A 54,340-nucleotide genomic window follows, 5' to 3' on the forward strand; every position below is an offset into this window, starting at 1 on the left:
AGGAACCGGTCACGGCGGCCGCCAGCCCGAGGCTGCGGAGCACGAGCCACAGCGTGCGCTCCCGCCACAGCGTCTCCATCACTCCCGCCGCCCCCGCCTCGGCCGTGCGCACCACCAGGTAGGCGATCGGCAGCAGCGCGACGGCGGCAGCGACCATCGCGGGCACGAGCAGGACCGCCGGCGGCCGGCCGGCGGTCCAGCGGGGTCGCCGCCGTCCGCCGGGTGCGTCCCGGTGGGCCGGCGGGATCGACGTCACGGTCAGGTCAGTCCCACCTCGTCGAGCAGGGCGAGGGTGGCGTCGAGCGAGTCGAGGTCGTTGAGGTCGACCGAGGAGCTCTCGCCGAGGGGCTCGAGATCGTGCTTCTCGCTGGTGATGCCCTCGACCACCGGGTACTCCGCCGTGGTGTCGGCGAAGTACTGCTGCGCCTCGTCGGAGAGGAGGAACTCCACCGCGTCCACGGCGGCGTCCTCGGCGTCGGACCCGGCCAGCACGCCCACGCCGGCCACGTTGACGAGCGCGCCGGGGTCGTCGCTGTCGAGGAAGTGGATGCGCGCGGAGACGGCGTCCTCGCCCTGCTCGGCCACCCTCTCGTACCAGTAGTAGTGGTTGATGAGGCCGATGGACGCCTGGCCGCCGTCGACCGCGTCGAGCACGGCGATGTTGTTGTCGTAGGCCTGCGGCTCGAGGGCGGCGAAGTCCTCCAGCCACTGCCGGGCCCCGTCCTCGCCGCGGTCCATCCGCAGGGCGGTGACGAAAGCGTGGAAGGAGGCGTTCGTCGGGGCGTAGGCGAGCTTGCCGCGGTAGGCCTCGTCGAGGACCTGGTCGATGCCCGTGAAGCCCTCGACCTCGGGCGCCGTCTCCGGGTCGTAGGCGAGCACCCGGGCACGGGCGGAGGTGGCGACCCAGCGGCCCTCGTCGTCGCGGTAGGCCTCCGGCACGTGGCCGAGGGTCTCCTCGGGCAGGGGCTCGAGCATGCCCGCCTTGGCCAGAGCGCCCAGGGCCCCGGCGTCCTGCGAGAAGAACAGGTCGGCGTCGGTGCCCTCGCCCTCCTCGAGCAGCTGGGCGGCGAGCTCGGAGGAGCCTGCGTAGCGAACCTCGACCGTCGTGCCGACTGCGTCCTCGAGCTGGTCGAGGAGGGGCCCGACGAGCTCCTCGTTCCGTCCGGAGTAGATCGTCAGGGTGCTGCCCGCCCCCGCCCCGCCCGTGGCGTCAGAGTCGTCTGTCGCGTCGCCGCCGCAGGCCGAGAGGGCCAGGGCGAGCGTGGTGACGGCGGCGGCGGTCAGGCCGCGGGTGCCCAGTGTCATGGCGCTCCTTCTCCGCGGCACCGGTTGCCGCGCGCCGCGAGCGTAGATCAGGTAAGGGTCACCTAACAAGTTCCGAAGGTCCTCCGTCCCGGCCCGGGCGGGTGCGCGGCGAGGGACGATGGACGCACCGGGGACGACGACGAGACCACGGAGCGGGCGATGGACGAGCAGCAGCTGGACAAGGTCAGGAACGGCACCGGCTTCGTGGCGGCGCTGGACCAGAGCGGCGGCAGCACGCCCAAGACGCTGCGCCGCTACGGCATCCCCGAGGACGCCTACGCCGACGAGGACGAGATGTTCGACCTCGTGCACGAGATGCGGACGCGGATCATCACCTCTCCGGTCTTCGGCGGCGACCGGATCATCGGCACGATCCTGTTCGAGAACACCATGGACCGGCAGATCCTCGGCCGGCCGACCGCCGACTACCTGTGGGCGGTGAAGACCGTGGTCCCGTTCCTCAAGGTCGACAAGGGGCTGCAGAAGGAGGCCGACGGCGCACGGCTGATGAAGCGCATCCCGTACCTCGACGCCCTGCTCGAGCGGGCGCTGGCGCAGGGCATCTTCGCCACGAAGATGCGCTCGACGATCTCCCTGCCGGGCCCCGGCCTGACCGACGTCGTCCGCCAGCAGTTCGAGGTGGCGGAGCAGATCCTCGCCACCGGGCTCGTCCCGATCATCGAGCCGGAGATCGACATCCACAGCGCACGCAAGCCGGAGGCCGACGACCAGCTCCGCGACGAGCTGGCCGCCCGGCTCGACCGCCTGCCGCCCGAGCACCTCGTGATGCTCAAGCTGACCCCGCCGGAGACCGACGACCTGTACGCCCCGTTCGTCGCCCACCCGAACGTGCTGCGCGTGCTGTTCCTCTCGGGCGGCTACAGCCGGGAGGAGGCCAACGCGCGCCTGGCGCGCAACCACGGCGTCATCGCCAGCTTCTCGCGGGCGCTCACCGAGGGCCTCGACGTGTCCCAGACGCCGGAGGAGTTCGACCGCGTGCTGGACGGGTCGATCGCCAGCATCGCGGCCGCCTCGGCCACCTGAGCCGGCGGCGCGCGGCTCCGACGGGTCGGCGTCGAGTCGGCGTCGGGTCGCCGTCGGGTCGCTGAAGTGGTCGCGGCGAGTGACCACTTCGGCAGCCTGGTCGTGCCGCCCCTCTACCGCCGGTCGCGACGGCGGACAAGGGACCGTTGCCCTCTCCGCGACGCCGCCGCGCGACTACGATCTGACGAACCGGCCCCGGCCCGGGGGCATGCTCGCTGGAGAGTGGTCATGGACGACGTCGTCACCTCAGCCATCCGCAACGTCGCCCTGGTCGGCCATGCCGCCGGCGGCAAGACCTCCCTCGCCGAGGCGCTGCTGCACCGTGCGCGCGCCACCCAGCGTCTGGGGCGGGTCGACGAGGGCACCTCGGTGCTCGACACGGACCCCGAGGAGGTTCGCCGCCGCCAGACGCTCACCCTCGCGGTCGCCTCCGTCCCGTGGACCACCGCGGCCGGCCAGACCTGCAAGCTCAACCTCATCGACACCCCCGGGCACGACGAGTTCGGTCAGGTCGTCGACGCCGCCCTGTCCGTGGCCGACCTGGCGGTCGTCGTCGTCAGCGCGGTGGAGGGTGTCCAGCCCGGCGACGAGCGCGTCTGGGCGCGGTGCCGCGAGCTCGGGATCCCCCGGTTCATCTTCGTCACGAAGGAGGACAAGCCGTCCGCGGACTTCGAGGGCGTCCTCGCAGACCTGCGCGCCCGGCTGGGCGGGCGGCTGTTCCCGCTGGAGCTGCCGATCGTCGAGAAGGCGGGTTTCTCCGGCGTCGCGGACGTGCTCTTCGACGTCGCCCACCGCTACGACGCCGAGGGGACGGAGTCCACCGGCCCGGTGCCGCCGGAGCTGGCCGACCTGGAGCACAGCCGGCACACCGAGCTGGTGGAGGAGGTCGTCAGCGGCGACGACGACCAGCTCGAGCACTACCTCTCCGGGGACGAGCCACCGCCCGCCGAGCTCGAGCGCACCCTGCGCCGCGCCGTCGCGGAGAGCGCGATCTTCCCGGTCCTCGTCGGCTCCGGCCTCACCGGCGCGGCCGTGGACCGGCTCGGGGACTTCATCTGCGAGATCGGCCCGTCGCCGGACCTGCACCCGGCCACGGTGCTGGTCGGCGGCGAGCCGACCGTCGTCGTCGCCGACCCGGCAGCGGAGCCGCTCGTGCACGTCTTCCGCACCCTCGCCGACCAGTTCGTCGGCCAGGTCTCGCTGCTGAAGGTGCTCTCCGGGACGGTCCGCGAGGACGACCGCCTCGTCAACACCAGCACCGGCGCCGAGGAGCGCCTCCACGGGATCTTCGGGCTGCTCGGCCGGACCCACCTCGACGTCCGGCAGGTCGTCGCCGGGGACGTCGCCGCCGTCGCCAAGCTCTCGGACTCCCCCACCCGGACCCTCCTCGCCCGGCCCGGGCGGCCGGTGACCCTGCCGGAGCTCCCGGTGCCGCCGGGCGGGTTCACCCTGGCGGTGCGGCCCCTCACGCAGTCGGACGACGACAAGCTCACCGACGCGCTCCGGCGCCTGTGCGCCGAGGACCCGGCGCTCGTCGTCGTCCAGGACGAGGAGTCCGGCCAGACGCTCGTCACCGCGGTGGGCGACACCCACCTGGCGGTCGCGCTCGAGCGGCTGGAGCGGAAGTTCGGCGTGCGCGTCTCGACGGAGGAGGTGCGGCTGCCCTACCGCGAGACGATCGGCGGCGCCGTCGAGGTCGAGGGGAAGGTGAAGAAGCAGTCGGGCGGGCACGGCCAGTTCGCCGTCGTCCGGCTCGTGGTCAGCCCCGCACCGCGCGGGGACGGCCTGACGTTCGTGGACTCCATCGTCGGCGGCGCGATCCCGCGGCACTACCTGCCCGCCGTCGAGCGCGGCGTCCAGGACGCGCTCGTGGCCGGCGGGCCCAACGGGCACCGGATCACGGACCTGCGGGTGGAGTGCGTGGACGGGAAGTACCACTCGGTGGACTCCTCGGACATGGCGTTCCGCACGGCCGCGGCGCAGGCCGTGGCGACGGCGATGCAGCAGGCCGGCAGCGTCGTCCTCGAGCCGGTCTCGGCGGTGACCGTCAGCGTGCCGGCCGAGGCGCAGGGCGACGTCCTCGCCGACCTGTCCTCCCGTCGGGGCCGGGTGGTCGACACGGGCACGGCGGAGGACGGCTCCGGCATCATCGAGGCCCACGTGCCCACGTCCGAGCTGCGCCACTACACGGTGGACCTGCGGGCGATCACCGGCGGCCGGGGCACGTGCCGGGCCGCGCACGACCACTACGACCCGGTGCCCGAGCACCTCGTGGCCGCCACCCGTCCGACCGTGACGGCGGGGCGCTAGCCGAACGGCCGTGACGGCGGGGCGCTAGCCGAACGGCCGTGACGGCGGGGCCGAGCCGCCGACGTCAGCCCGGTGCGGGCGAGCTCCGCGGCTCTGACGCCTCTGGTCACGCCCCGCCGGGCAGGGAGCCGTAGTACGCGGCGACCTCCGCGCGGTACCCCGGGTCGTCGAACCGGGTGCCGCTGCGGCGCCGCGGAGCGCCCTCGATCTGCTCACGCGTGAGCGGGACGTGGAGGCACCGCTCCTCGGGGTCGATGCGCTTGACCGCCCCCGCGGGGAGCAGCGTCATGTGGCCGAAGAACACCGGGCCGCTACCGACCACGATCGCGCCCTCCCCGGCGTCGAGGGAGGCGTCGTCGACCGTGCCGACGTCGCCGTCCCGCGCCCGTACGGCCCAGCCCACGAGGCTCTCGACGTCCTGGTCGCCGTCGCGGAACGCCCATGCCTGCCAGGTCTGTGCCATCCGTCTTCTCCCCCTCGTGCGGTCCGTGGTGCCTCTCCCACCGTCGCCGCCGTGCCCGGCCGGCGCAACACGAGCGCCACGCGACGGCCTCCGCCCCGGCGACCGGAGCAGACGCAGGAGGGCGGTCCGGCCGACGCCGGACCGCCCCGTCGTCACACCATCCCGGTCAGATGCCCCCGCCCGTCGTGCCGGGCGGCATCCCGCGGCTGTAGATGCCGCTGTAGTACCCGCCGACCCGGTCGCGATAGCCCGCGTCGGTGAGGTCCGCGCCCTCGTCGAGCTCGGGCGAGTCCTTGATCTGGCCCTTGGTCAGGTCCACGTAGACCGACTCGTCGTCCCAGTCGACACGCTGGACCGTCCCCGCCGGGAGCAGGACCTTGCGCCCGAAGATCCAGGGACCGGTGTCGACGACGATCCGGCTGGCCCCCACGTCGAGCGTCGCCTCGTCGACCTTGCCGATGTCGCCGTCCGTGGCGTGAACCTTGAAGCCCACCAGGCTCGCGCCCTCGCGCATGCCGCCGACCTCGTTACGGAAGGTCCAGGCGTCCCACGTCGCACTCATCGAAACCTCCTCGTGCGAAGACGCGGGGGCGCGGGCGCGTCCCTTCTCGCGTCCTCGTACCCACGATGGACCCGGGACGGGAGAGCGGCAACCGCTCGGCCCTCACCCTGACGGGCTCGCGGCGATGCACCTCAGCCCGCTGCAGGCGGGATGTGCACCCCGGCCTCGGCCAGCAGCTGAGCCGTCCGCTCCGCGTCGACGGGGCTGCCCACGGTGGGGAAACGGCCGATCGGCACCACCGAGTGGAGCACCGTGCGGTCGTACACGTGCACGAGGTTGAAACCCTGGGCGCCGTCGCGCCCGCGGGTCCCGCGCTGCGGGGTCTGGAGGTCCTGCGTGTAGCAGGTCGAGGCGGCGACGGAGACGGGGATACCGGCGAACGTCCCCGACGTGGAGTAGTGCAGGTGACCGCCCAGGATGGCGCGCACGTCCGACCCGCGCAGCACGTCGGCCAGCGCGGCCTGGTCGCGCAGCTCCACCGTGACCGCAAGGTCCGGGACGGACGGCAGAGGCGGATGGTGGAGCGCAAGCAGGCTCCCCTCGGAGGCCGGGAGGGCGAGGACGGTCCGCAGCCACGTCAGCTGGGCCGGCTGGAGCTCGCCGTGGTGGGCCCCCGGGACCGAGGTGTCCAGGACGACCAACCGCAGGCCACCGAGCATGACGACGTGGTCGTACGGCTCTCCCGTCGGGGGCAGGTCGAGAAGTTCCTGGCGCAGCCGCACCCGGTCGTCGTGGTTGCCCACCACCCACACGATCCGGGCGCCGATCCGCGCGGCCACAGGTTCGACGACGGACCGCAGGTCGCGGTAGGCGTCGGTCGCACCGGTGTCCGCCAGGTCTCCGGTGAAGATCAGGGCCTCGGGACGGACGCCCGTGGCCTCAAGCCCCTCGAGCAGCTCGGCAAGATGCGCACGCGAGTCGGCGACGCCGCCGAGCCGCTCGCCAGGAGGGACGAAGTGCGTGTCCGAGAAGTGCACCAGGAAGTGGCGGGGCCGCGGGTGCTCCGCGCGGCGCAGCGTCATAGAGGCACTTCGCTCGGACCACCGGCGTGCCCTGGCACGACGGCGCCGGGCAGCAGCTCGCGGTCCACGGCGATCGTCATGGACACCAGTGTGAGGTCCGCCGCTGTGCGGCGTCGTGCCGAGACTGCACGGCGTGGACCGCCAGCGGTGCCGGTCGGCTCGACGACCGGCACCGCTCCGGGACGTCAGCGGAACATGGCCGGGAACCGGGCGATGATGCCGCTGCTCAGGGTGTCCGCCATGTCCAGGACGTGCAGGTGCGCGGCGTCGTAGTCGGCGACGGAGGCCGCGTAGCTGCCGCCGAGCTCGTTCGCCGCCTCGCTGAACGTCTGGTCGAGGTGCGTGGCCATGCCGGCGCGCATCTCGTCGGCGGGCCAGTGACGCGGGTCCGCCTCGCCGAGGAAGTTGCCGATGTCGTCGCCGTTGGCGGCCCAGCGCGCCCGCGCGTCCGCGAGCGCGTCGCCGTCCCCGGCCCTGGCCGCCTGGAGGATGTCCACGGCGATGAGGATGTGGTCGGTGAGCAGGGCGGTGAGCTGGTCGCCGGCCTCCTCGCCGTAGTAGGGCTTGATGGCGTCACCGATGTCGACCTGGTTCTGCAGGAGCCGGTCGGCGGTGGCCGGGAAGGACGGCGAGTCCGCGGCGAAGGTGACGATGGCCAGCCGGGTCCAGCTGACGTGGTCCTCCCAGAGCTTGCGCATGTCGTCGTGGAACGCCTGCTGCGCCGCCGTGCGCGGGACTGTGCCCGCGTCGTGCCCGTGCCCGTGCGTGGAGCTCGCGAGGGCCGGCGTCCGCGGCGCGGCGTCGGCCCCGAGGCGGGGAAGCCACCACGCGGCGAGGCCGACGACGATCGCGAGCACGAGCGCCCCGATCACCTGGAACGGGTGCCTGCTGGTCCGTGCGGGGTTACCGTTCATCTCACCTGTCCTGTTCTCTTGGTCGGATCGCCCCTCGCCGGGCGGGTCTGGGGCGCTGGAACGTGACACAGGAGTTGGCGTCCGAGGGGACGACGGTCTTACCTGCCGGGGCGAGGTCGCTCGACGACGCCGTGCCGCTGGACTGGGTGGCCACGCTGCGAGTTCCGGGGCCGGAGCGTGACCGGGCGCTGGCGACGCTGCACGCCCTGCTGGAGCGGGCGGCCCGGCATCAGGTGCACCGGATGCGGCACCTGCTCGGGGCCGGGGACCGCGCCACCGTCGACGAGCTGACGACGGCCGCGGCCGACGGCGCCCTCGCCGCGTTGCTGGCCAAGCTCGACACCTTCGAGGGCCGCAGCCTCTTCACGACCTGGGCCTACAAGTTCGCCATCCTGGAGGCGGCCACCGAGGTCCGCCGTCGAGCGTGGTCCGGGCGCGAGGTGAGCCTGGAAGGGGGCGAGCGGCTGACCGATCCCGCCCCCGGCCCGGAGCAGCTGGTCCTCGCGCACGACCTCGCCGACGCGGTCAGCCTCGCCCTCGACGAGGCCCTGACCGAGCACCAACGACGCGTCGCCGTCGCCCTCCTCGTCGAGCAGGTGCCCGTCGACGTCCTCGCCGACCGGCTCGGCACTACCCGGGGCGCGCTGTACAAGACGCTCCACGACGCCCGCCGGCGCATCCGTGCCCATCTGACCGCCGCCGGTTACCTCCCCGCCACGTCCCGGACAGGTGCGCGATGAACCCCGAGCGTCCCCGGCTGACCGAGCAGACCGCACGCCTCTTCGCGCTGCGGACGGAGCCGTGGCTCTCCTGCGAGGACTGCTTCGACCGCATGGACACCTTCGCGGAGGAGCTGCTGACCCGACCAGGCGCGGACGACCTGGCGATGCGGGTCCACGTCGCCGGCTGCCCGGCGTGCGCGGAGGAGCTGGAGTCGCTGGTCGAGCTCGTGGCGCAGGAGAACGGACTGGACGCCGCGCCGGCTCTGCGTCGCCTGCACGAGCCGGTCGGCTGACTGCCGCCGCCTAGCCTGCGGCCCGCTCCCGCGACGGCCCCACGACCGGCCGGTGCGGGATCGACGACGCGACCGCGAGGGTCAGCACGGAGACACCCCCCAGCAGCCCCGCCCAGGCGCCTCGCGGCGTGGTCAGCGCGAGGTCGTCGCCGCCCACCCCGGGCGCCGAGAGGACGACGCCCGCGGCGATCAGGAGCACGAAGAGTCCGCTGACCAGCCGCGCCCAGCGCGACCCCCGGCGCGAGAGCGCGAACCCGCCGGCCATGCCGGTCAGCGCGAACGCCACCGCTCCACCCCCGAGCCCCTGGGTGAGGAACGCGACGATCGCGCCCGGGAGCAGCAGGGGCGCGATCGCGAGCGCGAGCGGGGCGAGTGCCAGCCAGCGCCAGTGGCGACGGCCGCCCGTGCGGCGCAGGTACTCCGCCCAGCCGAGGAGGGCACCGGTCACCGCGCCCGGCAGCAGCAGGGCGGCGAACGTGCCGGCCCACCCGAAAGCTGACTCCTGCCCTGCGAGCGCGACCATGTACCCCCGCAGCCCCGCCGCCCAGGCGAGACCGAACAGGGCGCCGACGGCGACTGCCGCGGGCGCGGTCTCGGGCGGGACTCCTGATGGCGGGACCTCTGGCGCCGGCACGGCCGGGCGCGAGGAGTTGGCGCCCGACCTGCCCGTGGCATCGGGTCTCGGTACGGCATCGGGCGTCGGTGCGGCGAGCGAGCCGGTCATGGCACACCTCCCGGGGGCGGCCGGCGACAGCGGCGCCACCGCGCGTCACCGCCGGTACGGGGACAAGCGTCCTCCGCCGAAGGCCGGACGTCGAGATCCCCGACCGTGCCCGCACCGGACGGTCCGCGACCTGTTAGCACGCCCCGCCGGCGGCGTCTACGATCAAGTTTCCCTGCCGGGGGCGCTGGTCCACGGGCGCGTGACGCCCGTGCCAGACAGCAGGTGTCCGGGGCACAGCGTGGCGGGAACGCTCCCGCTCAGGAGGTGCATGGTGACTCTCGCATGGAACTTCGCCGGATCGCCGGGCGGCGTCACGGCGGGCGCGGTGACGCTCATCGAAGGCTCATCCTTCTGCCTCTCCGAGGCGTCGGGGGACATCACGCCCGGATCCGTCCAGGGACTGTTCCTGCGCGACACGCGGGTGCTCTCGCGCTGGGAGCTCCGCCTCGACGGCGACCCGGTGGAACCGCTCACCGTGCTGACGGAAGAGACGTACCGGGGCGTGTTCATCGGCCGGGCGATGCCGCGGGCCGGGCTGGCCGACTCGACGATCCTGGTGGAGCGTCACCGCTACGTCGGCGCGGGCATGCGCGAGGACATCGTGGTGCGCAACCTCGGGCAGGAGACCGCAGCTTTCGCGATGGTGCTGCACGTCGACGCCGACTTCGGGGACCTGTTCGAGGTCAAGCAGGGGCACGTCGAGAGCCGCGGCGAGCACGCCATCCAGCACACCGACAACGAGCTGCACCTCACCCGCCGGTGGCAGGGGCACAGCCGCGGGGCCGTCATCTCGGCGACGGGTGCGTCCGTCTCCCCGGACACGCTCACCTTCCGGGTCGTGGTGCCCGCTCGCGGGCAGTGGAGCACCTCGATCCACGTCCTGCCCGTGATCGACGGGGTCCGGCCGGCCCCCACGTTCCCGGAGGACCAGCCCGTCACGAGGACGCTGCCGGCGGTCCGCCGCACGGCCTGGCGAGAAGAGACACCGACGATCACGGTGCCCAACCTGGTGGTGCAGAACATCCTGCGCACCAGCGGCCGTGACCTGGAGTCCCTGCGCATCCACGACCCCGCCAACCCGGACGCGGTGGCGGTCGCCGCCGGCGCGCCGTGGTTCATGGCTCTCTTCGGCCGGGACTCCATCCTCACGGCGCTGATGACCCTGTCGATCAACCCCTCCCTGGCGCTCGGCACCGCGGAGGCCCTCGCGCGGTTCCAGGGCGTCGGTGAGGACCCGGTGACCGAGGAGCAGCCCGGCCGGATCCTGCACGAGATGCGGTTCGGCGTCGACGCCACCGACGCGCTCGGCGGCAACATCTACTACGGCACGGCCGACGCGACCCCGCTCTTCGTCATCCTGGTCGGCGAGCTCCTCCGCTGGGGCGCCGACCCGGACAGGGTGCGGGCGCTGATCCCCCATGTCGACCGGGCGCTGGAGTGGGTGGAGCACTACGGCGACCGGGACGGTGACGGGTTCGTCGAGTACCAGCGGATCACCGACCGGGGCCTCGTCAACCAGGGGTGGAAGGACTCTCACGACGGCGTCACGGACGCCGCGGGCCGCATCCCCCACGGCCCCATCGCGCTGGTCGAGGTCCAGGGGTACGTCTACGGCGCCTACCGGGCCCGGGCCCTGCTCGCCGAGGCGCTCGAGAACGACCCCGAGACCGCCCACCGGTTCCGCGAACGCGCCGCCATGCTTCGCGAGCGGTTCGAGGAGGCTTTCTGGCTGCCCGGCCGCGGCTGGTACGCCATCGCCCTCGACGGCGACAAGAAGGCCGTCGACTCGCTCTCCTCCAACATCGGGCACGCCCTCTGGGCGGGCATCGTCGCCCGGGAGCACGCGGCCCAGGTGGCCGACCAGCTGCTGTCCCCGGACATGTTCACCGGCTGGGGCGTGCGCACCCTCGCCAGCTCGATGGGCGCGTACAACCCCATGAGCTACCACATCGGCTCCGTGTGGCCGCACGACAACGCGATCATCGCCACGGGGCTGCGGCGCTACGGCTTCGTCGACCACGCCACCCGCGTCGCCCGCGCGCTCCTCGGGGCCGCCGCCGAGTTCGGCGGCCGCCTGCCGGAGCTCATGTGCGGCTTCGACCGCACGGAGTACGCGCGGCCGGTGCCGTACCCGGCCGCCTGCTCCCCGCAGGCCTGGGCCGCCGCGGCACCGGTCGAGCTGACCCGGGTGCTGCTGGGGGCGCAGCCCTGCTTCCCGCACCAGCACCTGCGCCTGGACCCGCACCTGCCGGCCGAGCTCCAGCCCCTGACCGTTCACGGCGTCCGGCTCGGCTCCGCGACCGTCGACCTCGAGGTTCGTGACGATCGCGCCACGGTCACCGGACTCCCCGAGGGCGTCAGCGTGAGCGCCGAACCGTGCCCCTGCGGCGATCTGCAGACCGTCTGAGGAGCCGGCGGCGGGGACGCCGCGAGACGGGACAGCCGGACATCAGAAGAGAGTCGACGCTGCGGGTGAAGGCCGGCGGCGGTGCCCCCCGGACACCCGGGTGCCGCGCGGGCATGTTGAACATTCCTGAGGGAGGGAATGCAGTGGACACGCTACGCATCGCCATGGTCGCACCTCCGTTCTTCGAGCTGCCCCCCACCGGGTACGGCGGCATCGAGCTCGTGGTCGCCGACCTCATCGACACCCTGGTCGAGCGCGGCCACGAGGTCACCCTCATCGGCGCCGGCCGCAACGGGACCAGGGCGCAGTTCCGCCGCACCTACGCCGAGCCTCAGCACGCCCGGCTGGGCGAGCCGTTGCCCGAGGCGGTCCACGCCGCCGCGGCGGCGCAGATCCTCGACCGCCTCGACGTCGACGTCATCCATGACCACACGCTGCTCGGCCCGCTTCAGGCGCGCGGGCGCGTGACCCCGACGGTGGTGACGGTGCACGGGCCGGTCGTCGGCGAGCCGGCCGTCTACTACCGGCTGGTGGGCGGCACCACCCACCTCGTGGCGATCTCGCACGCCCAGCGCTCGTTCGCGCCGCAGCTGAGCTGGGTCGGCACCGTTCACAACGCCATCGACCCGGGACGCTGCACCTTCCGCGCCGAGAAGGAGGACTGGGTGCTGTTCCTGGGGAGGTGCACCCCGGACAAGGGGATGCACCTGGCGATCGACGTCGCCCGGGCTGCCGGGCGGCCGATCAAGCTCGCCGCCAAGTGCCAGGAACCGCCTGAGCAGGCCTACTTCGAGGCAGAGATCCGACCGCGTCTCGGCGACGGCGTGGAGTGGCTCGGGGAGATCACCGGGCAGGAGAAGCAGGACGCACTCGCCGCCGCCCGGTGCCTGCTGTTCCCGCTCCAGTGGGAGGAACCCTTCGGGATGGTGCTCGTGGAGTCGCTCGCCTCGGGCACGCCCGTGGTCACCATGCCTCGCGGTGCCGTGCCGGAGATCGTCACCGACGGGGTGACCGGGTTCGTCAGGGACCGGCTCGAGGACCTGCCCGCCGCGATCGACGCCGCAGGTGGCATCGACCCCCACCGGTGCCGGCAGGAGGTGCTCGACCGGTTCACCCCGCAGGTCATGGCGACCAGGTACGAGAAGGTGTACCGGCGCGTGCTCGACCGGACCGGCGGCGTCGCCCGCAAGGTGGCGGTGCGTGCGATCAGGGGTCGCGTCGCCGGGGCGCCCGACGCCGTCACGGCCATCGCCGGGAAGGCGCTCGGCGCGCCGGCGTCCGGCGCGGTCGCCACTGCCGTGCCCGACACTCCCCTGCCGGGAGGGGCCGGCACTGCCCTGCCCGGCGCGGTCGGCTCCCCCCGGCCTGGAGCGGTGGGCACGCCGCGGACCGGACCCGCGTCCGCCTACCCGCCGGCCTCCTAGCCGACGGCAGGTCTCTCACTCCCCGGCGAAGAACACCGGCTCTGCGGACCAGCCTGGCGTCACGGTCCACAGTCCGTGCGCGCCGGCCGGGACCACGACGCAGACGTTGCCCGTGGCCGTGCCACCGCCGTAGACCTGGTCGACCTCCCACAGGTCGTCAGGGACGACGCCGCACATGTCGGAGTACGTGCGCGCGTCCGAGCCGACGAAACCGACGCCCAGGTCCGTCCCGGCGTGCCCGGACTCGGTGCCGGTGTACGTCGCCGTGACCGGGACGATCCAGTACTCCATGCCCGACGGCGGGGCGCCGTTGAACTGGTTCTCGGCCTGGATCTCCTCCCCCGCCTCGCGGGGCGCACCGAGGGCGACCTGCCACTCAGGGGTCGAGACTGCGGTGCCGACGGGAAGGGGGTTGTCACGGCTGCCCTCGTTGCCGGCGAGCGTGCGCACGGTTGATAGGCCCGGGGCCCCGGCTGCGTCGTCGACGCCGCTCGTCGTGCCCCCCTCGGCGACGTCCGGGTCGCCGGCCCCGCCGTCGGTCGAGGACGGGGCGCCGCCGGTCGTGGCAGGCGCCCCGGCAACCGCGAGGTCGGCGGTGAGCTCGGCGCCGGCGGTCGCGGCGGCGTCCGCCGGCCTGTCCGCGGTCGCGCCGCCGATCGCGAGACCTGCCACCAGACCGGCCGCGCCTGCGGCCGCTGCGACCAGGGCGACGAGGCCTCCCGGCACGCCCCTGCGCACGAAGGGGCCGGGGCGAGCGGTCCAGGCACCGCGGACGGGGCCGGGGGCGGGAGGTGCGTACCCGGCCTCCGCCTCCGGTGCCGGTGCACCGCCACGGAACGGCGACGTCCCGCCGTCCGCACCGGAGGGGCTCGTGGTCATGCGGGCGCTCTCGATTCGCTCGTTCTGTGCCTGTCCGGTCCGCATTGTGACAGAGCCGGGCCGATCGCCACGCCGCTGACCGACCCGCGGGCGGACCAGGCGCGGAGGGCCACCGGGTTGCGCCGGGAGGTCTCCGGGGGGCGAAGGCCTCAGGGCCGGCACTCAGAACAGGGCAGGCTGCGACGGCACGCTCACCGCGGGCGGAGGCTCGAGCGCGGCCGATGCCGCCGGCGCGCCGGCCGGTGAGCGCGCCCAACGGCGCGGGGGCCGGCGGTCGAAGCCGTGCCGGCGGCGGGCGCGGCCTGCACGCTCGCCGAGCCACGTGCGGTACTCGGCCGGGGCGTAGGAACCGCCCGCGTAGAGCCGGCGGTAGCGCGGCACGAGCGCGGGGTGCTCCCGCTCCAGCCAGGCGAGGAACCACTCGCGTGCGCCGGGCCGCAGGTGGAGGGCCCCGACGGTCACGTCGGACGCACCTGCCGCGCCGAGGGCTGCGAAGAGGGCGTCGAGCTGCTCCTCGGAGTCGGTGAGCCACGGCAGGATGGGCATGGCAAGCACCGAGCACTCCAGGCCGGCGTCCGTGATCGCGCGGACGAGGTCGAGCCGCGCCCTCGGTGCCGGGGTGCCGGGTTCGACGCGCTGCTGCAGCTCCGGGTCGACGAGCGCGAGCGAGACCGCGACCGAGACGTCGACGTCGCGCGCCGCCTCGACCAGGAGCGGCAGGTCCCGCTTGAGGAGCGGCCCCTTGGTGAGGACGGAGAACGGCGTGCCGGACTCTGCGAGCGCCCGGATGATGCCCGGCATGAGCCGGTAACGCCCCTCGGCGCGCATGTACGGGTCTGAGTTCGTCCCCAGGGCGACGTGCTCACGCTGCCAGGACGGGCGGGCGAGCTCCTTGCGCAGCACCTCGACCACGTTGGTCTTGACCACGATCTGGGTGTCGAAGTCCTGCCCGCTGTCGAGGTCCAGGTACTCGTGCGTGCGGCGCGCGAAGCAGTAGGTGCACCGGTGCAGGCACCCGCGGGTGGTGTTGATCGTCCACGCGAAGGGCATGGACGACGCCGCCGGGACCCGGTTCAGCGCGCTCCTGCACAGCACCTCGTGGAAGGTGACCCCGTCGAACTCGGGCGTCCGGACGCTGCGCACCAGACCGGCGAGCGGCAGCAGCGCCGAGTCGTCCGCGCCGTTGAGCTGGCGAGCCTCCCATCGCATGCCACTATTCGAACACACTTGCGAAGCGGCGTCCAGCGAGCGGAGGTGCGCAGGGGGCACCGGCGTCTCCAGGCAGCGGCGCAGAGCGGGAGCTGCTCACCTCGGGCGTCGGGAGCGGACCGCGCGCAGGTGGCCGACTACGCCCGGAACGCCCCCGGGCGCGGCTGCCGCCAGGCCGGCACGGAGTAGCCGGCGTCCCAGGGGAACCGGCCGGACCTGTCGTCGACCGTCAGGTGCAGCACCGGGACCGAGCACTCCGCCGGCCGCTGGTAGTGCAGGTTGGCGGCGAAGACGATGTCACCGGGGTTGGGCGACTCCTCCACGAAGACCCTGTGCGGCCAGTGCTCGAACGTCACCACCTCGCCCGGCACCAGCTGCCTGCCGCGGTACACCTGCCGGGCCAGGTCGTTCAGCAACCCGCCGGCGTTGTCCATGTTGAGCCCGAGCACGAGCAGCTCCGGGTGCCCGACGCCGAACAGCCCGACCGTGTAGCAGAAAGGCGTCTGCTCGGCGTCGGGATCCCCGAACACGTACTCCAGGTGCACGCCGGTCTCACGGATGTGCTGCACCACAAGCTGGGCCTGCTGGTCGAGCCACGCCCCGACCGCGGCGTCGTCCGTCCCCGTCATCGTCGTCCCCTTTCCTCGGTGACGGCGACGCTAGGGCGGACCGCCGACGCCCGGCCGGGGCGATCCACAGGCGAGCGGGGGCCCGGCGGGGCGGTGGAGAACAGGCGGTGCGGATCGGGCGGTGGGGATCAGGCCCCGAGGACCACGCCGTGGATCAGGCGAGCTTCAGCGTGGTCACGCAGGTCGCGCCGTCGTCCGTGGTGGAGAACGCGGCCTCCCCCTCGAGGCCGTCGTAGGACACGCGGATCGTGCCGGCGACCTCCCGGGGCAGCCAGAACCCGACGAAGCCGTTGTCGTAGGTGGTGGTCCGCTCGTCGACGAGCACCTCTCCGGCGTCGTCGACGATGGTCACCTGGACCTCCTCGCCGCCCAGCTCGCCCGTGCAGGTGGTGAGCGAGTGGTAGAAGCACTCGTGCGTCTGCTCGACAAAGGGCGCCACGGACACGTAGAACCGGTCCTGCGGCAGCTCCATCGCGAGCTCCTCCTCCCCGTCGGAGAGCACGAGCTGATCGACCCGGACGGAGGCCATGAGGTCGTCCGGCCGTTCGGCGAGCGGGAGCCGGTCCAGCTCGTCGACGATGTCGTCCGCCTCGAGGCCGTCCAGGTCGTAGGCGGCCAGCCGTCCCTCGACGCCCGACGACGCAGCCTCGGTCGCGCCCGCCGCGGCGGTCTCGCCCGCGCCGGCCCCGGAGGTCTCGCCAGCACCGGGCTCGGTCGTGGAGCAGCCGGCCAGCACCAGCACGACACCTGCGGCCGCGACCGCGATCCTTCGCCTCATGTCTCCTCCAGCTGCCGGGTGGTCCGTTCGTCGTCCGTAACCCTGCCACGCTACGACACGCCCGGATTGGGCCCTAGGTCCGGTTTCGGCGGGCCACGGCGGGGTCGCGAGCGTTCCGGGCGGTCCGAGGAGCGCCAGGAGAGCGCAGCGGGCCTTGGGCGGGAGCGTCCGGCGACGCGCAGCCGAAGGGCGACGCGCACGGGACGGACGTCCCAGGGAGGCCGACAACCGGTGCGAGAGGGTCGAAGACGGACGAAACACCCTCACCAAGGAGAACCACCATGTCTACGAGCCCCGCCCGCGTCACTGTCGTCACGGCCCCCGGGTGCCCGTTCTACGCCGGGGTCGTCAACACCCTGGACAAGCTCGCCGAGCGGCACGACCTCACGGTGATCGAGGTGCTCGCGCAGACCCCGGAGGGCATGGTGCTCGTCGACGAGTTCCGGCCCGCGATGATGCCGCTCGTCCTCGTCGACGGCGTGTACTTCAGCGAGGGAGTCCTGCCGGCCGAGCGGCTGGAGCAGCGGCTCGCCGAGACCCGCTCGGCCTGAACGATCCCCGGCCCCGCCGGGGCCGGACCCCGGGACGGGGTGGCGCGCCACCCCGTCCCGACCCATCCACCCGCGGTGGCCTCCCGTGACCGGCGGTCACGGCGCGCTTCCGCGGGATGAGCTCCCCGCCCGGGCCGCGGCTCGCTCACGGTCCGGCACCCGAGGTCCCGGCCCTCCACCCAGAACCATCTCAGCATTTTGCGGACGGCCCGTGGGACAAAAGGCACTGGTCAGAATAAGGCTCGGCGACGGTGCGCGTGGGCAGAATCGGCACCGATGTGCGACGTCGTGAGAAACCTCTCCGGCCCCCGCCCGAACCGCGGTCCCGACGGCCGCTCGAGCGCATGATGACGCCCATGGCCGACTTCACGGGCTTCCCGCTCTGGGGACCGCAGTTCTACGCCGACCTCGAGCACCACAACACCCGCGAGTTCTGGGCTGCCAACAAGGACCGGTGGGAACGCGAGGTCCGCGACCCCGTGCGCGCGCTCGTCACCGCGCTGGAACCGGAGTTCGGACCCGCCACGATCTTCCGCCCGCACCGCGACGTGCGCTTCAGCCCTGACAAGTCCCCGTACAGGACGCACCAGGGAGCGATCGCCGGACCGTCTCCCGGCCTGGGCTACTACGTCGGGCTCGACGCCGACGGGCTCATCGTCGGCGGCGGCTTCCGCACGCACTCCCCCGCCCAGACCGACCGGTTCCGCCGGGCCGTCGACTCCGACGCCGGGGCCGAGCTGGCGGGCGTCGTGGCCGCCGTCGTCGCCGCCGGGTTCGTGCTGGAGGGCGCCGCCCTGAAGACCCGGCCCCGCGGCTACCGGGCCGACCATCCCCGCGCCGACCTGCTCCGCCGCAAGGAGCTCATGGCCGTGACGAACGTCGGGACTCCGCCGTGGCTCGCGACCCCCGCCGCGCTGGACCGGGTCCGGCAGATGTGGCGCCAGGTCAGACCGCTGGTGGAGTGGGCGGTGACCAACGTCGGCCCGGACTGAGGTCTGCGCACGCGTCCAGGGGGCCGCCCCGCCGGGGCCTGCGTAGCATCGACGACGTTTCCCGTCCGCACGACGGTCGCCCCGCCGGCGGCCCGCCCAGCCCCGAGGAGCACACATGATCCCAGCAGGTGCCGCCCAGATCCCGGCGGACGGCGACGAGCTCGCCGGGCGGGTCGCCCGCTCGCTCAGGGACGCCCTGCACCTGGGGACGGGCGTGGCCGTCACGGCCGCGATGTCCGCCCCCGGAGCGGTCGACCACCTGAGCATCGACCTCTCGGGCAGCGTGATCGACAACCGGTACCTCTCGCGCAGCGCGATCAGCCTTCGCCCGCCCCGGTCCACCGCCGGAGGCGTCGCCACCGAGCTCGGAAGCCTCACGCTCACGGGACGACCCGTCGTCGCCTTCGGGGCACCGATCTTCGGGCAGCTCGACGCCCAGCACGTCCCGGCGACGTGGCTCCACGACGACTCGGGCCAGCTGTGGCTGGCGTTCCGCGACGAGCGTGCCGCCGGCGGGCCGACCGCCGGCCGGGCCGTGGTCGAGGGCGAGGTCGCGGCGGTGAGCACGGCCGCCGGCACGGTGGCCGCTGAGCTGGCGCAGCAGATGGGCGTGGCGGTCCGGGACGTCAGGGTCACCCCGCTGGCCACGGGCCCGAACCGCTGGCGCTTCGACCTCGCGGCCAGGGTCTCCAAGGGGTTCGCCTCCACCAACGTCACGGGGCACGCGCAGGTCAGCCTCGACGACAACCTGGTCGTCCGCGTGGAGGAGCTGACCGCCCGGGCCGGCGGCCTCCTCGGCTCGCTCGCCCAGGGCATGATCGAGTCGCACCTCGGCCGGTACCGCGACCGTGCGTTCAACCTGAAGGAGCTGACCTTCGCCGGCGCGCGCGTCACCGGGCTCGACGTCGAGCTCGCCGAGCGGTTCCGCGTGACGGTGACGCTCGGGTCATGAGCCGAGCGGACGACGAGACGTCGTCGCCCGCCGAGCCCGGACCGCCTCTCGGGTCAGGGCGTCATTCCCGGCCTGCCCGGCCGACGAGAACACCCATCGCGAACCCGGCAAGCCCCACGGCCAGCGCGCCCGCGTAGCGCTGGAGCAGCACGGGCAGGACGGCGGAGCCGAGGTCGATCGCGTCGTCCTGGTGCGCGGGCGTCACGGGCTGGGGCGGCCCGGGCTCCGCCGGCGGCACGGGCAGGGGCGGCACGGGCTCCGCCGGCGTCACGGGCTGGGGCGGCACGGGCCCCGCGGGCGGCACGGGCTGCGGCCGGGGCCGCTCGCTCGGGGCGGGCCGCGGCGACGGTGACGGAGTCGGCCCGGCCGACGCGGCAAGGTCCGCGGGGCTCGCGGAGTCCCCGGGCTCCGCCGTCGCACCGGAGCGGGACGGCGCTTCACCGGAGCGCGACGCCGTCGCCGCGCCGGCGGGCCGCCCGTCCGGGGCGTCGCCGGCGAACTGGCGCTCGATGCACGCGACGAACTGGCCGAGCAGCTTGTCCGAGACGTCCTGCATGACGCCCCGGCCGAACTGCGCCGGCTTGCCGGTGACGGACAGGTCCGTGAGCACCTCCGCCCGGGACCCGCCGCCGTCACCGGTCAGCGACATCGTCACCGTGGCCGAGGCGGTGCCGTTCCCCCGCCTGTCCTTGCCGCGCGCCTCGATGACGGCACGGTGGCCGGCGTCGTCGCGCTCGAGGAACTTCCCGGTCCCCGCGTAGGTCAGGGCGATGGGCCCGAGCTTGACCTTGACGGTGCCGGAGAACTCCTCGGCGCCGGCCTCGGTGACGGTGGCGCCCGGGAAGCAGCCGCCCACCCGGTTCAGGTCGGTGAGCAGCTCCCAGGCGGCGTCGGGCGCGGCCGGGATGGTGAACGTGTGCGTCAGCTCCACGGTCACGCCCCCACGGCGGTCAGCACGGCCCGGCGGGTGAGGACCCCCGCCAGGTGGCGGCGGTAGTGGGCGTCGCCGTTGAGGTCCGACGGCGGCTCTGTCCCCTCCCCCACGCGCGCGCAGATCTCGCGCAGGTCCTCGGCGGTGGCCGCGACCCCCACGAGCGCGCGCTCGACGTCGTGGGCGCGCACCGGGGTCGAGCCCATGTTGGTCAGCGCGACCCTGGCCTCGGCGATCGTGCCGCCCTCCGCGCGTGCGGTGACGGCGACCCCGACGATCGCCCACTGGTGGGCGACACGGACGAACTTCTCGTACGCGCTCCCCCACCCGGTGTGCTTGGGGATCTCGATGGCGACGATCACCTCGCCCTCGCCGACGGCGGTCTCGAAGAGGTCGACGAAGAACTCCGTCGCCGGGACCCGTCGCTCGCCGCCCGGGCCGGCGATGACCATCGTGGCGTCGAGGGCGAGGACCGGGGCCCCGACGTCGCCGGCCGGGTCGGCGTGGGCCAGCGCCCCGCCGATGGTGCCCCGGTGCCGGATCTGCGGGTCGGCCACCTCGGTGATGGCCTTGACCAGCACCCCGGCGTGCACGGCGACGGCCGGATCGTCGAGGAGCTGCTGGTAGGTGGTCATCGCCCCGACCCGCAGGTGCTCACCGGCGTCGGTGATCCCGGCGAGCCCCGGCACCCGGCCGAGGTCGACGAGCACCTCGGGGGTGTTGAGCCGCATCCGCAGCACGGGCAGCAAGGACTGCCCACCGGCGATGACCTTCGCGTCGTCGCCGTGCTCGGCGAGGGCGGCGAGCGCCTCCTCCAGGCTGGTGGGGGCCACGTAGTCGAACGTCGCGGGGATCACCGCGCACCGCCTTCCGGGTCGTCCTGGCCGGGTTCGTCCTGGTTGGGTTCGTCCGGCGCGAAGTGCGGGGCGGCCTCGGCCGTGCCGGGGTCGTCGGGCGCCGTGCCCACGGTGGAGCCGACGGTGGTCGAGGCGTCCTGGACGGCCCGCCAGACCTTCGCGGGCGTGAGCGGCATGGAGATGTCCTCGACCCCGAGGTGGCGCACGGCGTCGAGGACGGCGTTGACGACCGCCGGGGTCGACGCGATCGTCCCGGCCTCGCCGACGCCCTTGGTGCCGAGGTCGTTCGTGGTCGACGGCGTGACCGTGTTGTCGGTGACGAAGGAGATCGTGTCCGCCGTCGTCGGCAGCGTGTAGTCGACGAACGAGCCCGTCACGAGGGTGCCCTGCTCGTCGTAGACGGCCTCCTCCCACAGCGCCTGGGCGATGCCCTGCACCAGCCCGCCGTGGATCTGCCCCTCGACGAGCAGGGGGTTGACGATGGTGCCGACGTCGTCGACGCAGACGTAGGACCGCAGCTTCACCTGGCCCGTCTCGGTGTCCACCTCGGTCGCGCACAGGTGGGTGCCGTGCGGGTAGGAGAAGTTGACGGGGTCGTAGGTGGCATCGGCGTCGAGGCTCGGCTCCATCCCGTCGGGCAGGTCGTGGGCGGCGAACACGGCCAGGGCGAGGTCGGTCAGGCCGATGGAGGTGTCGGTGCCGCGCACCTGGAACTTCCCGCCGGTGAACTCCAGGTCCTCCTCGGCGGCCTCGAGGACGTGGGCGGCGAGCGGCCGGGCCTTCTCGATGACCTTGTCCGCGGCCCGGACCACCGCCTGCCCGCCGACGACGAGCGAGCGGGACCCGTAGGTGTCCAGGCCCTTGTGGGAGATCTGGGTGTCGCCGTGCAGCACCTCGACGTCCTCGAACGGCACCCCGAGCCGGTCGGCGACGATCTGGCTCCAGGCCGTCTCGTGCCCCTGCCCGTGCGGCGAGGAGCCGGTGACGACCTCGACCTTGCCGGAGGGCAGCATGCGGACGGCGGCGTGCTCCCACCCGCCGGCGCCGTAGCTGAGCGCGCCGAGCACCCGGGAGGGCGCCAGCCCGCACATCTCCGTGAACGTGGAGATGCCGATGCCGAGCTGGACGGGGTCGCCGCTCGCGCGCCGCTCCGCCTGCTCGCGGCGCAGCTCGTCGTAGCCGAAGAGCTCCTTGGCCCGCGCCGTCGCCGCCTCGTAGTTGCCGGAGTCGTACTCCAGCCCGGCGACGGTGGTGAAGGGGAACTCCTCGTGCCTGATCCAGTTCTTCTCCCGCACCTGGAGCGGGTCCATGCCCAGCTCGGCGGCGAGCTCGTCCATCATCCGCTCGATCGCGAACGTGGCCTCGGGCCGCCCGGCGCCGCGGTAGGCGTCGGTCCAGGTCTTGTTGGTGAAGACGTTGGTGCAGGTGAAGTGGTACGCGGGAAACTTGTAGATGGCGTTGAACATGAAGGCGCCGAGGATCGGCACCCCGGAGGTGACGAGCCCGAGGTAGGCGCCCATGTCCGCCGTCAGCTCGACCTTGAGCCCGGTGACGGTGCCGTCCTGGCGCGCGGCGAGGGTGAGCTTCTGCCACTGGTCGCGGCCGTGGTGGCCGGAGACCAGCGACTCGCTGCGGGTCTCGGTCCACTTGCAGGGCTTGCCGGTGTGCCGGGCCGCGAGGAAGGTGATGACCTCCTCCGGGGTGACCTGGAGCTTGCCGCCGAACCCGCCCCCGACGTCGGGCGCGATGACGCGCACCTTCGACTCCGGCACCCCGAGCGTCAGGGCCAGCATGAGCCTGAGGATGTGCGGGACCTGGGTGGCGGACCACATGACGAACTGCTCGCCGGTGGGGTCCACGACCGTCGAGCGCGGCTCCATGTAGGCGGGGATGAGCCGCTGCTGGCGGAACTGCCGCTCGACGAGGACCTCCGCGTCACGGATCGCGTCCTCCACGTCCGTCCCGGTCCCCGCCTGGGCCGAGTCGAAGGTCCACACCGCGGAGGTGTTGCTGCCCAGGTCCGGGTGCGCGAGGGCACGGTCCGCCACGGCCTCCCTGAGGTCGACGACGGCGGGCAGCTCCTCGTAGTCGACGTCCACCAGCTCCGCCGCGTCCCGGGCGGCGGCCGCGCTGCGCGCGACCACGACGGCGACGATCTCACCGGCGAAGGCCACCCGGTCGACGGCGATCGCCGGGTGCGGCGGCGCCTTCTGGTCAGGGGTGACCGGCCAGGCGTTGGGCAGGGAGCCCTGGACGTCTGCGACGTCGCGGCCGGTCAGGACGGCCACGACGCCGTCGGACTCGCGTGCGGCCGTCGTGTCGATCGCGGTGATGCGCGCATGGGCGAACGGGCTGCGCACCATGGACAGGTGCAGCATGCCCGGCAGGACGATGTTGTCGGTCCACCTGGTGCGCCCGGTGATGAGCCGCCGGTCCTCCTTGCGCTTTCGCGCGGCGCCGATCTCGGCGGCGGGCCTCTCCTCGACGGCGGTCACGGCTGGACCTCCAGGACGGGCACGGGCCGGGCGGCGGCCTGCTGCACGGCCTTGACGATGTTGTGGTAGCCGGTGCACCGGCACAGGTTGCCCTCGAGCCCGACGCGGATCTTCTCCTCGGTGAGGTCGGGCTCGTGGGCGATGAGGTCTGCGGCCTGCATGATCATGCCCGGCGTGCAGTAGCCGCACTGCAGGGCGTGACAGTCGTGGAAGGCCTGCTGGACCGGGTGCAGCTCACCGTTCTCGGCGAGACCCTCGATGGTGGTGACCTCGTGCCCGTCGGCCTGGACGGCCAGGACGTTGCAGGACTTCACGGACCGCCCGTCGAGATGGACGGTGCAGGCGCCGCAGTTGGACGTGTCGCACCCGACGACCGTCCCGGTCTTTCCCAGCGTCTCGCGCAGGTAGTGGACCAGGAGCGTTCTGGGTTCGACCTCGTCGGTGTACCGGGTCCCGTCGACAGTCACGGAGATGCGCGTCATGGATCCTCCAGGTGGGGACGTCGTCGTCACCTCGGATCATGTCGGCTCCGGCCGGAACCGGCAAGCATTTCAGTGACCCGGATCACACGCCGCGGTCACGTCCGCGTCATGGCGTCGTCGTCGTCGGGATCATGGTCGTCGTCCGCTGCGTCGGCCTGGACCCCCGCGTCGGCCTCGATCGCCGTGAGCTCGGCGTCCTCCTGCATCGCCGTCAGCTCGGCGTCCTCCTCCATCGCCGTCAGCTCGGCGTCCTCCTCCATCGCCACCAGTTCGGCCTCGTCGACGAACGCGGCGGCGTGCTGGTGGATGGGGCCGGAGGTCTGCGTGAGCCGCTCGCCGTCGCCGCCCCACTGCAGGGCGATGATCTCCGCGGCGATGCTCACCGCCGTCTCCTGCGGCGTGCGGGCCCCGAGGTTCAGGCCCACCGGGGAGGACAGCCTCGCCAGCTGCTCCTCGGTGAGCCCGTTCTCCCGCAGTCGGCGCAGCCGGTCGGTGTGCGTGCGCCGCGACCCCATCGCGCCGACGTAGGCCACCTCCGGCCCGCCCAGGGCGAGGGTGAGCAGCGGGACGTCGAACTTCGGGTCGTGGGTGAGGACGCAGACGACGGTGCGGGAGTCGACCCGGCCCGCCTCGATCTCCTCGGCGAGGTACTCGTGCGGCCAGCGCACGACCACCTCCTCGGCGTCCGGGAACCGCGACGCGGTGGCGAAGACCGGGCGGGCGTCGCACACGGTCACCCGATAGCCGAGGAACGCCCCGATCCCGGCGACGGCGGCGGCAAAGTCGATCGCCCCGAAGACGAGCATGCGCGGGCGCGGGGCGTAGGCGGAGACGAAGACGCGCATGCCCTGGCCGCGCCGCTCCCCGTCCGGCCCGTACTCGAGGGTCTCGGTGCGGCCGGCGGCGAGGAGCCCGCGGGCGTCGTCGGTGACCGCGTCGTCGGCCCGGTCCGAGCCGAGGCTGCCCTGGACGGGCTCGCTCTCCGGACGGATGACGAGGCGGCGCCCCACGCGGCCGGCGTCGGGGTGCGCGACGACGGTGGCGACGGCGACCGGCCGGCCCGACCGCACGTCGTCGGCCACGTCGCCGAGCTCGGGGAAGTCGGCCCGCGAGACGCGCTCGACGAAGACGTCGAGGATGCCGCCGCAGGTCAGCCCGACGGCGAAGGCGGACTCGTCGCTGATGCCGTACCGCTCGAGGGTGGGCACGCCTGAGGCGATCACCTCCTCGCCGGTGGCGTAGACCGCGCCTTCGACGCAGCCTCCGGACACCGACCCGACGGCCTCCCCGCCCGGGCCCACGAGCATCGCCGCGCCGGGTGGGCGGGGGGCGGAGCTGAACGTGGCGACGACGGTGCCCATCGCCACCGCGTCGCCGGCCTCCCACCACCCCAGGAGCTCGTCGAGGACGTCACGCATTGCCCACTACCTCCAGCAGCTCGGCGAACGTGGCCATCGAGTGGCCGGGGACGAAGGCGTCGACGTGCGGCAGCACGGCCACGATCCCGGCCTGAACCGGACGGTACCCGGCCCTGCCGACATGCGGGTTCGCCCAGACCACCGTGTGGGCGAGGACGTGCAGGCGGCGCATCTGCTCGGCGAGCAGGTCGGGGCCGTGCCGCTCCCACCCGTCGGAGCAGATGACGACGACGGCCTGGCGGGCGGTGCCGCGCCGCCCCCAGCGGTCGAGGAACGCGCCCAGGGTCTCCCCCAGCCGGGTGCCGCCCGACCAGTCCGGGACCGCCTCGCCCGCGGCGAGCAGGGCACGCTCGGGGTCGCGCTCACGCAGCGCCGCGGTCACCCGGGTGAGGCGGGTGCCCAGCGTGAACACCTCGGTGGTGCGGGGAGCGGCCCGGACCATGGTGTGGGCGAGACGCAGGAGGGAGTCGGCGTAGGGGGACATCGAGCCGGAGACGTCGAGAAGGACCACCACCCGGCGGGGCCGGGTCGTGGGGCGGCGACGCCGCACCGGGCCCGGCTCCCCCATGCGGCGCAGCTGCTCGCGCAGGGTGGCGCGGCCGTCCACGCCGCCGGTGCGGGCCGGCGCGCGGCGGCGGGCGCGCCGCGCGGGCGGCCGGGGGCGCAGGGTCGCGAAGAGCCGGGCCAGCCTGGCGCGCTCGGCGGCGGTGAGGGTGGCGACGTCGCGGTGGCGCAGCAGCTCGGCGCCCGACGCCGCGGCCGCCAGCGGCTCCCCGTCCCCGCCGTCGCCCTCCGCCGCGGGGGTCAGCGAGGCCCGCGGTGCCGTGGCCGACGGCGGGCGGGGGTGCCGCGTGAGGTGCATGGCGGTGCCGCCGAACCAGGCGGTGAAGACCTGGTCGTAGACGGGGACGTCCGCCGGGTCGGCGGTCATGGTGGCCCGGCCCGCCCAGTACACGCCGGTGCGGTCGGCGAGGGAGACGAGGGCGGCGGCGCTCAGGAAGGCCCGTTCACGGTCGGCGGTGACGGGCAGCCCGGCGGCGCGCAGCGCGCGGGCCAGGCCCAGGAGCGTCTCGGTCGGGGTCCACACGGCGCCTACCTCGTGAGCATCCGGTCGAGGAGCTGGCGGACGCGCTCGGCGTCCTCCCGGTACTTCACGGCGGTGCCGAGGGTGCGGGCGGCCGTCTCGACGTCGACGTCGCTCGTGCCGAGCGCGGCGAGCGCGCGGGTCCAGTCGAGAGTCTCGGCGACCCCGGGCGGCTTGATGAGCTCCCCCTCGCCCCGGAGCGCCTGGACCAGCGTGACGACCTGCTCGCACAGGGCGGCGTCGACGTCGGGAAGGCGCGTGCGGACGATCGCCAGCTCGCGGGCCAGGGCCGGGTGGTCGATCCAGTGGTAGAGGCAGCGGCGCTTGAGCGCGTCGTGGAGCTCGCGGGTGCGGTTGGAGGTGAGGACGACGAAGGGCGGCTGCTCCGCGCTGATCGTGCCGAGCTCCGGGATGGTGACCTGCCAGGTGGAGAGGACCTCGAGAAGGAAGGCCTCGAACTCGTCGTCGGCGCGGTCGATCTCGTCGACGAGCAGCACGCACGGGCTCTCGCGCAGGGCGCGCAGGACAGGCCGGGCGAGGAGGAAGCGCTCGTCGAAGAGCTCGGCCTCGAGGTCCTGGGCGGTCGTGGCCCACCCGTCCGGGTCCGCCGGGGCCGGCCGCGGCGCACCGCCGGTCTCGTCCCGGCCGGTCGTGCCGCGGGCGTCGGCGGCGGCGAGCGCCTCGACCGCCCGCAGGTGGAGGATCTGGCGCGGGAAGTCCCAGTCGTACAGCGCCTGGGTGGCGTCGATGCCCTCGTAGCACTGCAGCCGCACGAGCGGGCGGCCCAGGACCTGGGCGAGCGCCTCGGCCAGGGCGGTCTTGCCGGTGCCGGGCTCGCCCTCGAGCAGCAGCGGCCGCGCGAGCTGGTGGGCCAGGAACGTCACGGTCGACAACCCCGGGTCCGCCAGGTAGCCGGTGGTCTCCAGAGCCGTCGTCACCGCGGACGGGCTGGCGAAGACCTCCGTCGGCTGCATGCCCCGAGCATGCCGACCGGGCGGACCGGCGTCCACCGAATCGCCGCTTCTTTCAGGAGCGCGGCGGGGCGTCGACGTCCTGCCCGCCCGCGAGGTCCCCGCACTCGACGACCGCAGGCGGGTGCCGGCGCAGGTACTCACGCGCTCCGGCGTCCCCCGTCGCCAGCTCGGCGACGCCGGCGAAGTGGTCGCCGCCGAGGAGCACGGGGTGGCCCGGGACGCCGCCGTAGGCGGCGCGGGCGAGCGCGTCTGGACCGCCGGCGACGGCGAGCATCCGCCGCACCACGGCCGGCCCGACGTCGGGCAGGTCGACCAGGTGGACGAGCGCCGCCCGCGCCGACCGCTCCCGCAGGGCGGTCAGCCCGGTGCGCAGCGACTCCCCCATGCCCTGAGCCCACGTCGTGCACACGACGGCGTCCACCGCCGGGCCGACACCGACGAGGGCTTCCCGGGCCTCCCGCTCCGCGGCACCGAGGACGACGACCACCTCGGCGCACCCGCCCGCGAGCAGCACGTCGACCGCCCTGCGGACCCAGGGCACGCCGTCGGTCACGACCAGCGCCTTGGGCATCCCCATGCGCCGGCCGGCACCTGCGGCGAGCAGCAGGCCCGTCACGGGCGGCGCGGCGGAGATCGGCATCTGCCCAGTGTGGCGCGTGCCGCCGGGCCCGGACGCGCACACGCCGTACGGGGAGGGGTCGGCGGAGGCGTCGGGTATGAACGTGGCATGGACGACGGCACGCGATGGGACGCGCGGTACCGCGACGCCCCGGACCCGGTCCCCCGGGCCCCGGACGGGCTCACGGGTCTGGAGGACGCTCTGCCCGACGGCGGCCCCGCCCTCGACGTGGCGTGCGGTCTCGGCGTGGTGACGCTGTGGGCGGCGCAGCACGGGTTCGCGGTGGACGCGCTGGACGTCTCCCCCGTCGCGCTCGCCCGGCTCCGGTCCCGCGCCGCCGCGCTGGGGCTCGCCGGACTGGTGCGCGCACGGCGGGCGGACCTGACCGGGGGCTGCCCGGCGACATGACCGGCCCCTACGACCTGATCGTGTGCCAGCGGTTCCGCGACCCGGCGGTGCACCGGTCCCTCCCCGCGCTCCTGGCGCCCGGCGGGGTGATGGTCGTGACAGTGCTCTCCGCGGTCGGTGCGCCCTCGCCGTCGAGATTCCGGGCCGGAGCCGGCGAGCTGAGCCGGCTCGCCAGGGCATCGGGCCACGAGGCGCTCAGGGACGTCGAGGGCGACGGCGAGGCGACGGTCGTGCTCCGGCGCCCAGGGCCCGGACCCGTCTCGCCGCGCCGCGTCCCGCGGGAGCATGATGCGAACGAGCGGCACGGAGGGGAGAGCTCATGAGCATCAAGGTCGACCTCGGCGAGCTGGGCCCCGCCATGGCGAAGCACGACTTCGCCTACCTGCTCAGCCCGGGCCGCGAGCGCCCGCACGTGGTCGCGGTGGTGCCGCGTCTCGTCGACGGTGCACTGGTGGTCGACTCGCCCGGCCGGTCCGCCACTGCCCTGGCGGCCGAGCACCCCGCGGTCACGCTCGTCTTCCCGCCCCGGCGCGCGGGCGGCTACTCCCTCATCGTCGACGGCGAGGCCTCGGTGCCCGGCGTCGACGGCGGCGACCCGGCCGGTGAGGCCCGCCAGACCCTCTCCGTCCGTCCGGGGCATGCGGTGCTCCACCGGCCCGCTCCCGGCACCTCCGCGCCCTCCCCCGCCGGGGGCGAGGAGGAGCCCGAGCCGCCGGACCTGCCGACCTAGCCAGTCGTCCGCACGCCCCGCGGTGCGACGCCCGCCCCGGGTGTGGGCGGTTTCACAGGGCGGCGCGTGCGTCGGTGGGCACACGGAAATCGCGCGTCCGCGCCGCTTGACCTCTCCGGCCAAGGTCGGATACGGACACCGGTCAAAATTAGTGGCCGCTTTTCGGGTACGAACGAGTGCCAGGTGCCGCACCATGGTGGTGCTGGTGTGACAGATGGTGTTGGTGACACCGAGCACGCAGCACCGCGAGGTCTCCGGGCCCCGCCATCAGGCCGCCGGCAGTTCCGCACGCCATGTGCCCGACCAGGAAGTCCCTCGCATGCACGCTCGCCCCGTCCGGCTCGCCACAGCCGGGATCCTGCTCAGCGCCTCCCTCGTCGTCGCGTCCACCACTTCCGCCACGGCGGCCGGGGCGGCGCCGGGGGGCACCGAGGCCACCGCTGGCGCCGAGGCCACCGCTGGTGCCGAGGCGCCCGCCGTGGAGCCGGTCGTCATCGCCCTCACCGACGCGGACGGCGACCGCACCCGGGTGGCCACCGCCGGGCTCGAGGTCGCCGTCCCGACCGGCGAGTTCTCCGCCTCCTCCGACACGGCCGTCGTCAGCACGGACGCCGTGCTGACGCAGCCGATCCCCACCGACGAGTTCCTCGTCGCGGGCCTGACGTGGGAGGCCGGGCAGGAGCTCGCCGCGGACGCGCAGGTCTTCGTCCGGGTGGAGGAGGACGGCGTCTGGTCGGAGTGGGACGAGACCTCCCACGAGGAGGGCACGAGCGGCGCCGAGGCTGCCGCCGGCACCGACCCGTTCATCACCGGCGGCGCGCAGACGATCCAGGTGCGCATCACCGGGTCGGCGTCGGCCCTGCCTGACAACCTCGCCATCACGGTCCTGTCCTCCGAGGACCTGCAGACCCCCGCCCCGGCCCCCGCCGCAGCAGGCACCGAGAGCACCCCGATCCCCGTGCCGACCGTCGCCCCCGCCGCACCGGGCTCCAGCTCGGTGATTCCCGCCGGGCTCGTCGGCGCCAGCGTCGCGGCCTCCCCGGTGGGCACCGCGGTGCTCCCGCCCCGGCCCTCGATCACCTCCCGTGCCGGGTGGGGCGCGGACGAGAGCAAGATGACGTGGCGGCCCACCTACCGGGCGCTGCGCGCCGCCGTCGTGCACCACACGGCGGGGACGAACAGCTACACCCAGACCCAGGCGGCCTCCGTGGTGCGCGGCATCTACCAGTACCACGCGGTCACCCGCGGCTGGGGAGACATCGGCTACAACTTCCTCGTCGACAAGTGGGGCCGGGTGTACGAGGGCCGCACCGGCTCCCTGGCCGCGCCCGCCGGCATGATGACCCAGGGCGCCCACGCCGCCCCGGTGAACAGCGGCACCGTCGGCATCTCCGCCATGGGCGACTACACCGCGATCGCCGCCCCGACCGCCGTCATCGACGCCATGACCAACGTGCTGGCCTGGCAGTTCGGCCGCGCCGGCATCAACGCCACCACCAGGAGCGGCATCTACTCGCCCGGCACCCCGGCCCTCGCAGCGGGAGTGAACCTGCCCCGGATCTTCGGCCACATGGACGTCTCCGCCACCGCCTGCCCCGGCAAGGACATCTACGGTCGCCTCGCCGCCATGCGCACGGCCGTGGCCAACAAGACCCACCCGCCCGTCGCGGCGCCGGCGCCGGCACCTGCGCCCGCCCCAGCACCGGCGCCCGCGCCCGCACCCGCGGAACCCACCACGGCGCAGCTGCACCCCGTCTACCTCAACAACGCCCTGACCGCAGCCTCCGACGTCGTCTTCTCCTACGGCCCTACCAGCTCGACGATTCTCGCCGGGGACTGGAACGGCGACCGCAGGACGACCGTCGGGGCCCGCAGCTCGGCCGCCTACGCGATGCGCAACGCCAACTCCACCGGCCCCGCCGACCTCAGCTTCATCTACGGCCGGTCCACGGACCAGGTGCTCGTCGGTGACTGGAACGGCGACGGCAAGGACACGCTGGCCGTGCGTCGCGGGATCACGGTCTACGCCCGCAACAGCAACAGCGGCGGCAACGCTGACCTCGTCTTCAACTACGGGCGGGCCACCGACGAGGTGCTCGTGGGCGACTGGAACGGCGACGGCAAGGACACGCTCGCGGTCCGGCGGGGAAGCACGGTCTATGTCAACAACTACAACCGGTCCGGCGATGCGCAGCTCGTCGTCAGCTACGGCCGGGCCACGGACAAGGCGTTCGCGGGCGACTGGAACGGCGACGGCAAGGACACCCTCGCCGTGCGGCGGGGGGACCAGATCATGATCAAGAACTCCCTCGCCTACGGCAACGCCGACACGACCTTCACGTACGGCCGGACCACGGACCGGATGCTCGTCGGCGACTGGAACGCCGACCGCAAGGACACCTTCGGCATCGTGCGCTGAGCGTCGGCGCCCAGGTTCGGCGCAGGGCCTCGGCGCCGGGGCCCTCGCCGCCGGGCCCTTGCCGCTGGGGCTCGCCGCCGGGCCCCGGCCGCCGGGCCCTAGCCGCGCAGGACCGACGGCGCCCGTCGCGCGACCTGCGACGCGACGGCGATCCCGCACGCGGCGAACGCCGCGGTGACGGTCCAGGTGAGGTCCCACGTCCCCGTCCCCTGTGCGACCGCGGCCACCACCGGCGGGCCGGCGAACTGCCCGAGGGCGTTGAGCTGCTGCCCCATGCCAAGAGCCGTCCCCATCGCCGCGGCGCTCGGGGCGGTTCTCATGAGACCGGCGACGACCGTCGTGGGCACCACCCCGCCGACGGCGGAGAACACCAGGACCGCCCCGTACCGCACGCCGAGCTCGACGTCCGGGCCGAGCAGCGGCGCCACACCGAAGGCGACGACGGCGGCCAGCCCCATCGCGGCGAAGCCCGTCACCCACAGCACCGGCGGGCGAGCTCCGCGGTGCAGCGCCGCTCCGGCGCCGAGGTTGCCGACCGCGTTGACGCCCGCGACCAGCGCGCCGAGTGCCGCGGCGCTCCCGACGTCACGGCCGGCGTCGGCGTACATGGTCGGGAGGAACTGGACGATCCCGTTCCACTGCGCCGTGTAGAGGAGGAAGATCAGCGCGACGAGGAGCGGCCCCCGGGCGCGCAGCGTGGCGCGCAACCTCCCCGCCGCTCCCCCGGGCGTGGCGGAGGCCGGGTCGGGCTCGACCGCGACGAGGACGGCTGCCGCCATGAGGCCGGAGAACAGCGCCGCGGCGCCCCACCAGGCACGCCACTCGAGCTGCCCGCCGACCAGGAGAGAGAGTACGGCGGCGAGGGGCATGTGACAGCCCCACACCCCGGTGAGCAGCGCCACCCGCGCCGGCGGCGCCGTCCGTCGGACGAGCGCGGGCGCGCAGATCGAGACGAGCATGAACCCGACGCCCTCCACCACGCGTGAGGTGAGCAGCGGCCAGTACCCGGCCGAGCCGATGCCGGCGGCGGAGCCGGCGGTCAGGAGCGTCAGCCCGAGCAGCAGCGCGCGGCGCAGGCCGATCCGGTCGCCGGCCATCCCGACCGGCACGCCGAGCAGCATCCCCGCCACCTGGACGACGGCGAGCAGGAAGCCGCCCTGCACGAGGCTCAGCCCGAGGTCCTCCGAGAGCGCGGGCAGCGCCGGTGCGAGCTTCCAGACGTGCAGGGCGCCCGCCATCCCGGCGAGGATCACCAGCAGGGACGCGCCAGTCCCAGCCCTGGCCGCGCGGGCCGGGCCGCGGACGGACGTCGTCGCACCGACCACGAGAGCCTCCTTCAGCCCGGGACGCCGAACCGTGGCGGCCGTCGCCGACCACCGGCGTCGCGCAGCCTAGGCCACGGCGCCGCGGTGACGTGGCCGGCGCCCGAGCGGCGGTCCTCGGGAGCGGAGCGCCGCTCGCCGGTGCCAGACGTGGGGCCTCGGGAAGCTCCTCCTCACCAGCTCCGACGGAGGCCGAAGGGTCCGTACCGGTACTCGGTACGGACCCTTCGGCCTGTGCGCCGGTCAGGCAGCACGCCGCGCGTGGCGCGCCCGTCGACGGGAGCGGCTCAGGCGTGGCGCGCCGAGGTGGCGACCTTTTCCCCCTCGACGGCGGCCGCGGCACGCGCCGCAGCCGTGCGCCGCGGGACGGCCAGGATCACGATCAGGCCGAGAACGGCGGGGATGATGAAGGAGTAGAAGTTCCACCGGAAGCCCAGCTCGGACTCCATGATCAGGCCGACCATGATCGGGGCGACGACGGCGCCGATCCGGCCGATCCCGAGCGTGACGCCCACCGCGCTGCCGCGGGCCCAGGCGGGGAAGAACGCCGCGGCGTAGCCGTTGACCAGGATCTGCGTGCCGATCGACCCGAGCCCGGCCACCGCCACGAAGACGTACAGCAGGGCGGCCGGCGGCTGCAGGCTCAGCGCGACCAGCGTGAGCGCCGCGGCCCCGAAGGCCAGGCCGACGGCGAACTTCGACCCCATCCTGTCCGCGAGCGCGGCCGCGGCCACGCTGCCGACGATCGCACCGAGGTTGAGCACCAGCAGGAAGCTGATGGACGAGCCGAGCGGGTAGCCGGCGCTGCGCATGATCTGCGGCAGCCAGGTGTTCAGGCCGTACACGAGCAGCAGCCCCGAGAAGGAGGCCACGGAGAACAGGGCCAGCGGGCCGAGGTTGCCGCCCGTGACCAGGAAACGCAGGGCGCCCGGCGCCTTCTTCGAGCCGCCGGAGGAACGGACCTCGAGCTCGACGCCGTACTCGCGGGCGAGCTCCTGGGCCTCGGCGGTCCGCCCCTTGCCGGCGAGGTAGCTCATCGACTCAGGGAGGTAACGGTAGACGAGCGGCACGAGGATCAGGGCGGGGGCGGCGCCGAGCCAGAGGAGCACGCGGAAGCCGTGGTCCGCCAGCAGCGCCATCGCCGCCAGGGCGGCGAAGACGCCACCGAAGGAGTACCCGACGAACATCATCGCGTTGTAGAACTGCTGCTTCCCACGCGGGGCGTACTCGACCGTGAGAGCGATCGCGGTGGGCATGACGCCACCGAGGCCGATGCCCGCGATCAGGCGGAAGAGGCCGAAGAGCTCGGGCGTCGGGGCCATCGCGGTGGCGGCGGTCGCGACGCTGAACCAGATGATGCTGGCGATGATGATCCGCCGGCGGCCGAGGATGTCCGTCAGGGCGCCGACGCCGAGGGCGCCGACCAGCATGCCGAAGGTGGCGTAGCTGCCGATCAGGCCGACGTCGGCCGGGGTGAGCTCCCAGGTCGGGTGCTCCAGGAGGGCGGGGACCATGGCCCCGTAGACCATGAGGTCGTACCCGTCGAGCACGATGGCTGCGAAGGCGAGCGCGACGACGACGAGGCCCTTGCGGGACCCGGGCCCCGCGAGCGCGGCGGAGGATGCTGACATCGTTGTCTCCTGCGGTGAGGTGGTTCGGGGATCGCCGCCCGGCGGGCGGTCGTACGGTTCGGTACTGGCTCGTGGTGCGGGCGCGCGGTGAGGAGCTGGCTCGTGGTGCGGGCGTCTGCCGAGACCCTGCGGCGCGAGGCGGTGGTGTGCACCACCTCACACCGGGTAATGTGTACGGCATCTGACCGACGACCGTCAAGCAATCGAATCACATTCGGCACCGCCGCACGGCGCCGAGCACCATCCACGGGTGGTGAGACGTCACATGAAGGAGCAGCGATGAAGCCGCGGTCCATCGTCGTCGACCTGTTCGGCGGCTACCTGAGGTACCGCGGAGGCGCCGCCCCGCTGCGCGATCTTGTCGCGCTCCTGGAGAAGTTCGGCGTGGGCGCCTCGACCGCCCGCGTGACGATGTCACGCCTGAAGAAGGAGGGCTGGCTCGACACGCGGCCCGGCACGGACGGCCGCGAGGTCGTCTACGCCCTCAACGAGCACAGCTGGCAGGTGCTCGACGAGGGTCGCGAACGCATCTTCAGCGATCCGCGGACCAGCTGGGACGGGTGGTGGCACATGGTCATCTACTACGTGCCGGAGACCGCCCGGTCGGCGCGCGAGGAGCTGCGCAAGGAGCTCGCATGGCTCGGCTTCGGCCCGCTGGCGGCGTCGACGTGGATCTCGCCCCACGATCGCCTGACCCGCGTGGAGGAGAAGTTCGCGCACGAGCCCGACGTCCGCCTCGACCTGCTGCGCGCCCGGTCCAAGGGGCTGCCGGCCGACCGGGACATGGCCGAGCGCTGCTGGGACCTCGGCTCCCTCAACTCTGACTACCTGACGTTCCTGGAGCGCTACCGGGCGGAGCTGCCGCGGTACCGGTCCGGCCGAGTGGGTCCGGACGAGGCGCTCGTGGAGCGGATCGAGCTCTTCCGAGAGTGGCGCAAGTTCCCCTTCCGCGACCCCGCCCTGCCGCTCGAGCTGCTGCCGGCCCGCTGGCTCGGCCACGACGCGTACCAGCTCTTCACGGAGGTATCGGAGCTGCTGCGGCCCGCGGCGGAGCGCGCGATCGACGAGGCGACGGGCACGCGACGGGACGACGCCGCGGCCCGGCCGGCCGTGCCGCGGACCGCCACCACGGACGCGCCCGACATTTCTGCTTCACTCGCTTGACGCCCGTCGCTGAGGTGTTACACACTCGGTGAACCAGGTCACCCCCGGTGGCCGCACGACGACGTGAACCGTAGGAGATCCCATGTCGCTCTCAGTAGCCTGCATCGGCGGCGGCCCCGGCGGGCTTTTCGCCGCGACGCTCATCAAGCAGCGCCGTCCGGACGCCCAGGTGACCGTCTACGAGCGCAACCGCGCCGACGACACCTACGGCTTCGGCGTCGTCTTCTCGGACGCGACCCTGAAGAAGATCAACGACGCCGACCCGGTGCTCATCGACGCGCTGCGCGAGCACGGCACGCACTGGGAGGACATCGAGGTCCGGCTCAAGGGCGAGCGGATCACCGTGGGCGGCAACGGCATGGCGGCCATCTCCCGCAAGACGCTGCTGCTGCTCCTGCAGGACCGGGCCCGCGCGGAGGGTGTGGACCTGCGCTTCGAGAGCGAGGCCGACGTCGACGAGCTGCTCGCCGACCACGACCTCGTCGTCGCCTCCGACGGCGCCAACTCCCGCGCCCGCGAGCGCTTCGCCGACCAGTTCGGGCCCTCGGCGGTCCAGGCGAGCGCGAAGTTCATCTGGTTCGGCACCTCCTACATGTTCGAAGGGCTGACGTTCGTCCACAAGGAGGGTCCGCACGGCGTCTTCGCCGTCCACGGCTACCCGATCTCCGAGGACGTCAGCACCTTCATCGTCGAGACGGACGAGGAGACCTGGCGCCGCGCCGGCCTGGACCAGTTCGACGTCACCCAGCCCCCCGGGCCGAGCGACGAGAAGAGCCGGAAGTACCTCGAGAAGCTCTTCGCCGACGAGATCGACGGGCAGCCGCTGCTGGTCAACAACTCCCGCTGGGGGAACTTCCGCACCCGCCGGGCCGCCTCCTGGCACGCGGGCCGGGTCGCCCTGCTCGGCGACTCCGCTCACACCGCGCACTTCTCGGTCGGCTCCGGCACCAAGATGGCGATGGAGGACGCGATCGAGTTCGCCCGCGCCGTCGCCGAGCACGACGACGTCGAGCAGGCCCTGGCCGCGTACGAGGCGGCGGCCCGTCCGTCGGTGGAGAAGATCCAGGGCTCGGCCCGCCCCAGCCTGTCCTGGTGGGAGCACTTCGGCCGGTACCACTCCGCGTTCGACCCCACGCAGTTCGCGTTCCACTTCATGAGCCGGTCCATCGGCCGGGCCAAGATCGCCCGCCGCGACCCCGGCTTCATCGCCGCCGTCGACGCCGCGTGGCGAGAGCGCCACGGCAGTGACCCGCTCAGCACCCCGCTCGACCTGGGCGACGTCGTCTTCCCGGGCCGCACCGCGCGGATCGTCGAGCGCGACGGACGGCGCTTCGTGGCCGACGGCGGCGGGGCCCTGGTCCCGCTCACGGAGTGGCCGGCGGCCGACGGTGCCCGCGGGGGCCACCCCGACGTCGCCCCGGCGATCGGGAGGGACGAGCCGTGGGCCCTGTGGCTCGCCGCCCCGGACTCCGAGGACGGAGTCGCCGGCGCCGCCGCCACGGTCGCGGCCTGCCGCGCCGAGCGGCCCGCGCTCGTCGCGGTGCACGGCGGCACGCCGCTCACCCGGGTGCTCCTCGCCGAGGAGGCCCGCCTCGCCGCCGGCCTGCCGGTCGCCCTGGTGGAGGAGCAGGCCGACGAGGACCGCGCCGCCACCCTGGTGCTCTCCGGCCGGGCCGACCTCGTCGCGACCGCGGGAGGCACCGGTGTCTGACCTGCGCCCCCTCTTCTCCCCGCGCGGCGTCGCCGTCGTCGGCGCCTCGCGCTCCGGCGGGAAGCTCGGTGCCGTCATGGCCCGCTCCCTGCGGAGCTTCGACGGCGCCCTCGGGCTCGTCAACTCCCGCAACCCCGATCCCGGCGCCGGCCTGCACGCCTCCGTCGAGGCGGCCTCGCAGGCCCTCGGCGCCCCGCTGGACCTCGCGGTCCTGTGCGTGCCCGCCGCGGCCTGCGCCTCCGCCGTCGAGGACGCCGCCGCGGCCGGCACCAAGGCCGCCCTCGTCTGCGCCGGCGGGTTCGCCGAGTCGGGTGAGGCCGGCGCCGCCCACCAGGCCGCCCTGCTCGAGGCTGCGCGCCGCACCGGCGTGCGGCTGCTCGGGCCGAACACCTCCGGGTTCTTCTCCCCCGCCCAGAAGCTCACCGCGAGCTTCGTCCCTGCGGCCGGGGACGTGCCGGCCGGCGGGGTCGCCGTGGTCGCGGCGTCCGGCGGGATCAACCACGCCCTGTCCTTCCTCCTCGCCGAGGCCGGCCTGGGCGTCAGCCTCGCCGTCGGGCTGGGCAACGCCACGGACGTCACCGCCCCCGACGTCCTGGACCACCTCCGCGACGACGAGGCCACCCGCGTGGTGGCGCTGCACGTGGAGTCGGTCGCGGACGGCCGACGCCTCGTGGAGTCCGTCCGGGCGCTGACCGAGCGGGTGCCCGTGGTCGCGCTCGTGGTGGGCCGCAACGACGTCGCCGAGTTCGCGCAGTCCCACACCGGCGCCCTCGCCACCTCCTGGCGGACCACGCGCGCGGCGCTGCGCCAGGCGGGCGCGGTGCTCGTGGACGACGAGCAGCAGCTCGTCGACGCCGTCGCCGCGCTCTCCCACACCCGCCTCGCGCCGGCGTCCGACCCCGGCGTCGGCATCGTGACGGCGCAGGCCGGCCCCGGTCTGATGCTCATGGACAGCCTCCGCGGGCACGGGGTCGCCGTGCCGCCCTTGGCGGACGCGACGGTCGCGCGGCTCGGCGAGCTGCTGCCCCCACTGACCTACCAGCGCAACCCCGTGGACACCGGCCGCCCGGGCGAGACGTTCGGCGCCGTGCTCGAGACCGTCGCCGCAGACCCGGCCGTGGACGCCGTCGCCACCTACGCCCTCACGGAGCCGGACAGCATCGACCTGGCCGCCACGGTCCCGGCCGCCTCCACCGGCAGGGCCGTGCCCACGCTCGTCGGCGTGGGGGGTGCGCCGGAGGAGGTCCGCGCGATCCGCCGCCGGCTCCACGCTGCGGGCGTCGCCGCGTACGGCGCCCCGACCGCGCTGGCCACCGGCGTCGCCGCGCTGGTCGAGGACGCCCGCCGCCAGCACGCCCGTCAGGACGCCGGACCCCGCTTCGGCGCCGGGCTGGTCGGGGACGGAGCGGCCAGGACCGACGACGGACCGGACGGGCCGGCGACCTCCCGCGCCGCCGTCGCGCGCCCGGCCTGGGACGAGGACGAGGCGAAGTCGCTGCTGGAGCACCTCGGGTTCGCCACCATGGCGCGCCGCGCGTGCGGCTCCGACGCCGAGGCGCACGCCGCCCTGGACGAGATCGGCGGCCCCGTCGCCGTCAAGCTGCTGGACGCCGCCGTGCTGCACAAGACCGAGATCGGCGGCGTCCGCCTGGGCGTGCGCAGCCACGCGGAGCTGGACGAGGCCCTCGCCGCGCTGCGGGCCGCGGGCGCCGACCGGTTCCTCGTGGAGGCCATGGCCCCCGCCGGCGTCGACCTCATCCTCGGCGCACGCCGGGACCCGGTCTTCGGCCCCGTGGTCCTGCTCGGGCTCGGCGGCACCGTCGCGGAGGCGCTCCAGGACGTGAGCCTCCGCGTCGCGCCGCTCTCCCCCGCCGAGGCCGCCACCATGCCCGACGACCTGGCCGGGCGCGCCCTCCTGGAGGGCTTCCGCGGCTCGCCCGCCCTCGACCGGTCCGAGCTCGCCGACCTCGTCAGCGCGCTCGGCACCCTCCTCCTCGACGACCCGCACCTGGCGGACGTCGAGATCAACCCGCTGCGAGTCACCGCCGGCGGGCTCGTCGCCCTCGACGCTGTCGTCACCACGAAGGAGTCGTGATGGTTCGCCCCATCTCCGAAGGAATCGTCCCCTGGCCCGCCGAGCTCGCCGACCGGTTCACCGCCGCCGGGTACTGGGAGGGCGAGAGCCTGGGCCACCACCTCTGGGCCGCCGCCGACGCCCACGCGGGCGAGACCGCCGTCGTCGACGGGGAGGTGCGGCTGACGTACGCCGAGCTGGTCGCCCGCGCCGACGCCGCCGCCTCGCGGCTGCGTGACCTCGGTATCGGGTCGGGCGACCGGATCGTGGTGCAGCTGCCCAACGGGTGGGAGTTCGTCGTGCTCACCATGGCCTGCTTCCGGGCCGGGATCGTGCCGGTGATGGCCCTGCCCGGGCACCGGCGCCACGAGATGTCCTACTTCGTCGCCCACGCCGAGGCCGTCGCGGTCGCGGTGCCGGACGTCCTGAAGGACTTCGACCACCAGCGGCTCGCCCTCGACCTCGCGGCCGAGCACCCGGGCCTGCGCCACCTGCTCGTCGCCGGCGAGCACGTCGCGGAGGGGTCCGTCGACCTGCGGGCGCTGTGCGCCGCACCGGCGGACGACGCCGAGGCCGCCGCCCACCGCGCCCGGTGGGACGCGGAGCAGCCGGCGAGCTCCGACGTCGCCCTCTTTCTCCTCTCCGGCGGCACCACCGGCATCCCGAAGCTGATCCCCCGCTCGCACGACGACTACGCCTTCAACGCCAAGGAGTCCACGAAGGTCTGCGGCTTCGACGCCGACACCGTCTACCTCGTGAGCATCCCCGTCACGCACAACTTCCCGCTCGCCTGCCCCGGCGTGCTCGGCACCCTGCTGGTGGGCGGGACGGTCGTCATGCTGCCCAGCCCCTCCCCGGCTCGGGCGTTCGCCACCATCGAGCGCGAGGGCGTCACCCACACCGCCGTCGTCCCCGCCGTCGCCAAGCGGTGGATCGACGAGCAGGCGGCCAGCCGGACGGGGCAGCTGGCCTCGCTGCGGGTGCTGCAGGTCGGCGGTTCCCGGCTGGCCGACGACGTCGCCCGCCGCGTCCCCGGCACGCTCGGCTGCACCCTGCAGCAGGTGTTCGGCATGGCCGAGGGGCTGCTGAACTACACCCGCCTCGACGACCCCGAGGAGGTCATCTTCACGACCCAGGGCCGGCCGATGTCGGCCGCCGATCAGGTCCTCCTCGTCGATGAGCACGACAACCCGGTGCCGCAGGGCACGCCCGGCTCGCTGATCACCCAGGGCCCGTACACGTTGCGCGGCTACTACCGCGCCGAGGAGCAGAACGCCCGGGCCTTCACCACCGACGGCTGGTACCGCTCCGGCGACATCTGCCGCATGGACGAGATGGGCAACCTCATCGTCGAGGGCCGGGACAAGGACATGATCAATCGCGGCGGCGAGAAGATCTCCGCCGAGGAGGTCGAGAACCTCGTCTACCAGCTCCCCGCGGTCCGGCTCGTGGCCGCCGTCGCGATGCCCGACGACGTCCTCGGCGAGCGCGTGTGCGTGTACGTCGTCCCGCACGACGGCGCGACCCTCACCCTCCAGGAGGTCCACGGGGCGATGGAGGCCGCCGGGGTGGCCCGGTACAAGTGGCCGGAGCACCTCGAGGTCACCGACGAGCTGCCGACGACGAAGGTCGGGAAGATCAACAAGAAGGCGCTCCGCAGCGACATCGCGGACCGGCTGGCCGCCGGCCTCGGCGTCAGGGCGGCGGTCTGACCATGACCACCACCCGCTGCCGATGACGGCCTACGCGTTCGCCGGGGTGGTGCCCGTCGTCGACCCGACGGCGTACGTGCACCCCAGCGCGGTCCTGATTGGCGACGTCGTGGTCGGCCCGCGCAGCTACGTGGGGCCGCACGCGTCCCTGCGCGCCGACCACGGCGCCATCGTCCTGGGGCCGGGGTCGAACGTGCAGGACGGGTGCGTCGTGCACACCTTCCCCGGCCGCACCACCGAGGTCGGCGAGGACGGGCACGTCGGCCACGCGGCGGTGCTCCACGGGTGCACGGTCGGTGCCGGTGCGCTGATCGGCATCGGGGCCGTGCTGCTGGACGGCGCGCGGATCGGCGAGCGGGCCTTCGTCGGCGCGGGCTCCCTCGTGCCGGCGGAGATGGAGGTACCGGCCGCGCACCTGGCACTCGGATCGCCCGCGCGCGTGGTCCGGGAGCTCACCGGCACCGAGCTGGAATGGAAGGCGCACGGCACGCGGATGTACCACGACCTCGCCGTCCTCTCCCACGAGCAGCTCACGGAGGTCGAGCCGCTGGAGGCCCGCGAGCCGGACCGCCCCTCGCTGCCGTTCGGCCCCGGTGACGCCGTGCCGATCCGGGAGGCCCGGTCGCGCGCGGGCACCTAGCAGGTCGTCCGGTCGTCCGGGCGTCCGGTCCTCCGGTCCTCCGGTCCTCCGGTCCTCCGGCGAGAGAGGACCAAGGCCCCTGGCGCTCGCGCGCCCGCACGCGCGACGGTGAGGGGACGCGGGGTGCCAGGTGCTTCCCTCCGGCGGGGCGTGACGGATGACGTGCTGACGAAGGGGCGAGCGTGGTGGCCCTGAAGAGCTGGGTCCGGCGGCGGCCCGTGCTGGCGTTCTACGTGCTGGCGTTCGCCCTCACCTGGCTCGGCTGGTGGCCGATGGCCGCGCACAACAGGGGGCTGATCCAGCTCGATGTCCCGGGCCTGTTCTTCCTCGGCGGACTGGGTCCCGGCGTCGCGGCGTGGGTGGTGATGCGTGTCCTGCTCGGCACGGCCGCGACGGACACGCTGCTCCGCCCGCTGCTGCGGTGGCGGGTGGGGGTCCGGTGGTTCGTCGTCGCCGCCGCGCTCTTCCCCGCGATCCTGCTGCTCGCCGTCGTGCTGCGCGGATCCCTCGAGGAGGAGCTGGCGGCCCTGGGCACCGTGCCCGTCCTCGCCCTGGCCCTGGTGCGCTACCTCCTGGCTGCTGTTCCCGAGGAGGTGGGCTGGCGCGGGTTCGCTCTTCCCGCCCTGCAGGCCAGGCACAGCGCGCTGACGTCCAGTCTCGTGGTCGGGGTGCTGTGGGCGCTGTGGCACCTGCCGTTACTCCTCGGCGGAGACCCGACGATGTCCACCTATCCCCTGGTGCTGTACACGGTCTGGGTCGTCGCCGAGGCGGTCCTCTACACCTGGGTCTTCAACAGCGCGCGTGGCAGCCTGCTCGTCGTCGTCGTCCTCCACGGCGTCGCGAACGTGACGGGGGCCTTCGGCTCCGCCCCGTGGGCCGTCACGGCGATCACGCTGACCGCCGCCCTGACCGTCGTGGCCGTCCTCGGCCCCGAGCACCTCTGCCGCACCGGCAGGCGGGTCATGCTCTCGCCGGGAGCCGACGCGCCGGCGTCCTCAGCGAGCGGCTCCCCACCCGGGTCGGCGGGCGGCGCCTCGCGCCGGTCGGCGGGCGGCGCCTCGCGCCGGTCAGCGGGCGGTGCCTCGCGCCGGTCAGCCGGCGGCGCCTCTCGCGGGCCCGCACGAGGGTCCTCGCGCTAGGCGGTGCCGCGCCGGTCCTCGAGCACCGCGCAGGTCAGCCGTGCGGTGCACAGCCGGCGTCCGCGGTCGTCCGTGACGACGATCTCGTAGCTCGCCAGCGTGCGGCCCAGATGCAGGGCGGTCGCCACGGCCGTGACCGTGCCGGCGGCGGCGCTGCGGTGGTGGCTGGCGTTCAGCTCGACGCCGAACGCCACGCGACCCTCCCCCGCGTGGAGGTTGGCGGCCACCGAGGCGACCGTCTCGGCCAGGGCCGCGGAGGCGCCGCCGTGCAGGATCCCGTGGCTCTGCGTGTTGCCCTCCACCGGCATCGACGCCACGGCACGCTCGGCGCCGAGCTCGCTGAAGGTGATGCCCAGCCGTCCGCTCAGGACCCCGCCGACCGGGCGCTTCTCGGTGGCCGTGATGATGTGCTCCGTCATGGCGTCCAGCCTGTCAGGTCGCCGTCCGCCCGCGTGCGGTGCGCGCCGCGTGGCGGCGAGCCTTCTCGCGGTTCCCGCACCACTGCATGCTGCACCAGCGGCGACGGTGGGTGGGGTCGGTGAACAGCCACCCGCACCCGGTGCCCGCGCAAGCGCGGACGTGCTCCCCGGCGTCCGAGGTGAGCAGGTCCTCGGCGGCCCGCGCGAACACGTCGAGCGGGGTGTCGAGATCGACCACCTGGCTCCAGGCCGGCAGCCCGGAGCCGTCCCGTCCCACGAGGTGACGACGACGGCGGGCGGCCAGCATCGTCCGGTCGAGGCGCCGGGCCGCGGCCCCGGGCTGGGGGTCGGTGAGGACGGCGTAGAGGTCGCGCCGGAGCGTCAGCACCCGGCCGAGGGCGGCCTCCGCCGCGTCCGGCTCGGTCGCCGCCAGCGCGGCGACCTCGCGGGCGGTCGCCGTGCCCATCAGGCCGCGGTCGACGGCGAGGGTGACGGCGTGGGCGAAGCTCACCAGGTACTCGCGGTAGTCGGGCGAGGTCCAGTTCGCCCGCGTGTTGCACAGCTCGAGGGCGGGGTGCCCCGCCACCGGCACGGGGAGCGTCAGGCCGCCGACCGTCCTCGCAGCCATCGGACACCTCCGCTCGTCGGCCTGCGTCGTCGGCGTCCATCCTCACCGGCCCGCATCGGTACCAGGTTAGACGAACGCTCCGCCCGACTAACCCCTTTTCACCCTTGTCCGGTTACTGTCTGACGCCTACGGTGGCGTTGACGACCGAACGGCACGACCGGACGAACGGCTCACGATGGACTCAGCCCGAGCGAGGAGCGGTCCACCGGCGCGGGGACCGCCCCGCTGCCCCGACCCCCTCGGCCGACCGGACACGGGGCGGCGGTGGCTCCGCCGCCCCGACGGCCCGGTCTTCTCGATCAGAACGGCCGCCCCACGGATCGCCCCGCGGGCGGTTCACCCTGGAAGACTCGGCTCGTGGCCTCGATCCTGATGACGGCGATGCCGTTCGCCGGGCACGCCCGGCCGATCCGGGCGGTCGCCGCCGAGCTCGTCCGGCGCGGGCACGACGTCCGCGTCTTCACCGGCAGGTCCTGCACCGGCATGTTCGAGCAGGTCGGCGCGCGGACCGTCCCCTGGCAGGCGGCGCCCGACTTCGACGAGCGCGACTACGCCGCCACGTTCCCCCGCATGCGCGAGAGGAAGGGCTTCAGGCAGGTCCTGGTCAATCTGGAGGACCTCTTCCTGGGCACCGCCCCGGCCCAGTGCACCGACCTGCTCGCCGCCAACGACCGCCAGCCGTGGGAACTGCTCGCGGGCGACCCGATGGCGCTGGGCACCCGGTTCGCGGCCGAGCACCTCGGTTCACGGTGGGCGAGCGTCTCCCCGATCGCGCTGTGGCTGCCCGGCAAGGGCATCCCCCCGACCGGTCTGGGCCTCCTCCCCGCCCACGGGACGGCGGGCAGGGTACGGGACACGGTGCTCGGCGCCGTCGCGGGAGCCGGGACGGCCGCCCTGACGCGGCGCTACCAGCACACCCGCCGCGCGGCGGGCCTGGCCCCCGACCGCGAGACCTTCGCGACCATGTGGTACTCCCCCCAGCTCGTCGTCGGAGCCGGCGCCCCGGGACTGGACTACCCCCGCACCGACCTGCCCGCACACCTCCGGTTCGTCGGCGACCTGACCGACGACGGCGCGCCCGCCGCCGACGACGACGCGGCGCTGCCGGACTGGTGGGCCGACGTCGTCGGTGCGACGGTCCCGGTGGTGCACGTGACCCAGGGAACGGCGAACGTGGACCCGCGCGACCTGATCCTGCCGACGCTGGAGGCCCTCGCCGGCCAGGACGTGCTCGTCGTGGTGGGGCTGGGTCATCGCACCGACCCGCTGCCCGGCCCGGTCCCCGCGAACGCGCGGGTCGCGCCGATGGTGCCGTACCCGCACCTGCTCCCGCGCACCTCCGTGGTCGTCACCAACGGCGGCTTCGGCGGGGTGCTGCAGGCGCTGCGTCACGACGTCCCGCTGATCGTCGCCGGGGGCGACCTGGACAAGCCGGAGGTCGCCGCCCGGATCGGCTGGCTCGGCGCCGGGATCGACCTGCGCACGGGCACGCCGCGCCCGGGCGCGATCGCAGACGCCTACCGCCGCGTGTCGGCCGACCCGGGCTACCGCGCCGTCGCCGCCCGGCTCGGCGCGGAGCTTCGCGCCCTCGGCGGGACCCGCGCGGCGGCGGACCTGCTCGAGGCGCACCTCACCGCCTGACCCCGGCTCCGCGCCCGTGGGCCCGCCCCGCACGGCCTTGCGGGCCCCGGCGGAGCCGACCGGGTCAGGGCTTGACCTTGACGCAGGGTCAGGGCTGCAGGCTTGCGCCATGACCCCACAACCAGCCATCGAGACCGTCGGACTCACCAAGTCCTACGGCGACCACGCGGTGCTCAGGGGCGTCGACCTGAGCGTCCCCGCGGGGACTGTCGTCGCCCTGCTCGGCTCCAACGGCGCCGGCAAGACCACCGCGGTGAGGATCCTGTCCACGCTGCTCACGGCCGACGGCGGGACCGCCGTCGTCAACGGTCACGACGTCGCCACCCAGCCGGCGAAGGTGCGCGAGTCGATCAGCCTCACCGGACAGTTCTCCGCCGTCGACGAGATCCTCACCGGGCGGGAGAACCTCGTGCTGGTCGCGCAGCTGCGACGTCTCAGAGATCCCGGCCGGATCGCGGACGACCTGCTCACCCGCTTCGGGCTGGCCGACGCGGCCGGGCGGAGGGCGGCCACCTACTCCGGCGGCATGCGCCGCCGTCTCGACATCGCGATGAGCCTCATCGGCGACCCGCCCGTGCTCTTCCTCGACGAGCCGACGACGGGGCTCGACCCCCAGTCGCGGATCGAGGTCTGGAGGACGGTCCGAGAGCTCGCCGGTCAGGGCACCACGGTGCTGCTCACCACCCAGTACCTCGACGAGGCCGAGCACCTCGCGGACCGGATCGCCGTCCTCCACGAGGGCCGGATCATCGCCGACGGCACGCTCGCCGAGCTCAAGCAGCTGCTCCCGCCCATCCAGGTCGAGCACGTGGAGAAGCAACCGACCCTCGAAGACATCTTCCTCGCGATCGTCGGCCACGACGGTCCCCGCTAGCAAGGATCCCCAGATGACCGACTTCTCGTTCCACACCGCCGTCCTGCTCAAGCGGTCGCTGCGTCACATCCTGCGCAGCCCGGACACGATCATCACCACGGCCGTCACGCCGGTCGCCATGCTGCTGCTGTTCGTCTACGTCTTCGGCGGCGCGATCGACGTCGGCGGCGGCACGTACGTCAACTACCTGCTGCCCGGCATCCTGCTCATCACCGTCGCCTCCGGGATCGCGTACACCGCCTTCCGGCTCTTCACCGACGTCTCGGGCGGCATTTTCGAGCGGTTCCAGTCGATGCCGATCGCCCGGTCGGCCGTGCTGTGGAGCCACGTGCTGACCTCGGTCGTGGCGAACCTGACCTCACTCGTGATCGTCGTGCTCGTCGCGGTGGCGATGGGCTTCCGCTCCGGTGCCGGGGTGCTCGCCTGGCTCGCGGTCCTGGGGATCATGGTGCTGTTCACCCTGGCGCTGACCTGGCTGGCCGTGATCCCCGGGCTGACCGCGAGGTCGGTGGACGGCGTGAGCGGATTCTCCTACCCGCTGATCTTCCTGCCGTTCATCAGCTCGGCCTTCGTGCCCACCTCCGGCATGCCAGGCCCGGTGCGCTGGTTCGCCGAGCACCAGCCGGTCACCTCGATCGTGAACACCATCCGCAACCTCTACGCCGAGCAGCCCCTCGGCGACGACGGTTGGCTCGCCCTCGCCTGGTGCGTCGGTCTGCTGCTCGTCGCCTGGGCGCTGGCGATGCGCACCTACCGCGGCAAGATCGCGTGAAGACCCGCGTGGGAACGGTGCGCGGGAACCAGGAAGCTCGCAGAGTAGGGCCATGCTGACGATCAGCCAGCTCGCGTCGTACGCCGGCGTGACGGTACGCGCGGTCCGCCACTACCACGCCAAGGGGTTGCTGCCCGAGCCCGGGCGCGACCACTCCGGGTACCGGCGCTACGACGCGGCCGCGGTGGTCGAGCTGGTCAAGATTCGCACCCTCGCCGATGCCGGTGTACCGCTGTCGCGGGTGCGTGAGCTGCTGGCGGCGGGTGCCTCGGAGTTCGCGGCGGCGGTCGAGGACATCGACCGCCGCCTGCGCGCCGAGATCCGGGAGCGCCAACGTCACCGGGAGCGGATCGCCAAGCTCGCGGCCGGGGACAGCCTGGCGCTGCCGCCCGAGGTCGTCGCCTACCTCGACCGGATGCGCGAGCTCGGGTTCCGGGACCGGCTGATCGAGGTCGAGCGCGACAGCTGGATCCTGATCGCGGCCCAGATGCCGGACGCGGTGCCGGCCCTCATGTCCATCAAGCACATGCAGATCGAGCACCCGACGCTGCGCCGCCTGTATCTCGACATCGGGGAGCTCGCCGACTGCCCGCCGGAGGACCCGCGGATGCCGGCGCTCGCCGACCGGGTGGCCGCCTTCATCGAGGCCGCGGCGGCCGAGAACGCGGGCCTGGAGGAGGAGCACCCGGTCAGCGACGACCTCGTCGCGCTGCTCGACACGGCGTTCCTCGAGTCCTTCCCGTGCGCGCCGCGCCTGCTCGAGCTCCTGGAGGAGCGCGGCTGGACGGGCTGGACCAACATCAGGCGGACGGAGCCCGCGAGGTGACCGGGCCCTGGACGCCAAGGAGCGCCCAGGGCCCGGCTGCACCCAGACTGGAAGGGCTCAGAACGGGTTCGGCGTGAGCGTGTACTTGGTCTGCAGGTACTCGTGGATGCCCTCGGCCCCGCCCTCGCGGCCCAGGCCGGACATCTTCCACCCCCCGAACGGCGCCGCGGCGTTGGAGACGACGCCGACGTTCAGGCCCATCATCCCCGTCTCGAGCCGCTCGATCATGCGTTGTCCGCGCGCGAGGTTCTCGGTGTAGACGTAGGAGACCAGCCCGTACTCGGTGTCGTTCGCGATGCGGACCGCCTCGTCCTCGGTCTCGAACGGGACGACGGCGAGCACCGGCCCGAAGATCTCCTCGTGCAGGATGTCGCTGCCCGGGCGCACGTCGGTGATGACCGTCGGCTCGTAGAACGTCCCGGGCCCGTCGACCGCGCTGCCGCCGGTGCGCAGGCTCGCGCCGCGCTGCACCGCGTCACCCACCAGGGCGGCGGCCTTCTCGACCGCGTCGGAGTTGATGAGCGGACCGATCGTCACGCCGTCCTCGGTGCCCCGCCCGATCGTGAAGCTCTCCACGCGCTCGGTGACCCGCCGGGCGAACTCGTCGGCGACGTCGCGGTGGACGATGAACCGGTTCGCGGCCGTGCACGCCTGCCCGATGTTGCGGAACTTCGCCGCGATCGCGCCGTCCACGGCCTTGTCGAGGTCGGCGTCCTCGAAGACGACGAACGGCGCGTTGCCGCCGAGCTCCATCGAGGTGCGCAGCACCCCCTGGGCCGCCTGCTCGAGGAGGCGCTGGCCGACCGGCGTCGACCCGGTGAACGAGAGCTTGCGCAGGCGCCGGTCGCGGATGATCGGCTCGGACACGGCTCCCGACGTCGAGGTGGTGAAGACGTTGACGACGCCGGCCGGGACCCCGGCGTCCTCAAGGAGTTTCGCGAAGTACAGCGTGGTCAGCGGTGTGAGCTCGGCGGGCTTGATGATCACCGTGCACCCGGCCGCGAGGGCCGGGGCGATCTTGCGGGTTGCCATGGCGAGCGGGAAGTTCCACGGCGTGATGAGGAAGCACGGCCCCACCGGGTGCTGCGACACGACCATCCGGCCGCTGCCCTCCGGGTTCGGCCCGTAGCGGCCCTGGATGCGGGAGGCCTCCTCGCTGAACCATCGGACGAACTCGCCGCCGTAGGCGACCTCGCCGCGCGCCTCGGCGAGCGGCTTGCCCATCTCGATCGTCATGAGGAGGGCGAACTCCTCCTTGCGCTCCTGCAGGAGGTCGAAGGCGCGGCGCAGAATCTCCCCGCGCTCGCGCGCCGGCGTGGCAGCCCAGGCCGGGAAGGCCTCGGAGGCGGCGTCCAGCGCCGCGAGACCGTCGGCGGGCGAGGCGTCCGCGATCGTCTTCACCCGGTCGCCGGTCGCGGGGTCGTAGACGCTGAGGGTCCTCCCCTCCTCGGCGTCGCGCCAGGTCCCGCCGATGAAGAGGCGGTCCGGCACCTTCGCCAGCAGCTCGGTCTCGCGGTTCTCACTCATGGGACTCCTTCGTCGTCTCGGAAGCCGTGGTCGTCGCCCTTCCAGGTCTACGCCACGGGCTGGCGGTTCGTCACCAGCAGATGCTGCCGGAAGAACGCGGCGAGCTCCGCCGTCGCGTCGAGCGGGAGGACCGCCGCGACGTACTGGTCGGGCCGGACCACGACGACGCACCCGGCGCGGTCGAGACCGCGCACGTCGAAGATGTCCTCCTCCGGGTGTGCGGCGAAGACCTTCTCGTAGTCGACGAGCTGGAACGGTCCGCTGCGGGGCAGGAACAGCTCGGGAACCCGGGAGATGTCGACGTCGCCGTGCCCCTGCTGGAAGACGACCTTCACCTCCAGGACGCTGTCGCGTTCGGCACCCTCCGGGGTGTGGGCCAGGACCGGGGAGTCCGGCGAGCTCGCCATCCACTCGGCCCAGTCCGTCAGCGCCGACGGCTCGCCGGGGGCGGCGGCGTCGGCGAACGCGTACACGCGCCACCTGCCGTCCGCCCGGTGCTGGTGGCCCAGGTGGAGGGGGTTCGCGTCGGCCACGCGGACCACGCGGGCGGACTTGAAGCGCTTCCCCACGGGGAACCCGGTGGCGAGGCCCTGGTGGGTCGGCTCCGCCACGAGCATCGACGGCGGGTACTGCGTCATGAAGCCGGAGGGAAACTCGGCGGTGCGGACGTAGAAGTCGGCGAGCTCCGCGGGGTCGGCGAACTCCTCCGGCCGCTTCGCCATGAGCGTCGACCACTCCTTGTCGAAGTCGATCAGCTGCTGCGCGATGACCTGCCGCTCGGCGGAGTACGTCGCCAGCAGGCTCTCCGGGCTCCGGCCCGACAGCACGTAGCCCAGCTTCCAGCCCAGGTTGAAGCCGTCCTGCATGGAGACGTTCATGCCCTGGCCGGCCTTGGCGCTGTGGGTGTGGCAGGCGTCGCCGGCGATGAAGACGCGCGGGTTGCGCGTGCCGATCTCCTCGAGCGGCACGTCGTCGAAGCGGTCGGTCACGCGGTGGGCCACCTCGTACACGCTGTGCCAGGCGACGTTGCGCACGTCGAGGGTGTAGGGGTGCAGGATCTCGTTCGCCTTCGCGATGATCTGCTCGATCGTCGTCCTACGCACCGCCCCACGGTCGTCCGGGTTCACCTCGCCGAGGTCGACGTACATGCGGAACAGGTAGCCGCCCTCGCGGGGGATGTGGAGGATGTTGCCGCCCGACCCTGACTGGATGGCGCACTTGGTGCGGATGTCCGGGAAGTCGGTGACCGCCAGCACGTCCATGACGCCCCAGGCGTGGAACGCCTGGTCGCCCTTCATCGTGCAGCCGATGGAGTGCCGCACCCCGCTGTGGGCGCCGTCGGCACCGAGCACGTACTTGGCGCGCACCACCTTCTCCTGCCCCGCGTCCTCCCCGGCCGTGCGGACGAGGGTGACGGTGACGGGGTGCTCGCCCTCGCCGGCGACCTCCAGGCCGCGGAACTCGTAGCCGTAGTCCGGCTTCATCCGGGCCGGCGAGCTCGCCATGAACTCGGCGAAGTAGTCGAGCACACGCGCCTGGTTGACGATGAGGTGCGGGAACTCGCTGATGCCCGCGGGGTCGTCCGGCGGGCGCTCACCGCGGACGATCCGCGACGGGTCGTCCGGGTCGGGACGCCAGAAGCTCATCTCGGTGATCCGGTAGGCCTCGTCGATGATGCGCCCGGCGAACCCGAAGGCCTGGAAGGTCTCGACGCTGCGCGCCTGGATGCCGTCGGCCTGGCCGATCTCGAGGCGCGCGCCCCGGCGTTCCACGATGCGCGTCGTGATGTCCGGGAACTGCGAGAGCTGGGCCGCGGCGATCATCCCTGCGGGGCCCGAGCCGACGATGAGGACGTCGACCTCGTCGGGAAGCTCGTCCGGGCGGTCGAGACCGACCCCGGCCGCCGGCTGGGTGCGGGGGTCGCCCGAGACGTACCCGTGGTGGTGGAACTGCATGTGTGCCTCCTCGGACATCGGTGTCGAGGTCTTGTCGACCGGGCCCACGTGTTCTACTTTCGAACACGCAGTTCAACTATGGAACGGATCGTATACGATGGCTTGTGGCGTGCGCAACACCCTCCGGACGGGCCCTCGATGACCTCTCGACCGCCGGGGCGGAGCCCGACGAGCGTGCCGGCGTCGCAGACGCTGAGCCGCGGGATCCAGATCCTCGAGCTGCTCGCCGACGCGCGGGAGCCGCTGACGATCGACGAGATCGCCGACCGCCTCGACGTCCACCGCTCGATCGCCTACCGGCTGCTGCGCACCCTCGAGCACCACGGTCTCGTCGGCCGGGACTCCACCGGCCGGGTCGCCCTCGGCGCCCGGATGGCCGCGCTCGCCGCCGGCGTCGCGCCCGACCTCCAGGCCGAGGCGCTGCCCGAGCTCACCACCGTCGCCAACGAGCTCGGCATGACCTGCTTCCTCGCCGTGCTCGACCACGACGAGTGCGTCACGCTGACCAGCGTCGAGCCCCGGCACGCGGCCGCCCCGGTGGCCCAGCGGCCGGGCACCCGGCACCCGGTGACCGTCGGTGCGCCGGGCAAGGCGATCCTCTCGGTGCTCCCCCGGCACCAGTGGCCGTCGGACGTCTCCGAGCGGCTGGCGGAGGAGGCGATGGCGACCGCGGTCCGCGGCTACGTCCAGAGCCACGACGAGGTGATCCCCAGCGTGCGTTCGGTGGCGGTGCCGCTGCGCCTGCGCGGGCGGGACCCGGCCGCCATCGCCGTCGTCTACGTCGCGAGCGCGCACGAGGCGCCCGCGATCGGGGCCCGGCTGGCCGCGAGCGCGGCCTCGATCCGCGACGCGCTGGGCGGCTGAGGGTCGCGACCCGGGCGCCACCCGCGCCGCTAGCATGAGCTCCCGGTGCGTTCGTCCGCGGCGCCCGGGACCCGGCACAGTCGCCAGGCGCCCGGCCGCGGGACGCCGCACGGTTCCTCGCCGCCAGCCCCGGAGACGCCTTCGCCATGCCCACGGTTTCCGCCCACGTCGCCGTCACCCTCGCCGCCCACGTCGACCACGTCTTCGGGGTCATGGGTAACGGCAACGCCTACTTCCTCGACGCCCTGGAGCGCCAGACGGGCGCCCGGTTCACCGCGGTGCGGCACGAGGCGGGCGGCGTCGTCGCCGCCGACGCCTTCCACCGGGCGTCCGGCCGGCTCGCCGCGGCCACGACGACGTACGGCGCCGGCTTCACCAACACCCTCACCGCGCTCGCCGAGGCCGTGCAGGCGCACGTGCCGCTCGTGCTCGTCGTCGGCGACGAGCCGACGTCGGGGCCCCGCCCGTGGGACGTGGACCAGATCGCGATGGCCTCGGCCGTCGGGGCGCGCACCTACACCGCCGGGCGCACGGACGCCGCCGCCACGACGGTCATCGCCGTCGAGCACGCGCTGACCTACCGCGTCCCTACGGTGCTGGCGATCCCCTACGACGTCGCCGCGCTCGACGCCGGCCCCGTGCCCGAGCTCCCGGCCCCGCGCCTGCCGGCGCCGCTCGTGCCGGGCGGGCCGTTCGCCGCCGCGATGGTGCGCGAGATCGCGGCCGCGCTCGCCTCGGCCCGGCGGCCGCTGCTCCTCGCCGGCCGGGGCGCATGGGTCGCGGGAGCAGGCGGGGCGCTCGGGGCGCTGGCCGACGCCACCGGTGCGCTCACCGCGACCACGGCGCTCGGGCGCGGGGTCTTCCCCCGCCCGGAGTTCGACCTCGGCGTCGCCGGCGGGTTCGGCGCCGCGGGCGCGATGGAGCTGGTGCGGGAGGCCGACGTCGCCGTCGTCGTCGGGTCGTCCCTCAACCAGTTCACGATGCGCTTCGGCGAGCTCTTCGCCCCCGGCACCCGCGTCTTCCAGATCGACGTCGCCCCCGCGGCGACGCATCCGCACGTCGGCGGGTACGTGCGCGGGGACGCCGCGGAGGTCGCGGCGGCGGTGGTCACCGAGCTCGCGGACGCCACCCCGAGCGGGTGGCGCGAGTCGGTCGACGTCCTCGCCGCGCGCCGGTACGACACCGGCCGTGGGACCGCCCCGGACGGACGCCTCGACCCGCGCTCGGCGGCCGCCCGCATCGGCGAGCTGTTGCCCGAGGACCGCGTCGTCGTCTCCGACGGCGGGCACTTCATCGGCTGGGCGAACATGTACTGGCCGGTGGCCTCGCCGGACCGCATGATCATGGTCGGCACCGCGTTCCAGGCCATCGGGCTCGGCTTCCCCAGCGTGCTGGGGGCCGCGCTCGCCCGGCCCGGGTCGACCGTCGTGCTCACGACCGGCGACGGCGGTGGGCTGATGGCGCTGGCGGACCTCGAGTCGGCCGTGCGGGTCGCCGGCGGCCGCGGCCTCGCCGTCGTGTGGAACGACGCTGCGTACGGGGCCGAGGTGCACGTCTACGGGCGCAAGGGCCTGACGCGGGAGCCGATGCTCATCCCCGACGTCGACTTCGCCGCGCTCGCCGCCGCCGTCGGCGCCGAGGGCCTCGTCGTCCGCACGCTCGAGGACCTCGACGCGCTGGCGCCGTGGGCGGCACGCCCCGCGGCCGAGCGCCCGTTCCTGCTGCTCGACCTCCGGGTCTCCCGGTCCGTCGTCGCGCCCTACCAGGACGAGATCCTGCGCGCGAACAGCTGACACGCCCCCGGACGACCGCACCGCAGGTTGCGTAGACGCCCGGCCGGTCCG

At 73.9% G+C, this 54,340-nt stretch carries 49 protein-coding genes and 1 pseudogene (1 of these 50 only partly in view); 25 read left to right on the top strand and 25 right to left on the bottom strand.

Annotation, left to right across the window (positions count from 1 at the left end):
* Both ABD774_RS09635 and ABD774_RS09640 read right to left on the bottom strand, forming a co-directional pair.
* Positions 1 to 157 carry the start of an ABC transporter permease gene (locus ABD774_RS09635; RefSeq protein WP_486327294.1) on the bottom strand. It extends 1,388 nt beyond the left edge of the window, so the window shows 157 of its 1,545 coding nt (coding positions 1-157); its start codon is at positions 155 to 157; its stop codon lies beyond the left edge, outside the window.
* A 101-nt stretch (positions 158 to 258) separates the two neighbouring features.
* Positions 259 to 1,305 carry an extracellular solute-binding protein gene (locus ABD774_RS09640; protein WP_345040341.1) on the bottom strand — a complete coding sequence of 349 codons (1,047 nt, stop codon included), beginning with the start codon at positions 1,303 to 1,305 and terminating at the stop codon, positions 259 to 261.
* A 159-nt stretch (positions 1,306 to 1,464) separates the two neighbouring features.
* Between ABD774_RS09640 and ABD774_RS09645 the strand changes: the two genes are divergently transcribed.
* The gene (locus tag ABD774_RS09645) at positions 1,465 to 2,349 is read left to right on the top strand and encodes a fructose bisphosphate aldolase (RefSeq protein WP_345040343.1); all 885 of its coding nucleotides are present in this window, start codon (positions 1,465 to 1,467) and stop codon (positions 2,347 to 2,349) included.
* Positions 2,350 to 2,577: 228 nt separating this feature from the next.
* On the top strand, positions 2,578 to 4,659 hold the full coding sequence (locus tag ABD774_RS09650; protein ID WP_345040345.1) for an elongation factor G: 2,082 nt from the start codon (positions 2,578 to 2,580) through the stop codon (positions 4,657 to 4,659).
* Between the two features lie 106 nt (positions 4,660 to 4,765).
* On the opposite strand, the gene ABD774_RS09655 is transcribed toward ABD774_RS09650, so the two are convergent.
* The 4 genes from ABD774_RS09655 to ABD774_RS09670 form a co-directional block, all read right to left on the bottom strand.
* Positions 4,766 to 5,122, bottom strand: coding sequence for a PRC-barrel domain-containing protein (locus ABD774_RS09655; protein WP_345040347.1), 357 nt, complete (start codon positions 5,120 to 5,122; stop codon positions 4,766 to 4,768).
* Positions 5,123 to 5,288: 166 nt separating this feature from the next.
* Complete coding sequence (locus ABD774_RS09660; protein WP_345040349.1) at positions 5,289 to 5,684, bottom strand: PRC-barrel domain-containing protein; 396 nt, start codon at positions 5,682 to 5,684, stop codon at positions 5,289 to 5,291.
* Positions 5,685 to 5,815: 131 nt separating this feature from the next.
* A complete protein-coding gene (locus tag ABD774_RS09665; protein ID WP_345040351.1) occupies positions 5,816 to 6,706 on the bottom strand; it encodes a phosphodiesterase in 891 nt (296 codons plus the stop codon).
* A gap of 185 nt (positions 6,707 to 6,891) precedes the next feature.
* On the bottom strand, positions 6,892 to 7,620 hold the full coding sequence (locus ABD774_RS09670) for a hypothetical protein (RefSeq protein ID WP_345040354.1): 729 nt from the start codon (positions 7,618 to 7,620) through the stop codon (positions 6,892 to 6,894).
* A gap of 62 nt (positions 7,621 to 7,682) precedes the next feature.
* On the opposite strand from ABD774_RS09670, the gene ABD774_RS09675 reads away from it, so the two are divergent.
* Together ABD774_RS09675 and ABD774_RS09680 are read left to right on the top strand one after the other, a co-directional pair.
* On the top strand, positions 7,683 to 8,360 hold the full coding sequence (locus ABD774_RS09675; RefSeq protein WP_345040356.1) for an RNA polymerase sigma factor: 678 nt from the start codon (positions 7,683 to 7,685) through the stop codon (positions 8,358 to 8,360).
* The gene (locus tag ABD774_RS09680) at positions 8,357 to 8,635 is read left to right on the top strand and encodes a hypothetical protein (protein ID WP_345040358.1); all 279 of its coding nucleotides are present in this window, start codon (positions 8,357 to 8,359) and stop codon (positions 8,633 to 8,635) included. Before ABD774_RS09675 ends, ABD774_RS09680 begins: the two co-directional genes overlap by 4 nt.
* Before the next feature lie 10 nt (positions 8,636 to 8,645).
* On the opposite strand, the gene ABD774_RS09685 is transcribed toward ABD774_RS09680, so the two are convergent.
* Positions 8,646 to 9,359, bottom strand: coding sequence for a hypothetical protein (locus ABD774_RS09685; RefSeq protein ID WP_345040361.1), 714 nt, complete (start codon positions 9,357 to 9,359; stop codon positions 8,646 to 8,648).
* Positions 9,360 to 9,627: 268 nt separating this feature from the next.
* Here ABD774_RS09685 and ABD774_RS09690 point away from each other — a divergent pair, with 268 nt between their 5' ends.
* Complete coding sequence (locus ABD774_RS09690) at positions 9,628 to 11,766, top strand: amylo-alpha-1,6-glucosidase (protein ID WP_345040363.1); 2,139 nt, start codon at positions 9,628 to 9,630, stop codon at positions 11,764 to 11,766.
* 143 nt (positions 11,767 to 11,909) lie between these two features.
* Positions 11,910 to 13,190, top strand: coding sequence for a glycosyltransferase family 4 protein (locus ABD774_RS09695; protein ID WP_345040366.1), 1,281 nt, complete (start codon positions 11,910 to 11,912; stop codon positions 13,188 to 13,190).
* A 15-nt stretch (positions 13,191 to 13,205) separates the two neighbouring features.
* Here ABD774_RS09695 and ABD774_RS09700 read toward each other — a convergent pair whose 3' ends face one another.
* From ABD774_RS09700 to ABD774_RS09715, 4 genes are all read right to left on the bottom strand, one after another.
* On the bottom strand, positions 13,206 to 14,069 hold the full coding sequence (locus ABD774_RS09700; protein WP_345040368.1) for a hypothetical protein: 864 nt from the start codon (positions 14,067 to 14,069) through the stop codon (positions 13,206 to 13,208).
* 162 nt (positions 14,070 to 14,231) lie between these two features.
* Positions 14,232 to 15,278, bottom strand: a complete 1,047-nt coding sequence (locus ABD774_RS09705) for an Rv2578c family radical SAM protein (RefSeq protein WP_345040370.1) — start codon at positions 15,276 to 15,278, stop codon at positions 14,232 to 14,234.
* Positions 15,279 to 15,415: 137 nt separating this feature from the next.
* Positions 15,416 to 15,907: a DUF4262 domain-containing protein gene (locus ABD774_RS09710; RefSeq protein WP_345040373.1), complete on the bottom strand. Its 492-nt coding sequence runs from the start codon at positions 15,905 to 15,907 to the stop codon at positions 15,416 to 15,418.
* 154 nt (positions 15,908 to 16,061) lie between these two features.
* Positions 16,062 to 16,685 (bottom strand): CueP family metal-binding protein, encoded by a 624-nt coding sequence (locus tag ABD774_RS09715; RefSeq protein WP_345040375.1) that lies wholly within the window; start codon positions 16,683 to 16,685, stop codon positions 16,062 to 16,064.
* A gap of 281 nt (positions 16,686 to 16,966) precedes the next feature.
* Between ABD774_RS09715 and ABD774_RS09720 the strand changes: the two genes are divergently transcribed.
* The 3 genes from ABD774_RS09720 to ABD774_RS09730 all read left to right on the top strand — a co-directional run bounded on the left by ABD774_RS09720 (position 16,967) and on the right by ABD774_RS09730 (position 19,180).
* Complete coding sequence (locus tag ABD774_RS09720) at positions 16,967 to 17,236, top strand: glutaredoxin (protein ID WP_345040378.1); 270 nt, start codon at positions 16,967 to 16,969, stop codon at positions 17,234 to 17,236.
* 356 nt (positions 17,237 to 17,592) lie between these two features.
* On the top strand, positions 17,593 to 18,228 hold the full coding sequence (locus tag ABD774_RS09725) for a DUF2461 domain-containing protein (RefSeq protein ID WP_345040380.1): 636 nt from the start codon (positions 17,593 to 17,595) through the stop codon (positions 18,226 to 18,228).
* Positions 18,229 to 18,343: 115 nt separating this feature from the next.
* Positions 18,344 to 19,180, top strand: a complete 837-nt coding sequence (locus ABD774_RS09730) for a hypothetical protein (protein ID WP_345040383.1) — start codon at positions 18,344 to 18,346, stop codon at positions 19,178 to 19,180.
* A gap of 61 nt (positions 19,181 to 19,241) precedes the next feature.
* Here the strand turns inward: ABD774_RS09730 and ABD774_RS09735 are convergent, their stop codons facing one another.
* The 8 genes and pseudogenes from ABD774_RS09735 to ABD774_RS09770 form a co-directional block, all read right to left on the bottom strand.
* On the bottom strand, positions 19,242 to 20,117 hold the full coding sequence (locus tag ABD774_RS09735) for an SRPBCC family protein (protein ID WP_345040385.1): 876 nt from the start codon (positions 20,115 to 20,117) through the stop codon (positions 19,242 to 19,244).
* Entirely contained in the window at positions 20,114 to 20,968 is an 855-nt protein-coding gene (locus ABD774_RS09740; protein WP_345040387.1) for an FAD binding domain-containing protein, read from the bottom strand. The genes ABD774_RS09735 and ABD774_RS09740 overlap by 4 nt, the downstream gene beginning before the upstream one ends.
* On the bottom strand, positions 20,965 to 23,463 hold the full coding sequence (locus ABD774_RS09745; protein WP_345040390.1) for a xanthine dehydrogenase family protein molybdopterin-binding subunit: 2,499 nt from the start codon (positions 23,461 to 23,463) through the stop codon (positions 20,965 to 20,967). The genes ABD774_RS09740 and ABD774_RS09745 overlap by 4 nt, the downstream gene beginning before the upstream one ends.
* Positions 23,460 to 23,945 carry a (2Fe-2S)-binding protein gene (locus tag ABD774_RS09750; protein WP_345040392.1) on the bottom strand — a complete coding sequence of 162 codons (486 nt, stop codon included), beginning with the start codon at positions 23,943 to 23,945 and terminating at the stop codon, positions 23,460 to 23,462. The genes ABD774_RS09745 and ABD774_RS09750 overlap by 4 nt, the downstream gene beginning before the upstream one ends.
* Positions 23,946 to 24,247: 302 nt before the next feature.
* Positions 24,248 to 25,363 (bottom strand): annotated as a pseudogene (locus tag ABD774_RS09755) (XdhC family protein); the annotation flags it as partial.
* Positions 25,356 to 26,450: a vWA domain-containing protein gene (locus ABD774_RS09760; RefSeq protein WP_345040397.1), complete on the bottom strand. Its 1,095-nt coding sequence runs from the start codon at positions 26,448 to 26,450 to the stop codon at positions 25,356 to 25,358. The gene ABD774_RS09760 and the pseudogene ABD774_RS09755, both read right to left, overlap by 8 nt.
* Positions 26,451 to 26,455: 5 nt before the next feature.
* Positions 26,456 to 27,421 carry an AAA family ATPase gene (locus ABD774_RS09765; protein ID WP_345040399.1) on the bottom strand — a complete coding sequence of 322 codons (966 nt, stop codon included), beginning with the start codon at positions 27,419 to 27,421 and terminating at the stop codon, positions 26,456 to 26,458.
* A 52-nt stretch (positions 27,422 to 27,473) separates the two neighbouring features.
* A complete protein-coding gene (locus ABD774_RS09770; protein ID WP_345040401.1) occupies positions 27,474 to 28,061 on the bottom strand; it encodes a nucleotidyltransferase family protein in 588 nt (195 codons plus the stop codon).
* An 87-nt stretch (positions 28,062 to 28,148) separates the two neighbouring features.
* On the opposite strand from ABD774_RS09770, the gene ABD774_RS09775 reads away from it, so the two are divergent.
* The 4 genes from ABD774_RS09775 to ABD774_RS09790 all read left to right on the top strand — a co-directional run bounded on the left by ABD774_RS09775 (position 28,149) and on the right by ABD774_RS09790 (position 31,597).
* A complete protein-coding gene (locus ABD774_RS09775) occupies positions 28,149 to 28,448 on the top strand; it encodes a class I SAM-dependent methyltransferase (RefSeq protein ID WP_345040403.1) in 300 nt (99 codons plus the stop codon).
* Positions 28,445 to 28,771 carry a class I SAM-dependent methyltransferase gene (locus tag ABD774_RS09780; RefSeq protein ID WP_345040405.1) on the top strand — a complete coding sequence of 109 codons (327 nt, stop codon included), beginning with the start codon at positions 28,445 to 28,447 and terminating at the stop codon, positions 28,769 to 28,771. Before ABD774_RS09775 ends, ABD774_RS09780 begins: the two co-directional genes overlap by 4 nt.
* Positions 28,768 to 29,178 (top strand): hypothetical protein, encoded by a 411-nt coding sequence (locus tag ABD774_RS09785; protein WP_345040407.1) that lies wholly within the window; start codon positions 28,768 to 28,770, stop codon positions 29,176 to 29,178. Before ABD774_RS09780 ends, ABD774_RS09785 begins: the two co-directional genes overlap by 4 nt.
* A gap of 319 nt (positions 29,179 to 29,497) precedes the next feature.
* On the top strand, positions 29,498 to 31,597 hold the full coding sequence (locus ABD774_RS09790) for a peptidoglycan recognition protein family protein (protein ID WP_345040409.1): 2,100 nt from the start codon (positions 29,498 to 29,500) through the stop codon (positions 31,595 to 31,597).
* A gap of 98 nt (positions 31,598 to 31,695) precedes the next feature.
* On the opposite strand, the gene ABD774_RS09795 is transcribed toward ABD774_RS09790, so the two are convergent.
* Together ABD774_RS09795 and ABD774_RS09800 are read right to left on the bottom strand one after the other, a co-directional pair.
* The gene (locus tag ABD774_RS09795) at positions 31,696 to 32,922 is read right to left on the bottom strand and encodes an MFS transporter (protein WP_345040411.1); all 1,227 of its coding nucleotides are present in this window, start codon (positions 32,920 to 32,922) and stop codon (positions 31,696 to 31,698) included.
* Between the two features lie 284 nt (positions 32,923 to 33,206).
* Entirely contained in the window at positions 33,207 to 34,550 is a 1,344-nt protein-coding gene (locus tag ABD774_RS09800; RefSeq protein ID WP_345040413.1) for an MFS transporter, read from the bottom strand.
* A gap of 279 nt (positions 34,551 to 34,829) precedes the next feature.
* Here ABD774_RS09800 and ABD774_RS09805 point away from each other — a divergent pair, with 279 nt between their 5' ends.
* The 6 genes from ABD774_RS09805 (at position 34,830) to ABD774_RS09830 (ending at position 42,990) form a co-directional block, all read left to right on the top strand.
* Positions 34,830 to 35,714, top strand: a complete 885-nt coding sequence (locus ABD774_RS09805) for a PaaX family transcriptional regulator (protein WP_345040415.1) — start codon at positions 34,830 to 34,832, stop codon at positions 35,712 to 35,714.
* A gap of 82 nt (positions 35,715 to 35,796) precedes the next feature.
* Positions 35,797 to 37,425, top strand: coding sequence for an FAD-dependent monooxygenase (locus tag ABD774_RS09810; protein ID WP_345040417.1), 1,629 nt, complete (start codon positions 35,797 to 35,799; stop codon positions 37,423 to 37,425).
* Entirely contained in the window at positions 37,418 to 39,520 is a 2,103-nt protein-coding gene (locus ABD774_RS09815; RefSeq protein WP_345040419.1) for an acetate--CoA ligase family protein, read from the top strand. The genes ABD774_RS09810 and ABD774_RS09815 overlap by 8 nt, the downstream gene beginning before the upstream one ends.
* Positions 39,520 to 41,211 carry a (2,3-dihydroxybenzoyl)adenylate synthase gene (locus ABD774_RS09820; RefSeq protein ID WP_345040421.1) on the top strand — a complete coding sequence of 564 codons (1,692 nt, stop codon included), beginning with the start codon at positions 39,520 to 39,522 and terminating at the stop codon, positions 41,209 to 41,211. Before ABD774_RS09815 ends, ABD774_RS09820 begins: the two co-directional genes overlap by 1 nt.
* Before the next feature lie 22 nt (positions 41,212 to 41,233).
* The gene (locus tag ABD774_RS09825; RefSeq protein WP_345040423.1) at positions 41,234 to 41,851 is read left to right on the top strand and encodes a gamma carbonic anhydrase family protein; all 618 of its coding nucleotides are present in this window, start codon (positions 41,234 to 41,236) and stop codon (positions 41,849 to 41,851) included.
* A gap of 182 nt (positions 41,852 to 42,033) precedes the next feature.
* Positions 42,034 to 42,990 (top strand): CPBP family glutamic-type intramembrane protease, encoded by a 957-nt coding sequence (locus ABD774_RS09830; protein WP_345040425.1) that lies wholly within the window; start codon positions 42,034 to 42,036, stop codon positions 42,988 to 42,990.
* On the opposite strand, the gene ABD774_RS09835 is transcribed toward ABD774_RS09830, so the two are convergent.
* The gene (locus tag ABD774_RS09835) at positions 42,987 to 43,409 is read right to left on the bottom strand and encodes a hotdog fold thioesterase (protein ID WP_345040427.1); all 423 of its coding nucleotides are present in this window, start codon (positions 43,407 to 43,409) and stop codon (positions 42,987 to 42,989) included. The genes ABD774_RS09830 and ABD774_RS09835 overlap by 4 nt on opposite strands.
* A 13-nt stretch (positions 43,410 to 43,422) precedes the next feature.
* Positions 43,423 to 44,037: a CGNR zinc finger domain-containing protein gene (locus tag ABD774_RS09840; protein WP_345040429.1), complete on the bottom strand. Its 615-nt coding sequence runs from the start codon at positions 44,035 to 44,037 to the stop codon at positions 43,423 to 43,425.
* 357 nt (positions 44,038 to 44,394) lie between these two features.
* Here ABD774_RS09840 and ABD774_RS09845 point away from each other — a divergent pair, with 357 nt between their 5' ends.
* The 4 genes from ABD774_RS09845 to ABD774_RS09860 all read left to right on the top strand — a co-directional run bounded on the left by ABD774_RS09845 (position 44,395) and on the right by ABD774_RS09860 (position 48,150).
* On the top strand, positions 44,395 to 45,678 hold the full coding sequence (locus ABD774_RS09845; protein WP_345040431.1) for a glycosyltransferase: 1,284 nt from the start codon (positions 44,395 to 44,397) through the stop codon (positions 45,676 to 45,678).
* Positions 45,679 to 45,787: 109 nt separating this feature from the next.
* Positions 45,788 to 46,552 carry an ABC transporter ATP-binding protein gene (locus ABD774_RS09850; RefSeq protein WP_345040433.1) on the top strand — a complete coding sequence of 255 codons (765 nt, stop codon included), beginning with the start codon at positions 45,788 to 45,790 and terminating at the stop codon, positions 46,550 to 46,552.
* Positions 46,553 to 46,565: 13 nt separating this feature from the next.
* The gene (locus tag ABD774_RS09855; protein ID WP_345040435.1) at positions 46,566 to 47,324 is read left to right on the top strand and encodes an ABC transporter permease; all 759 of its coding nucleotides are present in this window, start codon (positions 46,566 to 46,568) and stop codon (positions 47,322 to 47,324) included.
* 52 nt (positions 47,325 to 47,376) lie between these two features.
* Entirely contained in the window at positions 47,377 to 48,150 is a 774-nt protein-coding gene (locus ABD774_RS09860; protein ID WP_345040437.1) for a MerR family transcriptional regulator, read from the top strand.
* A gap of 57 nt (positions 48,151 to 48,207) precedes the next feature.
* Here the strand turns inward: ABD774_RS09860 and ABD774_RS09865 are convergent, their stop codons facing one another.
* Together ABD774_RS09865 and ABD774_RS09870 are read right to left on the bottom strand one after the other, a co-directional pair.
* The gene (locus tag ABD774_RS09865; RefSeq protein WP_345040439.1) at positions 48,208 to 49,677 is read right to left on the bottom strand and encodes an NAD-dependent succinate-semialdehyde dehydrogenase; all 1,470 of its coding nucleotides are present in this window, start codon (positions 49,675 to 49,677) and stop codon (positions 48,208 to 48,210) included.
* 47 nt (positions 49,678 to 49,724) lie between these two features.
* Positions 49,725 to 51,632, bottom strand: a complete 1,908-nt coding sequence (locus ABD774_RS09870; protein WP_345040441.1) for an FAD-binding monooxygenase — start codon at positions 51,630 to 51,632, stop codon at positions 49,725 to 49,727.
* Between the two features lie 138 nt (positions 51,633 to 51,770).
* Between ABD774_RS09870 and ABD774_RS09875 the strand changes: the two genes are divergently transcribed.
* Together ABD774_RS09875 and ABD774_RS09880 are read left to right on the top strand one after the other, a co-directional pair.
* Entirely contained in the window at positions 51,771 to 52,496 is a 726-nt protein-coding gene (locus tag ABD774_RS09875; protein WP_345040444.1) for an IclR family transcriptional regulator, read from the top strand.
* 146 nt (positions 52,497 to 52,642) lie between these two features.
* On the top strand, positions 52,643 to 54,289 hold the full coding sequence (locus tag ABD774_RS09880; RefSeq protein ID WP_345040446.1) for a thiamine pyrophosphate-binding protein: 1,647 nt from the start codon (positions 52,643 to 52,645) through the stop codon (positions 54,287 to 54,289).
* The last annotated feature ends 51 nt before the right edge of the window (positions 54,290 to 54,340 follow it).

The sequence above is a fragment of the Georgenia daeguensis genome, from assembly GCF_039537705.1.
GTDB lineage: Bacteria > Actinomycetota > Actinomycetes > Actinomycetales > Actinomycetaceae > Georgenia > Georgenia daeguensis.

Bases quoted from the DNA above. Each gene is read 5' to 3' on its own strand.
- ABD774_RS09640 (WP_345040341.1), bottom strand. From the start codon at position 1,305: ATGACACTGGGCACCCGCGGCCTGACCGCCGCCGCCGTCACCACGCTC.
- ABD774_RS09645 (WP_345040343.1), top strand. From the start codon at position 1,465: ATGGACGAGCAGCAGCTGGACAAGGTCAGGAACGGCACCGGCTTCGTG.
- ABD774_RS09650 (WP_345040345.1), top strand. From the start codon at position 2,578: ATGGACGACGTCGTCACCTCAGCCATCCGCAACGTCGCCCTGGTCGGC.
- ABD774_RS09655 (WP_345040347.1), bottom strand. From the start codon at position 5,122: ATGGCACAGACCTGGCAGGCATGGGCGTTCCGCGACGGCGACCAGGAC.
- ABD774_RS09660 (WP_345040349.1), bottom strand. From the start codon at position 5,684: ATGAGTGCGACGTGGGACGCCTGGACCTTCCGTAACGAGGTCGGCGGC.
- ABD774_RS09665 (WP_345040351.1), bottom strand. From the start codon at position 6,706: ATGACGCTGCGCCGCGCGGAGCACCCGCGGCCCCGCCACTTCCTGGTG.
- ABD774_RS09670 (WP_345040354.1), bottom strand. From the start codon at position 7,620: ATGAACGGTAACCCCGCACGGACCAGCAGGCACCCGTTCCAGGTGATC.
- ABD774_RS09680 (WP_345040358.1), top strand. From the start codon at position 8,357: ATGAACCCCGAGCGTCCCCGGCTGACCGAGCAGACCGCACGCCTCTTC.
- ABD774_RS09685 (WP_345040361.1), bottom strand. From the start codon at position 9,359: ATGACCGGCTCGCTCGCCGCACCGACGCCCGATGCCGTACCGAGACCC.
- ABD774_RS09690 (WP_345040363.1), top strand. From the start codon at position 9,628: ATGGTGACTCTCGCATGGAACTTCGCCGGATCGCCGGGCGGCGTCACG.
- ABD774_RS09700 (WP_345040368.1), bottom strand. From the start codon at position 14,069: ATGACCACGAGCCCCTCCGGTGCGGACGGCGGGACGTCGCCGTTCCGT.
- ABD774_RS09705 (WP_345040370.1), bottom strand. From the start codon at position 15,278: ATGCGATGGGAGGCTCGCCAGCTCAACGGCGCGGACGACTCGGCGCTG.
- ABD774_RS09710 (WP_345040373.1), bottom strand. From the start codon at position 15,907: ATGACGGGGACGGACGACGCCGCGGTCGGGGCGTGGCTCGACCAGCAG.
- ABD774_RS09715 (WP_345040375.1), bottom strand. From the start codon at position 16,685: ATGAGGCGAAGGATCGCGGTCGCGGCCGCAGGTGTCGTGCTGGTGCTG.
- ABD774_RS09720 (WP_345040378.1), top strand. From the start codon at position 16,967: ATGTCTACGAGCCCCGCCCGCGTCACTGTCGTCACGGCCCCCGGGTGC.
- ABD774_RS09725 (WP_345040380.1), top strand. From the start codon at position 17,593: ATGGCCGACTTCACGGGCTTCCCGCTCTGGGGACCGCAGTTCTACGCC.
- ABD774_RS09730 (WP_345040383.1), top strand. From the start codon at position 18,344: ATGATCCCAGCAGGTGCCGCCCAGATCCCGGCGGACGGCGACGAGCTC.
- ABD774_RS09750 (WP_345040392.1), bottom strand. From the start codon at position 23,945: ATGACGCGCATCTCCGTGACTGTCGACGGGACCCGGTACACCGACGAG.
- ABD774_RS09765 (WP_345040399.1), bottom strand. From the start codon at position 27,421: ATGCAGCCGACGGAGGTCTTCGCCAGCCCGTCCGCGGTGACGACGGCT.
- ABD774_RS09770 (WP_345040401.1), bottom strand. From the start codon at position 28,061: ATGCCGATCTCCGCCGCGCCGCCCGTGACGGGCCTGCTGCTCGCCGCA.
- ABD774_RS09775 (WP_345040403.1), top strand. From the start codon at position 28,149: ATGGACGACGGCACGCGATGGGACGCGCGGTACCGCGACGCCCCGGAC.
- ABD774_RS09780 (WP_345040405.1), top strand. From the start codon at position 28,445: ATGACCGGCCCCTACGACCTGATCGTGTGCCAGCGGTTCCGCGACCCG.
- ABD774_RS09785 (WP_345040407.1), top strand. From the start codon at position 28,768: ATGAGCATCAAGGTCGACCTCGGCGAGCTGGGCCCCGCCATGGCGAAG.
- ABD774_RS09790 (WP_345040409.1), top strand. From the start codon at position 29,498: ATGCACGCTCGCCCCGTCCGGCTCGCCACAGCCGGGATCCTGCTCAGC.
- ABD774_RS09800 (WP_345040413.1), bottom strand. From the start codon at position 34,550: ATGTCAGCATCCTCCGCCGCGCTCGCGGGGCCCGGGTCCCGCAAGGGC.
- ABD774_RS09805 (WP_345040415.1), top strand. From the start codon at position 34,830: ATGAAGCCGCGGTCCATCGTCGTCGACCTGTTCGGCGGCTACCTGAGG.
- ABD774_RS09810 (WP_345040417.1), top strand. From the start codon at position 35,797: ATGTCGCTCTCAGTAGCCTGCATCGGCGGCGGCCCCGGCGGGCTTTTC.
- ABD774_RS09820 (WP_345040421.1), top strand. From the start codon at position 39,520: ATGGTTCGCCCCATCTCCGAAGGAATCGTCCCCTGGCCCGCCGAGCTC.
- ABD774_RS09825 (WP_345040423.1), top strand. From the start codon at position 41,234: ATGACGGCCTACGCGTTCGCCGGGGTGGTGCCCGTCGTCGACCCGACG.
- ABD774_RS09835 (WP_345040427.1), bottom strand. From the start codon at position 43,409: ATGACGGAGCACATCATCACGGCCACCGAGAAGCGCCCGGTCGGCGGG.
- ABD774_RS09840 (WP_345040429.1), bottom strand. From the start codon at position 44,037: ATGGCTGCGAGGACGGTCGGCGGCCTGACGCTCCCCGTGCCGGTGGCG.
- ABD774_RS09850 (WP_345040433.1), top strand. From the start codon at position 45,788: ATGACCCCACAACCAGCCATCGAGACCGTCGGACTCACCAAGTCCTAC.
- ABD774_RS09855 (WP_345040435.1), top strand. From the start codon at position 46,566: ATGACCGACTTCTCGTTCCACACCGCCGTCCTGCTCAAGCGGTCGCTG.
- ABD774_RS09860 (WP_345040437.1), top strand. From the start codon at position 47,377: ATGCTGACGATCAGCCAGCTCGCGTCGTACGCCGGCGTGACGGTACGC.
- ABD774_RS09865 (WP_345040439.1), bottom strand. From the start codon at position 49,677: ATGAGTGAGAACCGCGAGACCGAGCTGCTGGCGAAGGTGCCGGACCGC.
- ABD774_RS09870 (WP_345040441.1), bottom strand. From the start codon at position 51,632: ATGCAGTTCCACCACCACGGGTACGTCTCGGGCGACCCCCGCACCCAG.
- ABD774_RS09875 (WP_345040444.1), top strand. From the start codon at position 51,771: ATGACCTCTCGACCGCCGGGGCGGAGCCCGACGAGCGTGCCGGCGTCG.
- ABD774_RS09880 (WP_345040446.1), top strand. From the start codon at position 52,643: ATGCCCACGGTTTCCGCCCACGTCGCCGTCACCCTCGCCGCCCACGTC.